The following is a 56,280-nucleotide window of genomic DNA, read 5'->3' as shown; positions in this document are numbered from 1 at the left end:
ACCCCCGGGGCCTCGGCTGGTTCGGGCGGGTCATGGCCCGGACCCCGCACCACGTGGCCCCCGTGTCCGCCTACAACCTGGCGGCGCCCGGCGAGGGCAGCGAGTCGCTCAACGAGCGCTGGTTCGAGGAGGCGGCCCGCCGCTTCTCCCCCGGCCACGACAACCGCCTGGTCATCGCGCCCTCCACCCTGGACATCGACCTGTCCATCACGAGCGCGCGCTCCCGGCTGAACATGGCCAACATCATCGACACCGCCTCCCAGCACAACGTGCGGGTCCTCGTGGTCGGCCCCCCGCCCACGATGGACGCCGAGCGCAACCGCCGGATCGCGGACCTCTCGGCCGCCTACGCGGACGTCACGACCCGGCGCAACCACGTCTACGTGGACACGTTCAACCCGCTGCAGCACCACGAGCAGTGGCGCAAGGACCTCGCGGCCAACCACGGACACCCCGGCCAGGCCGGCTACGGGCTGATGGCGTGGCTCGTGCTGCACCGCGGCTGGTACGACTGGCTGGACCTGCCCGAGCCCCGGTGAGCCCCGCCCGTCCCGCGTGTGAGAGAATGGCGGGCAGTGCCTCGTCCGGCCGCCGCTGACATCACCAGACCACGCGGGAACGGACGCCGACACCCACGATCCACCGCGGGCGACCGCGGACAGACAGGAGGCTCGCATGAGCAAGCGCGGACGCAAGCGCAAGGACCGCCGCAAGGGCGGCGCCAACCACGGCAAGCGCCCCAACGCCTGAGGTCCTTCCCGGACCCCGGCGACGCCGTGACGGAAGGGCCCCGGACCGCTGACGCGGTCCGGGGCCCTTCCGTGTGCCCGGAGGTCCTGCCGTGCGGGAGCCGGGGCGCCGCGCTCAGGCGGCGGGCGGGTCCTGGCGCGCGCCGTGCAGCCGGGCGAGGATCGAGACCCGCAGGTCGGCGGGCGCGGTCTCCGCGCAGGACCGCCGGACCACGGAGCGGATCACGCACTCCAGGTCGTACTCGCGGGCGCACTCCGGGCACTCGAGGAGGTGGCCGTGGATCTCGTCGAGGTCGTCCGCCGGGAGCACCCCGTCGAGGTACTCGTAGATCAGGCGGATCCTCTCGTCCGTGCAGCATCCGAGGCTCTCGCAGTCGGCCATGTCTACTTGTCCTTTTCCTTCTTCTTGTCGCCGGTCACCCTGGACGTGTCGAAGCCGCGCTCGGCGGCGTAGTCGGCGAGCTTCTCGCGCAGCAGCTTCCGCCCGCGGTGCAGGCGGGACATCACCGTCCCGATCGGCGTGTCCATGATCTCGGAGATCTCCTTGTAGGCGAAGCCCTCCACGTCGGAGAAGTACACCGCCAGCCGGAACTCCTCGGGCAGCTCCTGCAGGGCGCGCTTGACGTCGCTGTCCGGCAGGTGGTCCAGCGCCTCCACCTCCGCGGAGCGCAGCCCCGAGGACGTGTGGGACTCGGCGCGGTGCAGCTGCCAGTCCTCGACGGTGTCGGTGTTCGCCTGCAGCGGCTCGCGCTGCCGCTTGCGGTAGAGGTTGATGTACGTGTTCGTGAGGATGCGGTACAGCCACGCCTTGAGGTTCGTGCCGGGCTTGTACTGGTGGAACGCGGAGAACGCCTTCGTGTAGGCCTCCTGCACGAGGTCCTCGGCGTCGGCCGGGTTGCGAGCCATGCGCAGGGCGGCGGCGTAGAGCTGGTCCACGTACACCATGGCGTCCTGCTCGAAGCGCGCCTTCCGGTCCTCGGGGGACTCGGTCTCGACGTCGACGGGCGGCTCGGTGCGCTGGGGGGCGGCCCCCTGCTGGTTCTGCTCGTTCATCACGGACCAGTCTACGGGGACGCGCGCGCGGGCCGGGGCGGGCTCGAGAACGCTCGTGGGGGCGGTGATGACTGCTCCTCTCCCCCGCCGTGCGGGTCCCTCCGAAAACCTGTGCCGGTGACCTGCCCCGGACGGGGCGGCCGCTGTCCTGCACAACGGGTGTCACCGTCGCACCTATTCCCACCGCGCCCGGCCCGTGCTCGCCCCGGGCGCGGTCCCCGTGGCTAGGATGGGACGAGCGGCGCCGTCCGCCGATCCAGACCCGCCCGACACAGCCCCGCGGTACCGTCTGCCGCCGAGGAGGAACCCATGAGCATCGTCCGTCGCATCGCCCGCCCGCTGCTGGCCACCGGTTACGTCGCCAACGGGGTGGAGAGCTTCCGCAACTCGTCCCAGGCCGCCCAGCACCTCGCCCCGGCGATCTCCGCCGCCACGAAGGCCTTCCCCCAGGCCGGACCTGCGCTGCAGAACCACGCCGTGGTGGCCCAGGGCCTGGCCGCGGCGCAGCTCGGCGCCGCCGTGCTCTTCGGGCTGGGCAAGCTGCCCCGCCTCTCGGCCGGCGTGCTCGTCACCACCACCGCGCTCAACGCCTACGCCGACTACCGCGCCGCGGAGGCGAGCACCCCGGAGCAGAAGGCCGCCCGCCGCTCCACCGCCTTCAAGAACTCCTCCCTGGTGGGCGCCGTCATGCTCGCCGCCGTGGACACCGAGGGCAACCCGTCCCTGCTGTGGCGTGCCGAGCACCTCGCCGGGGACGTCCGCAAGAACGCCTCCAAGCTGGGCAAGGACACCCAGAAGCAGGTGGCCAAGGCCGAGAAGGCCCTCCAGCACGCCGTCAAGCAGGGCTAGGCCCCGGTCCCCCTGTCGTGATGCCGCCGGAGTCCTCCGCCCCCGCAGCCCGTCCCGACGCCGCGGAGCCGGCCCCGCAGCACGAGCTGTGGCCGGCTCCGTTCGTCGGGCCCCGTCCCGTCGTCGCCGAGCTGACGGTGCCGGGCTCGAAGTCCCTCACCAACCGGTACCTGCTGCTCGCCGCCCTGGCGGACGGTCCGTGCCGGCTGCGCTCGCCCCTGCACTCCCGCGACTCGCGGCTGATGGTCGAGGCCCTGCGGGCCCTCGGGGCCCGCGTCGAGGAGGTGCCCGGGGACGGCGGCTTCGGCCCCGACCTGCTCGTCGAGCCCGCCCCCTGGGACGCCGCCGACCCGGTCACGGTCGAGTGCGGGCTGGCCGGGACCGTGATGCGCTTCGTGCCGCCGGTCGCCACCCTCGCACGGCGTCCCGTCACCTTCGACGGCGACCCGGGCGCCCGGGTGCGCCCCATGGGGCCGGTGATCGACGCCCTGCGCGCGCTCGGCCTGCGGGTCGAGGACGACGGCCGGGGCCGGCTGCCCTTCACCGTGCACGGCACCGGCGGCGTGCGCGGCGGGGAACTGGAGATCGACGCCACCGGCTCGAGCCAGTTCGTCTCGGCCCTGCTGCTCGCGGGTGCCCGGTTCGACGACGGGCTCGTGCTGCGCCACCGCAGCGCCGACGGCTCGGGGCGCGGTGTGCCGTCCATGCCGCACGTCGAGATGACCGTCGAGGTGCTGCGCGGCCTCGGCGTCTCCGTGGACGACTCCGTGCCCGACGAGTGGCGGGTCTCCCCCGGGCCGGTGCGGGCCTTCGACGTGACCATCGAGCAGGACCTCTCCAACGCCGGCCCCTTCCTGGCCGCGGCCGTGGTGACCGGCGGACGGGTCTCGGTGCCCCGCTGGCCCGACCGCACCACCCAGGGCGGCGACCACTGGAAGCACATCCTCCCGGCCTTCGGCGCGGCGGTGGAGCTCACGGACGGGACCTTCACCGTCACGGGACCGGACGCGGTGACCGGGGTCGACCTCGATCTCGGCGAGGCCGGGGAGCTCGCGCCCACCGTCGCGGCCGTGTGCGCGGTCGCCGGCACGCCCTCGCGGCTGCGCGGCATCGCCCACCTGCGCGGCCACGAGACCGACCGGCTCGCCGCGCTCGTCACGGAGATCAACCGGCTCGGCGGCGACGCCGAGGAGACCGCGGACGGGCTGCTGATCCGGCCGGCCCCCCTGCACGGCGGGACGTTCCACAGCTACGAGGACCACCGGATGGCCACCGCCGGCGCCGTGATCGGCCTCGTGGTCCCGGACGTCCGGGTCGAGAACATCGCGACCACCGCCAAGACCCTCCCCGAGTTCCCCCGGCTGTGGGCGGAGCTCACGGGCACGAGCCGTGACGCGTAGGGACTCCGTCCGGCGCGACTGGGACGAGTCGGACGTGCGCGTCCGTCCCAGCAAGACCGGCTCCCGCCCGCGCACCAAGGAGCGGCCGGCGCACGAGGACGCCGTCACCGGCCGCATCGTCACCGTGGACCGCGGCCGCTACACCGCGATCCTCGAGGAGGACACCCCCGGGGAGCGGCTGGTCGTGGCCGTGCGCGCCCGGGAGCTGCGCCGCCGGCCCGTGGTCGCGGGCGACCTCGTGGGCCTCGTCGGCGACGTCAGCGGCGCCCCGGACAGCCTGGCCCGCCTCGTGCGGATCGAGGAGCGCTCCACCGTCCTGCGCCGCAGCGCGGACGACACCGACCCGGTCGAGCGGGTCGTGGTGGCCAACGCCGACCAGCTCGTGGTCGTCGTGGCCGCCGCCAACCCCGAGCCCCGCACCGGGTTCATCGACCGCTCCCTCGTGGCCGCCTACGACGCCGGCATCGAACCGCTGCTGTGCATCACCAAGACCGACCTGCGGGACCCCGCCGAGCTGATCTCCCACTACACGGCGCTCGAGCTGCCCGTGCTCGTCTCGGGACCCGCGCGCGACGTCCCGGCCGACGACGACGGGACCACGCTGCCCCTCGACCCGGCGCTCGTCGAGGCCCTGCGCGAGCGTCTCGACGGCCACGTCTCGGTGCTGCTGGGCCACTCCGGCGTGGGCAAGTCCACTCTCGTCAACGCCCTCACGGGCGCCGACCGGGCCACGGGCGGGGTGAACGCCGTGACCGGACGGGGCCGGCACACGTCGTCGTCGGCCCTCGCCCTGAAGATCGAGGACGCCTCCCCCGGGTCCTGGATCATCGACACCCCCGGCATCCGCTCGTTCGGCCTGGCGCACGTGGACCACGACCGGATCGTGGAGTCCTTCGACGAGCTCGCCGAGGCGATCGCCGAGTGCCCCAAGGGCTGCCGGCACACGGGGACGTCCCCCGGCTGCGCCCTGGACGCCTGGGTGGCGCAGGGCCGCGCCGGGGAGGCGGGCGAGTCCCGGCTGGTCTCCCTGCGCCGGCTGCTCGGGGCCGGGGAGCGCCCCGGGGAGTCCCGCGAGGACAAGGAGCTCGGCGTCCAGTGAGCCGTCGGGCGGGGGTGCCTCGCACCCCCGCCCGACCAGGCCCGGGACCGCGGTTCGGGGTAGGTTGGACCAATGCGCAGCCCCAGCAACTACACCGACGACCTCCGCCTCGCCCACATCCTGGCCGACGCCGTGGACCGCCTGACCATGCGCCGGTTCAAGGCCCAGGACCTCACGGTGGAGACCAAGCCCGACCTCACCCCCGTCACGGACGCCGACCGCGAGGCCGAGCAGCTCATCCGCACCCAGCTGGGGCGCGCGCGCAACCGGGACGCCGTGATCGGCGAGGAGTACGGCGCCACCGGCAGCGGCGCCCGGCAGTGGGTCGTGGACCCCATCGACGGCACCAAGAACTTCGTGCGCGGCGTGCCGGTGTGGGCCACCCTGATCGCCCTCGTCGACGAGGGCCGGCCGGTGGTCGGCGTGGTCTCCGCGCCGGCGCTCGGGCGCCGCTGGTGGGCGGCGGCCGGCACGGGCGCGTTCACCGGCAAGTCCCTGGCCAACGCCCAGCGGATCCACGTCTCCCAGGTGGGGCGGCTGTCCGACGCCTCGCTGTCCTACTCCTCGCTCACGGGGTGGCGGGACCGCGGGGTGCGCGAGCGCTTCCTGGAGCTCACCGACGAGGTCTGGCGGACCCGGGCCTACGGCGACTTCTGGTCCTACTGCCTCCTCGCCGAGGGCGCCGTGGACATCGCCTGCGAGCCCGAGCTCAGCCTGCACGACATGGCCGCGCTGGTGCCCGTGGTCGAGGAGGCCGGCGGCCGGTTCACGTCCCTCGAGGGCGAGCCCGGGCCCTTCGGCGGCAACGCGCTGGCCACCAACGGCCTGCTGCACGACGAGGTGCTGGGGCTGCTCGCGACCGGCTCCTGACCCGCCCGCGCGACGACGGGGGCCCGCACCGGCCGGTGCGGGCCCCCGTCGTCGTCGGTCTCCGGCCGGGGTCAGAGGTCCTGGCCGGTGAAGCCCATCTCCCGCTCGATGCACTGCTGGAACGCCGCCTGGTCATTGGAGAACTGCGAGCAGGCCTCCATGGCCGGCCCGAACTCCCCGAACAGCGCCCCGAAGAGCACCAGGAAGAGGATGCTCGCCAGGATCGCCAGGACGCTGAGCACGATGCCGATGATCGGCAGGGCCTTGGACGCGCCGGGCGTCCTGCCCAGCTTGCGCAGCGCCACGATGCCCAGTACCAGGCCCACGAGGCCCGGGACGAGGCCGAGCACGAACCAGCACGTCAGCAGCGCCACGATGCCCAGCACCAGGGAGGCGATGCCCAGCCCCGTGCCGGCGGGCCGCGGGCTCGCGCCGTACTGGTTCATGTCGTACTGCCCCTGGTAGCCCTGCTGCCCCTGGTAGCCCGGGCCGCCGTACTGGCCCTGGTCGTACTGGCCCTGGCCCTGGTAGCCCTGGCCGCCGTACTGACCCTGGTCGTACTGGCCCTGGCGGTACTGGTCCTGGTAGCCCTGCTGCCCCTGGCCGTAGGAGTCCTGGCCCTGGTAGCCCTGGCCGCCGTACTGGCCCTGGCCGTACTGGCTCTGGTAGCCCTGCTGCCCCTGGCCGTACTGCGGTGTGGCGTACGGTTCGCCGGCGCCGCCCTGGCCGGAGCGCGGCGGCTCGTAGGAGGGTCCCGAAGGCGCTCCCTCGACGCGCTGACCGTACTCGGGCGGGTCGTGGCGACCGGAGCTCGACGACCCGCCGGCACCGGTGCCGCTCTGGTCTGGCGTGTTGTCGTTGTGGCTCATGGCGTTGCCCTTTCGGTCGTCTGCGGTACGCCACCAGCTTGTCACACGGCCCGCCGGGACGTGCCCCTTCCCGGGCGGCGGCACGGCGCCCGCCCTGCCCCCGGAACGATCCGGGCACAAAAAAACCGGGGAGCGCCTCGCGGCGCTCCCCGGTCAGGGATCTCGTGGAGATGGGGGGAATTGAACCCCCGTCCGATGCAGCATTGTCAGGGCTTCTCCGGGTGCAGTCTGCGTGGCGTTTTCTCAGTCCCGGCCCTCGTGCAGACACGTGGCCGACGGACTCAGTCGCGAAAGTGTTCTCCAGACGCCCGCGACGAACGGCTGGAGCAGTGGCCTCCTGATTGATGCCAGACCCCGGGTCGAAGGCGAACCCGGGCTGACAGTCACCTAAGTAGTCTGGTTGCGCTTACGCCGCGAGGGCGAAGGCGTTCTGAGACTTGGCGACGTTGCTCTGAGAATTGGCAACTATTGTTTTACAGAGAGCGTTTACGAGATAACTCTGCGTCCTCGACCCGCTTCCCCTGTCTCAACTCACATCGTCGAAACCGATCATCCCCGTATTTTGTTGTCAAGCATCCCGCCGCAGCGGGACACACCATTCTACCGCGCGGTACCCGCCGACCGCAAGCATTCACCTCAGGACGCTCAGCCCAGGTTCTTGTAGCGCATGGCCCGCTGGGCCTCGCGGTTGTCCTGCTGCTCCCGCAGGGTCTGGCGCTTGTCGTACTCCCGCTTGCCCTTGGCCACGGCGATCTCGACCTTGGCCTTCTTCCCGTCCACGAAGTAGAGGGACAGCGGCACGATCGTGAAGCCGGACTCCCGCGTCTTCTGCTGGATCTTGTCCATCTCGCTGCGGTGCAGGAGCAGCTTGCGGCGGCGGCGGGCGGAGTGGTTGGTCCACGACCCCTGCAGGTACTCGGGGATGTGGACGCCCTCGAGCCACAGCTCGCCGTCGGTGAACTGGCAGAACCCGTCCACGAGCGAGGCGCGCCCCATGCGCAGGGACTTCACCTCGGTGCCCATGAGCGCGAGACCCGCCTCGTAGGTGTCGAGGATGTGGTAGTCGTGCCGGGCCTTCTTGTTGTTGGCGACGACCTGGCGACCGGTGTCCTTCTTGGCCATGGGCCTCCTCCCTGGGGACGGTGCGGACGGGAACGTGCCGCGCACCGGGGCACGCGGCAGATCCTCCATCCTACGCCACGGCCCTCGCGCGGGACCACGGCCGGCACCCGGACCCGGCGGCGCCCCGCCCAGGAGCGTCGCCCCAGGTCACCCCCGCCGCACCCGGTAGGCTGGGCGGATGCTGGAGCCAGTCCCCATCGAGCGCCCGCCCGCCGCGGACGTCCTGTACCTCGTCGGCACGAGCGGTCACCCGAACTTCGGCGACGAGTTCATCGCCGCCTCGTGGCTGCGCTTCCTCGCCCGCGCCCGGCCCGGCGCCGAGGTGTGGCTCGACTGCCCCCACCCGGGGCTGGCGTCCCACCTGTTCGACGGACTGCACCCGGGTCTGCGGACCACCGACACCCTGTGGCGGCTCGCCTTCGAGACGACCGGCATGGACCCGGCCGCGGCGGACGCCCACGTGGACCGGGTGGTGACGCACCTGGGGTCCCCGCGCTACGACCTCGGCCTGCTCGGCGCCCGGCGCGCGAGTTCCGTGCACATCCTCGGGGGCGGGTACCTGAACTCCATCTGGCCGCACCACGCGCGCCTGCTCCGGGCGGCGCTGCGGCTGCGCCAGGTCTCCGGGGCGCGGCTGGCCGCCACCGGCCTGGGCCTGGCCCCCGCCACCGACGCCGAGGGCCTGCGCGCCGCGCTCGGCGCCTTCGACCACGCCACGGTCCGTGACGCGCCCAGCGCCCAGCTCGCCCGCGCCGACCGCGCCCCCGACGACGCCTTCCTCGGCCTGCCCGGCCTCGCGGGCTTCACCGGCGCGCCCGCCGAGGGGACGGACGACGGCGACGTGTGGGTGTGCCTGCAGAGCGACATGACCGAGCCCGGGATCCTCGACGGCGCCGTCGCCGCCGTGCGGGCCGCGCTGACGGGTCCGGCACTGGCGGGCCGGACCGTGCGCTACCTCGAGGCGATCCCCGGCGCGGACCGCGCGGCCTTCGACCGGCTCGCCGACCTCGTCCCCGAGGAGAACTTCGTGCCGTTCACGCGGCTCTGGCAGGAGGGCTTCCCGGCCCGGCCGGGTCAGACGTGGATCACCTCGCGGTTCCACTTCCACCTGCTCGCCGCCGCGTGCGGCGCGGAGGGCACCGCGCTGGAGGTCAGCCCCGACTACTACCGCGTCAAGCACCAGTCGCTGCTCGAGGCCGGCACGGGGTGGTCCGTCACGCCCACCGGCGGCACGGAGCCGTACGCGCCCGCCCGGTCGCACGCCTTCCCCGCCACGGCCGCGCGGCTGCACCGCACCAAGCTGCGGGAGGCGGAGGAGCTGTACCCGGCGGCAGCGGCCCCCGAGGACGACCCCGCCGGGACGGAGCCCCGCACCCGGCCGGGACGGACGGTGGCGCGCTTCCTGCGCCGCTGAGCGCCCGCCCTCCCAGGGCACCGGGCCCCGGCCGGTCGCGGGACCGGCCGGGGCCCGGTCAGGGGTCCCGCGGGAGCTCAGGCGTCGGCCGGGGCGTGGCGCTGGTCGGCGCGCCAGCGGATCCCGGCGTCGACGAAGCCGTCGATCGCGCCGTCGAAGATCGCGGAGGGGTTGCCCTCCTCGTGGTTGGTCCGCAGGTCCTTGACCATCTGGTACGGGTTCAGGACGTAGGAGCGCATCTGGTCGCCCCAGGACGCCTTGACGTCCCCGGCCAGCTCCTTCTTCTTGGCGCTCTCCTCCTCCTGGCGCTGCAGGAGCAGCCGCGACTGGAGCACGCGCAGCGCGGCGGCGCGGTTCTGGATCTGGGACTTCTCGTTCTGCATGGACACGACGATGCCCGTGGGGATGTGGGTCATCCGCACGGCGGAGTCCGTGGTGTTCACGGACTGCCCGCCGGGGCCCGAGGAGCGGAAGACGTCCACCTTGATCTCGGACTCGGGGATCTCGATCGAGTCGTCCTGCTCGATGAGCGGGATGACCTCCACCGCCGCGAACGAGGTCTGGCGCCGCCCCTGGTTGTCGAAGGGGGAGATGCGGACGAGCCGGTGGGTGCCGGCCTCGACGGACAGGGTGCCGAAGGCGTAGGGGGCCTTGACCTCGAAGGTCGCGGACTTCAGGCCCGCCTCCTCCGCGTAGGAGGTGTCCAGGACGGTGGTCGGGTAGCCGTGGCGCTCCGCCCAGCGCAGGTACATGCGCATGAGCATCTCGGCGAAGTCGGCGGCGTCCACGCCGCCGGCGCCGGAGCGGATGGTCACCACGGCCTCGCGCTCGTCGTACTCGCCCGAGAGCAGGGTCTGGACCTCCAGCCGGGAGAGCGCCTTCTTGACCGCGGCGAGCTCCTCCACGGCGAGCTCCAGGGTCTCCGCGTCGTCCTCCTCGGCGGCCAGCTGCACCATGACCTCGATGTCGTCGATGCGGCCGCCGAGCTTCTCGAGCCGCTCGAGGTCGGACTGCTTGTGGGAGAGCTTGGAGGTGATCTTCTGCGCCGCGGCCTGGTCGTCCCACAGGTCCGGGGCGGTCGCCTGCTGCGAGAGCTCGGCAATGTCCCGCTTGATGGCGTCGACGTCGCTCACGGCCTCGATGGACGCGAACGTGGAACGGAGGGCGGAGATCTCTGCCGGGAAGTCAAGGGAGGCCATGGAAGCCAAGATTATCCCATGGGGGCAAATCGCCCCGGCCCGGCCCGGCGCCCCTCTGGCAGGATGGTGCCGAGAGGAAGGAAGCACGATGCGCATCCCTCGCACGCTGGCCCTGGTCCTCGCCGGCGGGAAGGGCTCCCGGCTCGGCGCCCTGACCGAGAAGAAGGTCAAGCCCGCCCTGCCCGTGGCGGGCACCTACCGGCTCATCGACGTCGCCCTGTCCAACCTCGTGCACTCCCACCTCTCGGACGTGTGGGTCGTCGAGCAGTTCCTTCCGCACAGCCTCAACCAGCACCTGGCCAACGGGCGCCCCTGGGACCTCGACCGCACCCACGGCGGGCTCCAGGTCCTGCCCCCGTACCAGGGCACCGAGGGCGAGGGCTTCGCCGAGGGCAACGCGGACTCGCTCTACCGGCAGAAGGACCTGATCCGCGACTTCGCCCCGGACCTGGTCCTGGTGCTCAGCGCCGACCACCTGTACACGCTGAACTTCCTCGACGTGATCGACACCCACCTCGAGCGGGGCGCCGACCTGACCGTGGTCACCACGCTCGTCGACGAGGACCCCTCCCGCTACGGCGTGGTGCAGGCCGACGACGGCGGCCGCGTCACCGGCTTCGACTACAAGCCGGACGAGCCCCGGGGGCGGCTGGTCGCGGCCGAGATGTTCCTCTACGACGCGGAGAAGCTGCTGGAGGCCCTGGACCTCGTGCACGAGCAGGAGGGCGGGCTCGAGGACTACGGCAACGACCTGGTCCCGTGGTTCGTGGCGCACCGCACGGTGGTGGAGCACCGCCTGGACGGGTACTGGATGGACCTGGGCACCCTGCAGTCCTACTGGACCGCCCACATGCAGATGCTCGACGGCGACGGCGTGGCCCTGGACGACCCCGGCTGGCCGATCCTCTCGGCCCAGCCTCAGCGCGTGCCCGCCCGGATCGCCGGCAGCGCCGAGCTGCGCGGGTCGATGGTCGCCGCGGGCACGACCGTGCGGGGCGCCGTGGAGCACTCGGTGCTCGGCCCCGGTGTCGTCGTCGAGGAGGGCGCCACGGTGCGCAGCTCGGTGCTGCTGGACGGCGTCCGGGTGGGAGCCGGGGTGACCCTCGAGAACGTCATCGCCGACACGGGAGCCGACATCTCCGCGGGTGCGCACGGCGCCGCGGGCGCCGTGACCCTGATCGACGGCACGGGCGCCGTGGCGGCCACCGAGGAGTTCGACCGCGGGGCGCTCCTGCCCCGCGGTCACTGAGCCCTCCGCCGACCGGTCCCGCCGGGGCGGGACCCGCCCGGGACGGGACCGCCCGGACGGATCGTGTCCGGGCGGGACGCTAGTGGGCGTGGCGGTAGGGCTGCGGCTCGGGCAGGCCGGCGCGGGCACGCACCCGCCGGCCGAGGCGCTCGATGGAGGTCAGCGCCGCGGCGACGTCGTCCGCCCGCACGGTGAAGGGCATGCTGTGGATGGTCTCGCTCTCCACGGTGGCGGCCCGCGCCACGGCCCGGATCTCCTCGGTGTCCTCCGCGCGCAGCCCGATCTCCGTGAGGGTGGTCGGCAGCCCGACCCGGGTGGTGAACTCGATGAAGTCCACGATCTCCGAGCTCGGGGCGCCCTCCAGCACGAGCTGGGTGATGGAGCCGATGTTGACCTTCTGCCCGTGGGCCAGGCCGTGGGTCTGCGGCGCCGCGGTCAGTCCGTTGTGGACGGCGTGGGCCGCCGCCAGTCCGCCGGACTCGAAGCCGAGCCCGGAGAGCAGGGTGTTGGCCTCGATGACCTTCTCCAGTGCCGGGGTCACGACGTGGTCCCGGGCGGCGTCCATCGCCACGAGGGCGTTGTCCCACAGGACGTCCCAGCTCAGCCGGGCCAGGGCGGTGCCCGTGAGGGTGGCCGTGCCCCCGGCCATGGTCAGCGACCCCGAGGCGGCGGTGGCCCTGGCCTCCAGCCAGGTGGCCAGGGCGTCGCCGACGCCCGCCGCCAGGAACGTCGCCGGCGCGTTGGCCACCAGCTGGGAGTCGACGAGGACGAGGTCGGGGTTGCGGGGGAAGAACCGGTACTCCTCGAAGACGCCCTCGTCGGTGTAGACGACCGCCAGCGCCGAGGTCGGCGCGTCGGTGGAGGCGACGGTGGGGACGCTGACCCACCGGATCCCGGCGAGGAACCCCGAGGCCTTGACCGCGTCGATGGTGCTGCCGCCGCCCACGGCCACGGCCACGTCGGCCCCCGCCGCGCGGATGACCGCCGTGAGCCGGTCGATCTCCCCGGCCGAGGGGATGCCGTTGAAGGCCTCGCGCGTGGTCGCCATGCCGGCCCGCGCCAGGGACGCCTCCACGTCGTGGCCCACGAACCCCCAGACGACGTCGTCGGCCACCACCAGGGGTGTCTGCCCGACGGCGGCGAGATACTCTCCCAGGCAGGCGATGGCGCCCGGTCCCTGGACGTAGCGTCCTGGGCTGATGACGGAGCGGACGGGAGCGTCCATGGCCTTCTCCTTCGACGACGGGGCCGGCAGGTCGTTCCCCCCGCCGTCCGGGATGATCTCCCGGGTGCCCGCCAGCATAGGAACGTCCCCGCGGCCGGCACCAGGGACGTTCTCGCCGGCTGAGAAACCGGGGACGCGTCGCCGTCGCCTCCCGCCGTCCGGGCCGGGCCGCGCCCCGGTCCTCACCGCGTGGTCATCACCCGGTAGTGCTCCTCCACCTGCTTCCTGGGCAGCTCCTTGGTGTAGACCGCCACCTTGCCGACGGCCCCGTCGAAGAACGACCTCAGGTCCCGGGTGCCGACGCGGAACGGCGCGCTGCCGCGCCGGGGCACGACGACCGTGCCGTCGTGCTCCAGGTCGTCCTGGTCCATGCGCTGCCCGTTGCGGTAGATCTTCGTGTAGCCGTGCGGATAGTCCCCGCCCTTGTCCTTGGCGTTGATGACGAGCACGTAGTGGATCCACTCCCCCCTGCGCACCGGCACCTGGAAGTAGGACCCCGGCCCCTCCCCTCCGGAGGGGTTGAACGCGTAGCCGGAGATGCGGTTCGGCCGGTTCTCGGAGTTGCTCTTCGAGTACATCCGCGCGACGTACTCGTGGTTCCTCGGCGCGCCCTTGCCCATCCAGTGCACGTACCCCGAACCCTCCTGGGACCGGAAGTCCAGCGCGTCGGGGCGCATCCACGCCTCGACGGTGAGCACGCCGCGCGTGCCCGCGCTGACGGCGGCGGCATCGGGCACCTGGAGGTACTGACCGGTGCCGTCGAAGTCCGCGGCCGTGTCGCCGTTGGGCAGGGTCGCCCGCTTCGGCTTGCCGTGGTAGCTGCCGTGGAGCCTGCCCACCAGGTCCTTCTCCGTGCCCGCACCGGGGCTGCGCATGGCCCAGTACGCGGCGGGTCCGTCCTTCCGGACGGTGTCGTCGTAGGAGAGCGGGCGGGCCGCGCTCCGCAGGACGTCCCCGGGATCGTCCCGGGCGGCCGACGGCGGAAGCCCTGCGATGCCCAGCGCCAGCGCGAGCAGCAGCGTCAGCACGCCCTGCACCGGCGTGCTCCACCGTCCCCGCGCGCGAACAGTGCTCATGTCGAGACCTCGATGTGGTGTCGGACGGGACCGCCCGCACCGGTTGCTCCCGTGGTGCGCGTCCCGCTCACTGCGGTGCCGGCCGTGCGGCCGCACCGGACGTCGTCGCGACACCTCCTCCCCACCAGGACCGATGCACTCCCGAGGACCGGTCCGGAGGAACATCCCCTCGGCACCAGCGTGCGCCGCCGCGCCCGGGCGGTCAATGAGATCGCGCCGAACAGCACCCGAACGGTGACCATCTCCGTCGCCCGGTCCGGGGCCGGCCCTGACGTCTGCGAGCGCCGTGCCTCCCGCACCGGCCGAGCCGCCCCCGGAGCGGCCGCGCGGGTCAGCGGAACCGGGTGGGCCGCGTCATCGGCCCAGTCGCGCGCGGGCCTCGCTCGTGGCGGTGATCGGGATGCCGTCGGGCACCAGGAGGTTGACCACCGGCGGGTGCACGACGGCGGCCAGGGTCACCTCGGCGGTCCGCCCGTCCGGGCTCCCGGTGGGTGCGGCCAGGGCCAGGCCCGGCGTTCCCGCCCAGGCGCTGACGGTGTCGAGGTAGGCGGTCGCCGCCCCTGCCACGGCGTCGTCGTCCAGGACCGTGACGGGCGGGGCGCCGCCCGTCCCCGGCTCCAGCGCCACGAACGTGTCGGCCGCGGCGAGCGCGGCGTTGTCGGCCAGCACCTGCAGCTTGCGCTCCCCCACGTAGACCGCGGTGACCCCCATGACCACGACCGTGAGCAGGAGCAGCACGACCGCGAAGCCGATGACCAGGATCGTCACCTGCCCGTCGTCCCGGTCCTCGCCCCGGGCGTGGTCCCGGTTCTGGTCCCGGCTCCCGTCCCGGCGCGGGCCGGGTCCGGCGGTCCGCCCGCTCATCCGTAGCGGCCGATCACGACCGTGGCCGAGGACGTCAGCACGGCCACGTCCAGGTCGGTGAACCCGGGCACCAGCGGCAGCGGGACCTCCAGGGTGGCGTGCACCGTGGCCACCGCACCGGGCTCCGCGCACGCCCCGTCGGAGCACTCGAGGCGGAGCGCCAGCCGGTCGGGGGCGAAGCCCTGGTCCGCGGCCGCCAGCCGCGCCGCCGCGGTCAGCCCGGTGTCCGAGAGCGCACCGGGCTCGGCCCGGGCCAGCACCTGGGACGCCTGCTGCGCGGCGGCCACCACTCCGAAGGCCCCGGCCTGGACCTGGGCCACCGCGAGCACGAAGTAGACCACGGGGACGAGCAGCAGCGTGCCCAGCGCCACGAACTCCACGACCGCGCTGCCCTCGTCACCGCCCGCAGTCCTCCCGAGCACATCGGGCGGCCCGGCCGCACAGGCCGTCCCGGTCGCTCCGATCGCGCCGGTCGCTCCGGTCGAGGCGGGCGAGGCGGTCGAAGCAGCCGTAGCCGTCGATGCCGCTGCTCCGCTGGAGGCAGGAGCTTCAATCCCCGAGGACGGCATGGCCGCGCACCTCCAGGGAGTCGGGCGGACCGAACAGCGCCACCACGGGCAGGGGCGAGACCACCGTGATCTCCAGGGTCCGCAGCTCACCCACCGCCGCGGTGGTCGCGACGACGTCCTGGGCGTACCGGGGGCCGAGGGCGCCGGAGACGATCCGGCGGGTCCGCTCGACCCCGTCCTCGGGCGACCGGTCGGCCAGGGTGCCGTACCGGGCGCCCGCCGCGGCGGCGTCGATCAGCGTGTTGCGCACGTGCAGGGCCAGGGCCAGCTGCAGCGTGGCGGCGAAGATCATCGCCACGAGGCCGGCCACCATGACGTACTCGACCACCGCACTGCCCCGGTCCGTCCCCGGGGGCCCGGCGCCCGGCCGGGCGCGCTCCTCGTCCATCCTCAGTTCTGGCTCACGCGCGCCATCGCGTCCTGGAAGAGCCCCTCCAGGGCCGGCTGCGCCACCAGCAGCAGACCGGCCACGAGCACCGCGGACATCAGGGTCAGCATCACCCAGCCGGGGACGTCCCCGCGGTCCGGATCATCGGCGGCGAGCCGCTCGCGCAGCGCGGCGAGGGTCAGGGTGAGGACGCCGAGCAGGGCGGCGAACCGGTGGAGGTGTGTCATGGGGTGTGTCCTTTCCTGGAGGGCTGCCGGTTCCCGGCCGCCCGGATGAGAGGTCAGAAGCCGAGCTCCAGCACGGCGATCCCGGGGAACACGGCGAACACGACCGTCAGCGGCAGCACGCAGAACACGAGGGGCACCATCATGGCGATCTCCTTGCGCCCGGCGGCCTCCATCAGCTCGCGCTTGTCGTTGTCCCGCACGTCCTGGGCCTGGGCCCGCAGCACGTCCGCCAGGGGCGTGCCGCGCTCGATGGCCACGACGATGCCGTCCACGAACCGCCCGATGGGCGCCACCGGGGTGCGCGCGGAGAAGTCCTGGAGGGCGTGCACGAGTCCGGCGCCGGACCGCGTCTGTGCGAGCACCGCGCGGAACTCCGCGGTGAGCTCTCCCTCCGCGACCCGGCACACCCGCTCGAGCGAACCCACCGCGCTCTCCCCCGCGCCCACCGACAGCGCCATCAGCTCGGCGACGGCGGGGAACTCGGCCAGCATCCGGGCCTCGCGGAGCCGGATCCGCCGGCTCAGCAGGTGCCCGCGCAGCAGGTGCCCGGCGGCCGTGGCCGCGCCCACGGCCAGCAGCACCCCGCCGGGACCCGTGCCCCAGCGCGCCTCGGCGGCCACGCCGAGCAGGACGCCGAGCAGCAGGCCCCCCGTCGCGCACAGGAGCTGCTCGGCGCGGAAGTCCGCCGCCGTGGTGCTGACGCCCGCCCGGACCAGGCGTCCCTCCAGGGCCGCCGACGGGGCGGCGTGCCGGAACACGCGGTGGGCCAGCCCGCGCACGACCGGGTCCAGCCCCGCTGCGGCCCGGCCGGGTGTCCGGGCGGAGCGGCGCCCGGGGCGGGCGAGCAGCGCCGACTCGACCTCCACTGAGCGCAGCTGCGGGGCGATCCGGGTCGCGAAGGACGGCCGGCCGGTGACCCGGGCGCCGGTGAGCACCAGCCACAGCCCGGCGGCGTGCACCAGGCCGAGGAGCACCAGCAGGGCGGGGGTAGCACTCACCGCAGCACCCGCTCGGGCTCGGGCAGGGCGCCGATCCGCAGCATGAGGCGGTAGGCGATCGTGGAGACGAGCAGCCCGCCGATCAGCACCAGGGCGCCGGCCGGGGTGTCGTAGGCCCGGATCGCGGCGGGCTGGGTGGCCATCAGCGCCAGCACGATCCACGGTGCGGCCACCGCCAGCCGGGCGGCGTTGACCGTCCAGGACTGCCGGGCCTCCAGCTCTCCGCGGGTGCGGGTGTTCTCCCGCAGGAACTCGGACAGCGTGCCGAGCAGCCGGCCGAGGTCGGTCCCGCCCACCTCCCGGGTCACCCGCAGGGCCTCGACGATGTTGTCGGCCACGGGGTCGGCCAGCCGGTCCTTGAGCAGGGTGAGCGCGCCCTGCAGCTGCCCCGAGGCGCGGTAGTCGGCGGCGAACCGGGCGAAGGCCGGGCGCACCGGCTCGGGTCCGCGGTACTGCAGCTGGATCAGCGCCTCGGGCAGGGACATCCCGGCCCGGATCGCCGAGCGCAGGTGGTCGACCACGTCGGGCCACACCTCGCGCAGGGCGGCCGCCCGGTGCCGGGCCCGGTGCTGGACCACCGCCAGGGGAACCCAACCGCCCAGGACGGCGGCGCACAGGCCGAGCACCGCCGCGCCGGTGACCGCGGCGACGAGCAGTCCGCTCAGCGTCCCGGCCGCGGCGCAGGCGGCCAGCAGTCCCGCCGGACCGACCCGGGCCAGGTCCGCGCGCAGCAGCAGCTCTCGCAGCCGGCCGGGCCGGCGCGGGCCGGCCGCGCGCGGCGCCTCCTCGGCCCAGCAGGACCACCAGAGCAGGAACACGCCCGCCCCCAGCAGCACGCCCAGCGCCGCGCTCACCGCGCTGCTCCGACCGGGCCGTCGTCCGCCAGCAGCTCGCTCACCCGGTGTCCGGCCCGCTCGAACTTCCACGCCGCCGGCGCCTCGGCGGCCACTGCCAGCAGGGCGCCGTCCGTCTCGGCGAAGACCGGGTACGTCTCGATCACGCCGTTCTCGACCCGGTTGCCGATCGCGAGGATCTCGCTCACCCGGCGGCGGCCGTGCCGGTCCCGGTGGCAGTGCACCACGAGGTCGAAGCACGAGGCCACCGTGGGCACCACGAACCCGGAGCTGATGTTCTCCCCCGCCAGCAGCGGCAGGGTGCAGATCTTGGTCACGGCGTCCCGGGCGGAGTTGGCGTGCAGGCTGCACATCCCCGGGAGTCCGCTGTTGAGCGCGATGAGCATGTCCAGGCTCTCCGCCTCCCGGACCTCCCCGACCACGAGCCGGTCCGGGCGCATCCGCAGCGCCTCCTTGACGAGCCGGCGCAGGGGGATCTCGCCCGTGCCCTCGAGATTGGGCTGACGGCACTGCATCCCCACGACGTCGCGCAGCGGGACCTGCAGCTCGAAGATCTCCTCGACCGTCACCACCCGCTCCCGGGGGCCGATCGAGGCGCACAGACAGTTCAGCAGCGTGGTCTTGCCCGCCTGCGTGGCGCCGGAGACGAGGATGTTGAGCCCGCTGGCCACGGCCGCGTCGAGGAAGCGCGCGGCGCGCGGCGGCAGCGCACCCAGCTCCACGAGGTCGTCCAGGCGCCGGGCCCGGGCCACGAACTTGCGGATGTTCACGGCCCAGTGCCGGCGCGTCACGTCCGGGATCACCACGTGCAGCCGGGACCCGTCCGGCAGCGCCGCGTCCACGAACGGGGAGGACAGGTCCAGGCGACGGCCCGAGGACTTGAGCATCCGCTCCACCAGGTTGCGGATCTGGGCCTCGGTCAGCACGAGGCTCGTCAGCTCGGACTCCCCGCCGCGGGCGGCGTAGACCTCCGCGGGGCCGTTGATCCAGATCTCCTCGATCCGCGGGTCGTCGAGCAGCGGCTGCAACGGGCCGAACCCGGCGACCAGGTCCAGCAGCACCCGCCGGGCGGCGTCCAGGTCCGCGAGGGCCGGCAGCACCCCGCGCGCCGAGCGCTGGTCGTAGTCGCGCACCGCGGCGTCCACCAGCTCCCGGGTCCGCTCCAGCTCGAGCACCGGGTCCAGGCCGCGGCGCCGGATGAGCTCGCGCACCTCGGCCTCGACCAGCCCGAGCGCGTCCTCGGAGAGCAGTGCCGTCATCCGTCCCCCTGCGCGTTCCCCGGCGCGGGATCCGCGCCGGCGGCGCTCCCCCCGGAGCGCATGCACAGGAACATAGGCCGATCCGATGTCGTCCCCACAACCCCCGTCCGGGCTCCTGTGGACAGCCGTCGCTGACCTGCGACGTTGTTCCCGTCCGGAAACACATGAAGTGTCACAGGATGCGGGCGCATGGAAACAGGTCGGCGGGGGCCACGTCCCGAAAGGGCGTGCAGGCCGGGCCGCCGGGCCGTAGGGTGGCGGGCGAACACGCTCCCCCCGGGCGTCCGCGTCACGGCACCACCCGTGCCGCACGCACTGCCCCCGATCGCAAGGACCGCCGTGACCCACGTGACCACCGAGCAGGGCGGAACACGCCCCGACGTCGCCGCTCGTCTCCGGGCGCTGCTCCGCGCGGGCGTCCCCTTCGCCGGGAACCTGCTCACGAGCGCGGCCGGAGCGGCCCTCGGCCGGCACCTGGTGGACCCGTCGCCGGTCCCGAGGGCAGCCGTGCCCCGGGACTGGCCGCCCGTCTTCGCGCACCGGGGCGGCGCCGAGGTCGCCCCGGAGAACACCCTCGAGGCGTTCCGGGCCGCCGCCGCCCTCGGGGACGTGGTGCTGGAGCTCGACGTGCAGGCCTCCGCCGACGGCACGGCCGTGCTGATGCACGACCTCACGGTGGACCGCACGACGGACGGGACCGGCGCCGTCGCGCTGATGTCCGCCGCGGAGCTCCAGCGCCTGGACGCCGGGCACGCGTTCACCCTCGACGGCGGGACCTTCCCGTGGCGGGGGCGCGGGGTGCACGTCCCGACGCTCGCGGAGGTCTACGAGGCGTTCCCCGAGCACCGCGTGGCGATCGAGCTCAAGGGCAACCGTCCCGGCGCCGAGGAGATCGTCTGGCGGGCCGTCCGGGCGGCGGGTGCCCAGGAGCGCACGCTCGTCGCGACGAACCGCACCGCCTCGATCCGGCGGTTCCGCCAGGTCTCGGGCGGGGCGGTCCCCACGGCGGCCTCCCCCACGGAGTTCGCGGCCTTCCGGCTGCTGTGCCTGCTGGGCCGGCACCAGCACCACACGCTCCCGTTCCAGGGCCTGCAGCCGCCGGACTCGCTCCTGGGACTGCGCGTGCTCACGCCCGCACTCGTGCGCAGCGCCCAGCAGGCGGGTCTGCGGGTGGACGTCTGGACCATCGACCGGGAGGACGACATGCGCCGCCTGCTGGGGTGGCGGGTGGACGGCGTCATGACGGACCGGCCGGACCTGCTGTCCCGGGTGCTCCGGGAGGCCTGATCCGCGCCGGGACCGGTCAGGCCGCGGGGCGCGGCGCCGGGGAGGTCTCGGCGAAGTCCCGCACCGAGGCGCGCTGGGCGTGCTCCGGGGCCGGGGCCCAGGGCCGCTCCGCCTCGGCGACCGCGATGTGCCGGGCCAGCCGGGTCACGTTGACCTCCTGCTGGCGGTTGCGCAGCGCGGAGGTGGCCTGGGTGATCATGAAGATCACCACGAAGCCGTACAGGACGAGGTCGGTGCCGCGTCCGATCCCGAAGAAGTGGGCCACGCCCGTGAGCAGGTCGGGGAAGAAGATGGACAGCGCCGCGAAGACGAAGAAGGCCAGGCCCACCACGCGGCGGATCGCCTGGTGCTTCGCGTTGGCCCCGCCGCGGATCAGGGCGAGCGCGCCGTAGCCCACGGCCAGGACCAGCAGGATCTGGACGGCGTAGATCATCGGACGGCTCTTCCCTTCGACGGTGCGGACGGGGTGCGGACTGGGTGCGGACTACTTGACGAACAGCTCGGCGAGGATGTTCACGCCGTTGAGCAGCGACTGCCCCTTGGACTTCGAGTAGTCCGTGTAGATGATCTCGACCGGGTGCTCGACCCAGCGGGGCCGGATGTCGGCCAGCTGGTTGACGATCTCCGAGGCGTGCGCCATCCGGTTCTGGGTCAGCCGGATCCGGGACAGGGTGCCCCGGTCGATGGCGCGCAGCCCGTTGTGGGCGTCGGAGAGGTCCATGCCGGTGGACAGCTTCGAGAAGAACGCGGCGGTGCGCAGCACGACCCGCTTGAGCGGGGAGATCCGGGTGCGCCCGTCGAGGAAACGGGAGCCGAGCACGACCTCGGCCTCGCCCGAGCGGATCCGCTCGACCATGTCCCACGCGTCGGTCACGCGGTGCTGGCCGTCGGAGTCGAAGGTGACCACGCAGTCCATCCCGGGGTCCTGCAGGGCGTACTCGAAACCGGTCTGCAGCGCCGCGCCCTGCCCGAGGTTGATGGGGTGCTGGACGACGACGGCGCCGGCCTCGGCGCAGATCCGGGCCGAGTCGTCGGAGGATCCGTCGTCGACGCAGACGACGTGCGGGAAGGTCTTCCGGAGCTCCTTCAGCACCTCTCCCACGACGGCCGCCTCGTTGTACACGGGCATGACGATCCACGAACGACTCACCCGGACATTCTCGCACAGCGCGCCGGACCCGCCCGTCAGGTCGGCGGCCGGACCCGGGCCGGCCGCTATGATCGACCCGACCCTTCCCCCCACCGTGAGGACAAGACCGTGCCCGCTGCCAGGCAGAGCCCCGCAGGACCGACGTGCTGACGGACTGGGGACCCCATCTGCCGGCGTTCCTGGTCCTGCTGGCGTTCCTGTGGCTGCCGGGGCTGGCGCTGCTGTGGGCCTTCGGGCAGCGCGGGGGCCGGATCCTGCTGACGGCACCCGTCTTCAGCGTCGCCGTCGTCGGGCTCACGGGCGTGGTCCTGGACCTGGCGGGCATCCCCTACGGCGCGCTCACCCAGGTGGCCGCCGCGGTGGTGCTGGCGGCGCTGGCGTGGCTGGTCGGCCGGCTCCTCCCCCGGGGCGGCCACGCGCCCGGCCAGCACGACGCCGGGGCGGACCCGGCGGAGCGCTCGGGCGGCGCGGGCCGCCGGCTCTTCCCGGCGGGCGCGGCCGCCGGGCTCGCGATCGGGGCGGTGCTGCTGGTGCGCCGGATGGCGTCCGTGATCGGGCACCCGGAGGCGATGGCCCAGCGCTGGGACAACATCTTCCACCTCAACGCCATCCGCTACGTCGTCGAGACCGGCAACGGCTCGACCCTGACCCTGAACCGGATGGTCAGCCCGGAGAGCACCATCGCGCTGTACCCCGCGGCGTGGCACCAGCTGGCGTCCCTCGCGGTGCCCCTGTCCGGGGACAGCGTGCTCGTGGCCCACAACCTGACGCTGCTCGCGGTGGGCGGGCTCGTCTGGCCCGCCTCGTGCATCTTCCTGGTCCGATGCCTCGTCGGCCCGTCCCCCGTCGCGGCCGTGGTCGCCGGCACGGCCGCCGCCGGGTTCAGCGTCTTCCCGCTGGGCCTGATGGCCTGGGGGCCGCTCTTCCCCAACATCCTCGCCCTGGCGCTCGCCCCCGTGTCCCTCGGCCTGCTCGTGCGGCTGCTCGGCCCCGGGGTGAGCGCGGACCGGACGGCGCGCACCCCGGACGCGGCCGGCCGGGTCCGGCTGGCCGCCAGCCTGGTGGTCACCCTCGGCGCGCTGTTCGTCTCCCAGCCCAACGCGTTCCTCGCCCTGCTCGTGGTCGCGGTCCCCCTGGCGGCCACGGCGTGGTGGCTCGGGCTGCGGGCGGCCGCGGGCGCCCGGCGCCGAGGTCCCGCCCTCGGGCTCGCCGCGGTCGCGGTCGTCGTGGTCACCACGTGGCTGCTCCTGTGGAACGTCCTGACCACGTCGTTCGTGTGGGAGCCGTCCACCACCCTGGCGCGGGCGGCCGGCGAGGCTCTGCTCTTCGGCTCCAACGGCCGGGAGGACGTGCCCTGGGTCCTCGTGCTGCTCACCGGGGCGGGAATCTACGCTGCCATCGCCCGGCGGAGACTGCGCTGGCTGGTCATCGCCCATCTGGTGCTCTCGTACCTCTATGCTGTGGCCGCCGCGGGCGAGGAGAGCCCGGTCCGGCAGTGGCTCGTGGGCGGGTGGTACACCGACTCGTACCGCCTCGCGGCCACACTCCCGCTGACGGCCGTACCGCTGATCGCCCTCGGTGCTGCCCATGTGGTGGGCAGCCTGGCCATCGGCATGACGGCACTGGCCTCGTTCACCGGCCGCCCCCGGGCAGGCCGAGCCGCCTATCCCGTCGCAGCGGTCGTGGTGCTGGGTCTCGCGGTGCCCTACTCCCAGGTCGAGTCCCTGACCCAGGCGACCCGATGGGGCAAGCAGTACTACGCATGGGAGGGGCCGGAAAGCATCCTCAACCAGGATGAGTACGCGTTGCTCCAGGACCTCGACGAGCTCACGGAGCCGGGGGACGTCATCGCGGTCAACCCGTGGAACGGTGGCTCCCTGGCGTTCGCGGTCGCCGAGCGGCCCGTCACCCAGTACCACGTCGAGTCACCCGGGGTCGAACTGCGCACGCTGGACCCGGAATTGAACGCCCTGGCCACGGGGATCGCCGACGCCACCCCGGACAGCCGGGCCTGCGCCGCCGCCGAAGAGCTGGACGTGCAGTGGGTCCTGGACTTCGGCACGCAGTTCATCATTCCCGGTGCCCGCCAGGCCGGTGAGTACGCGGACATCAACGCCGTCGACCCGCAGCTCGCGCCCGGTCTTGCGCTGGTCGAGCGCAACGGGCAGGCCGCGCTCTACGAGATCGTCGGCTGCGACGGCGCCTGAGCCTGCCGCGGGATCCCCGTCCTGCGACGGACGACGGGCCGCCCGGTTCCTCGCGGAGCCGGGCGGCCCGTCGTCGTCCGCGGACCGCGGGCAGGGAGGGCAGTCAGCCGGCGTTCTCCGCGGCGCGGAACTGCTCGATCACCTCGTCGATGGGCCCGTCGCTGCGGACCCGGCCGTGCTCGATCCACACCCCGCGGTCGCAGACCTTGCGGACCACGTCGAAGTCGTGGCTGACGACCAGCAGCGTCTTGCCCTCCTCGGAGAGCTCCTTGACCCGGCCCAGGCTCTTGCGCTGGAAGGGCTCGTCGCCCACCGAGAGGATCTCGTCGATGATGAAGATGTCCGGGTCGGTGAACACCGCCACGGCGAAGGCCAGGCGCAGGTACATGCCGGACGAGTAGAACTTCACCTCGGTGTCGATGAACTGCTCGATCTCGGAGAACGCCACGATCTGGTCGAACTTCCGGTCGATGTCCTCCTTGGACATGCCGAGGATCGCGCCGTTGAGGTACACGTTGTCGCGGCCGGTGAGGTCGGGGTGGAAGCCGGCGCCGACCTCGATCAGCCCGGCCACGCGCCCGTTGACCGTGAGCGAGCCCCCGTCGGGGCTCATCACGCCGGAGACCAGCTTGAGGAACGTGGACTTCCCGGAGCCGTTGAGCCCCACGAGCGCCACGCTCTCCCCCGGCCGGATGCTGAGGCTGAGGTCCTCGAGGGCGCGGAAGCGGTTGGAGATGTCCTGGCGCCGCCCCCGGGCGAGCCACATCACCGTCTCCTTGAGGGATCGGGCGTGGCGGAGCGAGAACTCCTTGGCCAGGTGCTCGGCCACCACGGCGGGCTCGGCCGGCGGGGTGGTGCGGTCGGTGCTCATCGTCACAGCTCCTGCGCGAATCGGCCCTCGAGGCGACGGAACAGCAGGTCGCCCAGGAACATGACGACCGTGACCACCAGCAGCGCCACCGGCGTCCAGAGGGAGAACAGGTGGGGCGGCACCTCGTGGGCGCCGGGGGTGGTGGTCGGCAGCCAGAACGCCGCGTGCGAGAGCTCCACGGCCACGGTCAGGGGGTTCAGCATGAACCCGGCGAACCACACCGGGCCCAGGACGTCCCGGACCATCGTCCACGAGTAGAGCACCGGGGCGGACCACGTGCTGACCATGACGATCAGGTCCACGAAGTTCTCGGCGTCGCGGAAGAACACGTTCGCCGCGCCGAAGAGCATGCCCAGACCGGCCCCCAGCAGACCCACGATCAGCAGCGCCGCGGGCACGGCCAGCAGGGAGATCCACGTGGGCGACCAGCCCACGATGAGGGCGGCCAGGAGCATGACCACCAGCTGCGGCATGAGGTGCACGCCGGCGACCCACACGGACGCCACGGGGAACATCTGCCGGGGCAGGTAGATCTTCTTGATCAGGCTCGCGTTGGCCACGATCGAGCGCGCCGCGTTGCCGAAGGACTCCGAGAAGAAGTTGATCAGGATGATCCCGGAGAACAGGTACACGGCGTAGTTCTCCATCCCCCGCTCCAGGCCCAGGAAGATGCCCAGGGCCACGTAGAAGACGACGAACTGGATCCCCGGCTTGACGTAGGACCACAGCAGCCCGAGGACCGTGCCCCGGTAGCGGATCTGCAGCTCCTTGTCGACCAGCAGCTTCAGCAGGTAGCGCTGGCGGAACACCGCCGGCAGCCCCGTCCCGGGGGACGGCCTCCGGACGACCGTGGCAGCCGGCATCAGGCGCCGATCTCCGAGTGCTCGCGGAAGGTCGCCTCCCAGGCCGCCATGGAGGTGACCTCCGGCAGCGCGGCCCGGTAGCGGCGGGACAGCTCCGGCCAGCGCAGGGCCAGCTGGGCGTGCAGGCGCAGGGACTCCGCCATCAGGGCGCGGGCCTCCCGGGGCGAGCGCTTGTACCAGGTGTAACCGGTGCCGTCCGAGGCGGAGACCAGGGCGCTGTCGTAGCGGGCCAGCCGCCACCACCGGGCGTCCTGGTAGGGCAGGTGCACCTGCGGGTGCTGCTCGGCCTGCTCCTGCGGGCGCACGGCGAGGTGGCGCACCACGGCGGTGGTCGCCGAGGTGAGCACCTTCAGCCCGTGCGGGGCGGAGAGCCGCCGGGTCCGCAGGGGCTTGGCCGACGCGACCGTGGGGTAGGCGTCCAGGTCCGCCTCGTAGACGGCGTCGGAGTGCTGGGTCATCATCCGGCGCACGTCGCGGATCCGCTGGGGCAGCAGCTCGTGCAGGGCCTCGGGCCCGGCCAGGACGTCCCGCAGGGCCAGGACCCGGGCCTCCTCCGCGAAGTACTGCATGGACAGCAGGTGCCGCAGGTCCTTGATCCCGTTGCGCCCGAGCACCTCGCCGCCGCGGTCGAACGGGGAGTGCAGCAGGGCGGCCACGAGCTGGTTGCGCTTGTGGAAGTACGCCTGCCAGCTGATGGTGTCGTCCTTGTCCGCCCAGGCCAGGTGCCACACGGCCACGCCGGGCAGGGACACGGTGCGGTAGCCGGCCGCCTTGGCCCGGATGCCGTACTCGACGTCGTCCCACTTGATGAACACGGGCAGCGCCAGGCCGATCTCGCGGACGACCTGCGTGGGGATCAGGCACATCCACCACGCGTTGTAGTCCACCTCGATGCGGCGGTGCATCCACGCGGTGCTGCGCAGGTTGCTGCGGCGGAAGTCGTGGCCGATCTCCACGCCCTCGCCCGCGGGGCCGTACTGGAAGCTGTACGGGTCCATGGCCTCGCCGAAGTTGTGGATCTTCGTCGGGTTGAGCAGGTCGATCATGTGCCCGCCGACCAGCGTGGGCCGCTTGCAGAAGTCGGCGAACACGCTGATCCGGCGCACGGCCTCGGGCTCGATCTCGACGTCGTCGTCCATGAGCAGCACGTAGGTGCTGTCGGCGCGCACGGCCTCGTACATGCCGCGGGCGAAGCCGCCGGCCCCGCCCAGGTTGCCCTGGTCGATGACGCGCAGCCGGTCGCCGAAGCGCTCCTGGACCTCGCTGAAGCCCGGCTCGTCGACGACCTTCTGGTTGCCCTGGTCCACGATCACGACCTGCGCGACCTGCGGCAGGTGCTCCCGCTGCTCGTCCAGGCGGCGGGCGTTGGTGAGGCAGTAGGAGGGCTTGTTCATGGTCGTGATCTGGAGGGTCACGGACCCCTCCGTGGTGCCGGTGCCGTCGCCCAGCCACTGGGCGCCCAGGACCTCGAGCTCCTGGTCCGCCGCGGTGGCGTCGAACCAGTACCACCCGCCGTCGGCGAAGGCCTTCAGCGGCAGCACGACCTCGGTCAGCCGCTCGGCGCCGGAGACCTCGTGCACCGACACGGGCACGGACTCGCCGCGCGCGTTGGAGCTGTGCACGTTCACCGAGCCGCGGCCCGTGGTGCGCACGCGCAGCACGACCTCGCGCAGGTGGGTGTTGTGCCGCCAGTAGCTGGCCGGGAACGCGTTGAAGTACGTGGCGAAGGACACGGTGCTGCGGGCCGGCACGCGCACGGAGGTGCGGCCGAGGATCGCCACGCCGCTGGCGGCCCCGGCGTCGGAGGCCACGTTGACCACGATCTGGGGCCGCTGCTCCTTCGTGTCCTCCTGCTGGGCGGCGGTGCCCGTGTCCGCCCGGGAGTCCAGGTAGAGGGGCTGGGTCGGGAAACGGTCCTTGGCCGGGAAGACGAGCTCCTGCAGCACCCGGTAGGAGGTGCCCTCGGTGCCGGTCCGTTCGGTGTCCTGGGTCGTCGCGGTCACGCGTCCACTCCCCCGCTCTCGATGGTGGCCCCGCCGGTGAAGTGGGGCTTGAGCTTGTTGTCGACCATGGACAGCGCGGCCCCGATGGCCATGTGCATGTCCAGGTACTTGTAGGTGCCGAGGCGGCCGCCGAACAGGACCTTGTCCTCGCCGCGGGCGAGGTCGCGGTACTTGAGCAGCTTCTCGCGGTCCACCGAGGTGTTGACCGGGTAGTACGGCTCGTCGCCCTTCTCCGCGAAGCGGGAGAACTCGCGCATGATCACCGTGGCGTCCGTGGTGTAGTCCCGCTGCGGGTAGAAGTGGCGGAACTCCAGGATCCGGGTGAAGGGGACGTCGGGGTCCGGGTAGTTGATCACCGGGGCGCCCTGGAAGTCCTCGATCGGCAGGACCTCCTGCTCCAGGTCGATGGTCCGCCACGAGAGGTCGCCCTCGGCGTAGTCGAAGTACCGGTCCACGGGGCCCGTGTAGACGACCGGGACCTGCCCGGAGACGGCGGAGCGGGAGTAGTCGTGGCCCTCGTCGAAGAAGTCGGTGTCCAGCCGGACGTCGATCTTGGGGTGGTCCGCCATGCGCTCGAGCCACGCGGTGTAGCCGTCCACCGGCAGGCCCTCGTACTTGTCGTTGAAGTACCGGTTGTCGTAGGTGTAGCGCACGGGGAGCCGGTTGATGATCGAGGCGGGCAGGTCCTTGGGGTCCGTCTGCCACTGCTTGCCCGTGTAGTGCTTGATGAACGCCTCGTAGAGCGGCCGGCCGATGAGCTGGATGCCCTTGTCGTTGAGGTTCTGCGGGTCCGTCCCCGCGAGCTCCCCGGCCTGCTCCTGGATCAGCGCCCGGGCCTCGGCCGGCGAGTACGCCGCGCGGAAGAACTGGTTGATCGTGCCGAGGTTGATCGGCATGGGGAAGACCTCGTCGTGGTGCCGGGTGTAGACCCGGTGCACGTAGTCCGTGAAGTCGGTGAACCGGTTCACGTAGTCCCAGACCCGCTCGTTGGAGGTGTGGAACAGGTGGGCGCCGTAGCGGTGCACCTCGATCCCGGTCTGGGGCTCGTTCTCCGTGTAGGCGTTGCCACCGATGTGGTGCCGCCGGTCGATGATGGCCACGTCGAGGCCCAGCTCGTTGGCGGCCCTCTCGGCCACGGTCAGGCCGAACAGGCCGGACCCTACGACGACGAGATCTGCGTTCACGGGCTAACTCCTGGGGTTGGTGTCCTGGTGGGCCCGGCCGGCGTCCGGCCGGTGAGGGGGCGGCACGGGCGCGCCGGGCGTGCGCTGCGTACCAAAGTACCTGATCAGTCGGGGAAGCCCTGGAGCAGCCACTCGGCGGCGAGGCGACCGGAGGCCGCCAGGGAGGCGTTCTCGGCCGCCCATGCGGCCCGGCGGCGGCGCTCCCGGTCGTTGTCCTCGGCCAGCGCCGGGTCGAGCCGGCGGTCGAGGGCGGCGATCATGGCCTCGGCCACCGCGTCGGCGTCGTGGTCGACGGCCGCGCCCAGGCCGTTGTCCTGCACGAGCTCGGCCGCGACCCCCGCCCCCGCGTAGACGACCGGCGTCCCGCACGCGGCGGCGGCGTAGATCTTGGTGGGCTTGGTGAAGTCGTAGCCGATGCCCGGGAGCACCGCGCCCAGGGCGGCGACGGCCCCCCGGGTCCACTCCGCGGTCTCGGCGGCGGGACGCAGCCCCTCGAAGAGCACGCTCCCCGGGGCGAGCCGCTCGGCGATCTCCTGGACGCGGTCGATGTCGGAGCCCCTGCCGAAGAAGCGCAGGCGGGCGTCGGGGTGGGCCTCGAGGACGCGGGGCATGGCGCGGACGAAGACGTCGGCGCCCTGCCACTCGGACATCGACCCGGCGTAGACGAAGTAGGGGGCGCCGGGCTCGGCCACCGGTCCGTCGGGGCGGAAGACGTCGGTGTCGATGCCGTTCTCCGCCACGAGCACCTTCTCCCAGGCCACGCCGGTGACGGACTGCAGCTCGCGGCCCATGGCCTCGGACACGGTGAGCACGCCCGCGGCCCGCCGGGCCGCGAGGGTCTCCATGACGCGCATGGCCCGCTTCACCGGCGCGGAGACCTCCATCTTCTCGGCGGCGGTGGTCCAGATGTCGGGGGCGTACCAGACGTAGGGACGGCCCCGCAGGAGCGAGGAGACGAGCACGGCCATCCCCGTGGTGGGGGGCGGTTCGCTGACCACGAGGTCGGCCGGGGTGGCCAGCAGCCGGAAGAGGACGGGGACGTCGAAGCTGAGGTACTGGACGATCCCGCGCACGTAGTCGAACCGGTCGCGCAGGACGGGCCACCGGCGCACGTCGTAGGGCTCCGGCTCGATGACGGACCCGGCGGGCGGGCGCGTGGTGAGGACCGTGACCTCCGCCCCCGCCTCGGTCAGGCCACGGGCCAGGGCCCGCAGCCGGAAGGACGCGGCGGCCGGCTCGGGGGCGAAGATGCGGCTGACGATGACGATGCGGCGGGGAGTCACGGGACCACCTGTTCGGAGCTGCTCGACGGGAGGGGACGGAACGGACGGGGGCCGGGCACGACGACGGCGGGCACGGGCGCTCCAACTGTACTGGTCCTGCCCGGCCGTCCCGGGCGGGCGCGCCCCGGGGCCGCGGGGACCGGCCGGGCGGACCCGCTCACCGGACGGTGCGGCTGGTCCACGCCAGCACGCCCGGCCGGAAGAGCAGGACGAGGACGAGGACGGCCGGCACCGCCGTCGCGAGCCCGGGCCCCCACTGCCCCGACCGGAGCAGGGGGTAGGCGAGCACCAGGAGGAAGAGCTGGACCACGAGCGCGGCCGCGCGGGGCCACCGGAAGCCGCGCCAGAGGCCCCGGCCCACGCGCAGCAGCCACAGGGCGCCCCCGGCGAAGACCGCCGCGAGGAAGACCGTTCCGCCCACGGTCAGGGGCTCCTCGAACAGGAGGGACCAGACCAGCCGCAGGGCGGCCCCGGCGAGGACCAGGGCCTCGAGCAGCACCACGCCGGTCAGGACCGCGACCGCGCGGGGCCGGGCGTCCCGGGAGGGGGTGGGCATGGGGTTCTCCTTCCGGCCGGGCGGCGGGCCCCGGCGCTCCCCGCCACCCTAGTCCGCCCGCCGCCGGCGCGGCCCGCCGTGCGGATCGTGCGGCGGCCCGCCCCGGGCGTCCTGTGAGCAACGCCTCACCGACCCGGCTGTGACGCGCCACCCAAAGCCCTTGTCCGCACCCCTCCGGCGTGGGAAGGTAGACGTCAGTTCTTCACAAGGCCCGTGCGAATGGGCCTTTTCTCTTGTCCCGGACGCGGCCGCCGCAGGATCCTTCTGCCCTGCCCCGACGGGACCCACCCTTGAAAGGAGCGATCGCTGACCATGGATTGGCGTAGTCGCGCAGCATGCCTGGAGAAGGATCCCGAGCTGTTCTTCCCCGTGGGCAACACCGGACCTGCTCTCCTGCAGATCGAGGAGGCGAAGGCCGTGTGCCGCAGCTGCCCGGTGATGGACACCTGTCTGCAGTGGGCCCTCGAGTCCGGCCAGGACGCGGGCGTCTGGGGCGGGATGAGCGAGGACGAGCGCCGCGCCCTCAAGCGCCGCGCCGCCCGCGCCCGCCGCGCCTCCTGAGCGCTCCGCTCGCACCGAGGACCGGGAACCCTGCGGGGTCCCGGTCCTCGCCGCTTCCCGGGCCCTCGCCGGATCAGTCGTCGAGGCGGGCGCACACCGTCACCTCGGTGCCCCCGCCCTGCCGCGGTTCCCAGCGGATCCAGCCCCCGAGCTCGCCCGCCACGAGGGTGCGCACGATCTGCATCCCGAGCCCCTCGCCGCCGCCCGCCCTGCGGAAGGCGCCGACCCCGGACTCCTCGATGACCACGTCGCCCATCCCGGCGCCGTCGTCGCTCACCACCACCTCGAGCAGCTGACCGGCGCCGTCCTCGTCCTGCACCCTGGACGCCTCCAGGGTGACCGTGCCGGTCCGCCCGGCGAGGCCGTGCTCGACCGCGTTCGTGACGAGCTCGTTGATCACGAGCGCCAGTGGGGTGGCCAGGCGGGTCGGCAGCTCCCCGAACTCCCCGATGATCCGCGTGTGCACCGTCTGCTCGGGCGCGGCCACCTCCGCCGCGAGCCGGAACTGCCGGGCGATGAGCTCGTCGAAGTCCACGTTCTGCGTGAACCCCTGGGAGAGCGTCTCGTGCACCATCGCGATGGTCGCGACCCGGCGCATGGCCTGCTCCAGCCCGTGCCGCGCCTCGTCCGTGGTCATCCGCCGGGCCTGCAGGCGCAGCAGCGCGGAGACCGTCTGCAGGTTGTTCTTGACGCGGTGGTGGATCTCCCGCACGGTCGCGTCCTTCGAGACGAGCTCCAGGTCCCGGCGGCGCAGCTCGGTGACGTCCCGGCAGAGCAGCACCGCGCCGAGCCGTCCGGACCGGTCCCGCAGCGGGACGGAGCGGAAGTTCACGCTCACGCGCGCGCCCTCCACCTCGCTGCGCCACGCCGTCCGGCCGCTGAGCACGGGGGCGAGGGTCTCGTCCGAGTCCGCCCCCGGCACCAGCACGGGAGGCACGAGGTCCATGAGCCGCTCCCCGAGCAGCTCCCCGTCGATCCCCAGCCGGCGCAGCGCCGACTCCGCGTTGGGCGAGACGTAGGTCACGCGGTCCTCGGCGTCGAGCCGGATAGCGCCGTCCCCGACGCGCGGGGCGCCGCGGCGCGAGCCCGTCGGGGCGGAGAAGTCCGGCCACAGGCCCTCGTTGGCCATCCGCAGCAGCGCGTCGGCGGTCTCGCGGTAGACGATCTCCTGCCGGGAGACCACCTGACCCGGTGCCCGTCCGGCGTGCAGGGTCAGCAGGGCGAGCGTCCGCCCCTTGCGCACGAGCGGGACCACCTTGACCGGGCCGGAGGCACCGGCCCCCTCCCCCGACGGGCGCACCCGCTCGATCCGCCGGCCGACCCAGGCGGCCCGCAGGGGCCCGCTCAGCTCGTCGGGCAGCAGCTCGCCCACCATGTCCTTGTGGAAGACCGTGGGACCCGTCGCCGGCCGCACGTGGGCGAGCACCCGGAACGAGCTGCCGGGGGCCGGCATGCCTCGCCCGTTGCCGCTGCCCGCGGCCGGGATGTAGTCGGCCGGGAAGCTGAGGATCAGGTCGCCGAAGGCGAGGTCGGAGATGAGCTGCCAGTCCCCCACGAGCAGGTGGAGCCACTCGTAGTCCCCGGGCCCGAAGTCCTTGGTGTCCCTGAGCGGTTCCGTGAACGCCACGTCGCCTCCGGTGGTCGCAGGTGGGGAGGGGCCGGACGGCGCCCCCGCGATCAGCGCCGCAGCCAGGCCCCGATCCTGCCGCCCAGCCTAGTACCGCGCACAAGCGGGTCCTCGTCCGCCCCCGCCTCCCCGGGCTCGGCGAGCACCCGGCCGGCCAGCTCCCGGATCGCGGCCCGCACGGAGGATCCCGCCGCGGTCTCCGCGAGGACGGCCCCGGCCAGCAGCGCCTCGTCGCAGGTCTCCGGGTCCCACGGCACGAACAGCTCGACCGACGGGCCGGAGCCGAACCGCGCCCACGCCTCCCGGACCCCCAGCTCGGGTGAGCGTCCCGCCGCCGAGCGGCGCAGCTTGTTGACGGCGACGACGAGCCGGGCCCCGGGCGCGGCCGCGGCGACGTCCGGCAGCGCCTTCAGCAGCCTCGGCACGCCGATGGTGTCCGCGGCGCCCACGGCCACCACCACGTCGGCGCGCTCCAGGACCGTGAGGGCCGCCGCGTGCCGGCGGGGAGCCATGGTGTCGACGGTGAGCTCCTCGTCGGCCTCCAGCGCGAAGCCGCAGTCCACCACCGTGGTGCCGAACTCCTGCACCGAGCGCTCCAGCACCGCCGCCACGGCGCTCGAGCGCAGCTCCGGCCAGCGGTCCTGACGGGTCAGCCCCGTGAGCACCCGGACGGTGCGCCCGGCGACGGCCACGTCGGCGGCCGTCCGCCGCAGGTTCACCCCGTCCAGCCGCCCCTGGTCGGCGAGCCGGCACGCCTGGGCGAGACCCGCCGCCTCGTCCAGCATCCCGAGGGCCGCGGCCACCGAGGGTCCGTAGGTGTCCGCGTCGACGAGTGCGGTGTCCTGCCCCAGGAGCGCGAGCTCCGCGGCGAGGTTGACGGCCACCGTGGTCCGGCCCGGCGCTCCGGTGGGCCCCCACACCGCCACGATCCGCCCGGCGCCGCGGGGTGCCGGGGACTCGGCCCCGTCGCCGTCCTCCCCCTCCTGCGGGTGCCCGCCGGCCGCGGGGGCGGGCGCGCCGGGCACGGCGGCGGTTCCGTCGGCGCGGCCCGCCGCGACGACGTCGGCGTAGCCCACCCCGCTCGGTGCGCCCGACGCGGCGGCGACGGCCTCCTCGACGAGGCGGGCGGCGTCCTCGGGGGCCGCCCGCTCCGGGACGACCACGGCGCCGAGACCGGCGAGGCGGCGGTGGTCGTGGCCCTCCAGCACCAGCAGCGCCGCGCCGCCGAGCCGGATCTGCTCGAGCAGGCTCGCCGTGAGGTCCTCGGCGCCCTCCGCCACGAGGGCGGCCCGGCCGAGTCCGGCGCGCGCCGCGGCCAGCAGCTCCGTGAGGTCGAGGCATCGGCGGACCACCGTGACCGGTCCGTGCAGCCGTTCGATGCCGTCGACGAGGGGCCAGGTGGAGACCCCCAGGGCCATGACCGGGAGGACCATCACCGGCCGCCCGCGGGATTCCACACGAGCGTGACGCGGGCGTCGTTGCCGAGCGCGTCCACGAGCTCCTCCATCGGGTCCTCCTCGACCAGGACGTGCACCACGGTGCCGCGGCCCGCGCCGAGGGCGGTCTGCTCCGTCTGCACGCCGGCGATCTCGGCCGCCGGGAGCAGCAGGCGGGCCGGCTCGTGGCCGCGGCCGGAGGGCTTCTGGGCGGCGACCCAGACGTCCACGCGCGTTCCCGCCCCGGCGTCCTGGGGCAGCGGATGGTCCACCGGGACGGCGACCGGCTTGCGGTCCAGCCGGTCCGCGGTGCCCAGCGCGGACCCTGGCAGCAGCTGGCCCGCCGGGATCCGCTGCGTCGCGACCGTGCCCGGCCCCGGTGCCGCGTCCGCAGGGACGTAGAGGTCCGCCGCGTCCTGCAGCCGGACGTCGACGGCCACCAGGTCCTCCCCGGTCACGTCCTGGCCGACCTCGATGTCCCGGGCGGCCGCCAGGTAGGGGTCCGTGCGGTTCGTGGCGGTGACCACGGCGGTCACCCCGGCGACGGAGAGCAGCACGAGCAGCAGCCCGGTGAGCAGCCTCGGGTCCCGCCAGGTCGGTCTCCGGAACCGGGCCGACGGGGCGTCCGTGCCCCTGACCGTGCCGCTCATCGGCGACCGCCTCTCTCGTTGCCCGCACGGCCGTGGGGACCGTGCTCGTGGCCCACATTCTGCCCGCGGCCGTGGTGCCCCGGGAACCGGTCGGTGCACAACTGGGGACAGGAGGCGCGCCCCGGCCACCCGTGCCCGCCCGGGGCGGGCGGTGGCGACGCCGCATGTGGACGGGGAGCCGTTGCGCCTCTTCGGTGGCAGACTGGAACGGGAGAGCAACCACGAGCAAGGAGGCGGAGGATGGCGCAGCAGCGCTTCCTGACCTTGGCGGACGTCGCCGAGATCCTCAACATCTCGGCGACGCAGGCGAGGGCTCTCGTGCGCAGCGGGGAGCTGCCCGCCATCCAGGTGGGCGGCCGCGGCCAGTGGCGCGTCGAGACCGCCAAGCTGGAGGAGTACATCGCCCGCGGCTACGAGCGGACGGCGGAGGCGGTGCGCTCGGGCGCGCTCGACTGATCCACCGGGACGCCGCCGCCGACCGTCTCACCCCGCCGTGAGCGAGGAGACGCAGACCAGCGCGGGGAACGGCACGGCGCGCAGCGCGGTCACGCTGCCCCGTCTGCGGTAGTCGTCGTCGGGGTGCAGGGCCAGGTCGAAGAAGTCCGCGCCCACCTGGTCGACCGTCCCCTCGAGCTCGCCCAGCGGTCCACCGCCGGCGAGCCGGATCCGCACCCCGGCCCTGGCCCGGGCCAGGGCGCGCAGCGCGTGCCCCAGGCCGAGCCGCAGGGCCAGCGGGTCGTCACCGGGCGCCCACCCCCGGCCGAGGGACTCCCACCACAGGACGGCTCCCAGCGGCACCAGGTGCTCGGTGCCCCGGTCCTCGAGGACGACCCAGCCGGCGCCCACCGTGCGCACCCGGCCCTCGAGCGGGACGGCACCGGTGAGCAGGGCCCGAACGGGTTCGCCCTGCCGGAGGCGCAGCCGGTCGGTCAGGCGCACCCGGGAGTACTCCGCGCGGGCCTGCTCCGCCGCCTCCTCCTCCACGCCCTGCTGGTGCGCGGAGGCCAGCTGCGCCTCCAGGTCCGCGAACAGCTGCTCCCAGCGCACTGCAGGGCCTCCCCTTCCGGCTCCCGGGCCGTCCGGTCGCGCAGGGCCTCAACGTAGGCGTCCGCCCTGCCCTCGTCAAGGAACGTCATGTCCACCGCGGGCCGCTGAGACCTTTACACCGGCACCCAGGGGGTGCTAGCAATGCTTCACGACGTCAAACAGCAACAAATGCTGTCAAACGACATGAAAGCTCACTTTCAGGGAGATCAGATGATCGGCACCCCAGGATCTGCGAGCACCGCGTCCGCTCCGCTGTGGTCTGTGCTCCTGGTGCCCGCCCTGGGTGCGGCCACCGCGGCCTGCGGCGCAGCCCTGGCCGGTGCGGGCGGCGTCCGCACCGGCGGGGGCCCGGACACCGGGGCGCTGATCGGGCTCGCGGCGGCCGTGCTCGGCTGCGCCGTGGTGGCGGCCTGGATCCTGGCCACCGCCCTGGCGGTGCTCGCGGTGCTGGCAGGTCACCACCGCTGGGAGCGCCTGGCCGGGATCTGCGGGCGGTGCTCCCCCGCCCTGCTGCGCCGCGCGGCGGCCACGGCACTGGGCCTGCAGCTGCTCGCGGCCCCGGCGGCGGTCGCCGTCGATGCACCCTCCCCGTTCTGGGGCGCCGGGGCGTCCGCGCAGGAGCCGGCCCCCGCCGCGGAGGGGACGACGTCCGCCCCGGAGGAGACGACCCCCGCCCCGGAGGCACCGGGCCCGGCGCCCGCCCCCGGTGCCGGACCCCGACCCGGCCCCGACCGCGAGCCCGTCCCGGGCGGGGAGTCCGCCCCCGCGCCGTCGACGGATCCGGATCCCTGCTTCCCGCAGACCGGCCCCTCGGTGGCGGAGCGCACAGTGGACGGCGCCGTCACGGTCGTGCGCGGGGACACTCTGTGGTCCCTGGCCGCCGCCCACCTGGGCCCGGAGGCCTCCGACCAGCAGGTCGCCCGTGCATGGCCCCGCTGGTACGAGCTGAACCGGCCGGTGCTCCCGGACGGACCGCACCGGCTCCTGCCGGGTCAGCGGCTCGTCGTGCCCGGCGCCGGGGGGCCCTGACCCGCCCCGGCTCCGCGGCACCCCACCATCGACCCACCGCAGCACCGTTCCCAGGAGGCCCGTCATGAACGCACCCACCGCCGGTTCCGACCCCGTTGCCCGTCCGCTCGCGCCCGAGCGCGGACGCCCGGCGGCCGGGCCCTCCGCCCGCCGGGGGCGCCCGGCGCCGCCCACGGCCCCCGGCGGCTACACGTGGGGCGCCACGCGTGTGCTGGGCCACGACGCCGAGGACGAGCTGGGCCGGGTGACGGCCCTGGCCCGTTCCATCGGCCAGGCGGCCGTGGAGGTGCTGGGCGGGAGCCGGCCGGCGGCACAGCTGGGCCGCTGGACCACCCCGGAGATCGTGGAGCGCTTCCAGCAGCGCGCCGACATGCTCCGGCTGCTCCAGGAGCAGTTCGAGGGCAAGGCCGCGCTGCAGGAGCTGCACCGGAACCCCCACGTGCGCAGGTGCCGGGTCTGCCGGGTGGGCCGCGGGGTCTACGAGGTGGCCCTGGTGGTGGTCGAGCCGAGGCGCAGCCGGGCCGTGGCCATGCGGGTGGAGCGGCTGGGGCGGGGCTGGAGCGTGACGCAGCTCGAGGTCGGCTGACCCCGCCTCCCCGCCCCGGCGCGTTCGACCCCGGCGGACCGAGTCCCCGGCAGGCTCAGCCCCCGGCGGACTCAGCCTGGGGAGGAACCTGTCCTCGGCGGGCTCAGCCCTCCGCGGACTCGGCGCTGGCGGCCCGGGCGCGGGCCCGGCGCCCGGCCCGGTTGGCGGACTCCGCGGCGGCGTCCGCGTCGTCCTCGCCGCGGCCCGCCGCGGTGGGCTCCGTGCGGGTCTGCGTGCCGCCGGTCTCAGCGGGCGCGGTGTACTGCAGGAAGCTGGGCTGGCGCGGGATCTGCAGGTCGACGGGCCCGCCGTCGGCGCCCACGCGCTGGCGGCGGATCTCCATCCGGTACAGGGTCGAGACCGTCTCCTCGCGGATCGCGCCCATCATCTCCTGGAACATCGCGTAGCCCTCGCGCTGGTACTCCACGAGCGGGTCGCGCTGGGCCATCGCCCGCAGGCCGATGCCCTCCTTGAGGTAGTCCATCTCGTAGAGGTGCTCGGGCCACTTGCGCCCGATGACCGACAGCAGCACGCGCCGCTCCAGGTTGCGCATGGCCTCCGCGCCCACCTCCTCCTCCCGCTGGTCGTAGACGAGGCGGGCGTCCGAGAGGATCTGCTCGCGCAGGAACTCCGCCGTGAGCCGCGTGCGGCCCCCGGCCTCCTCCACGACCTCGTCGACCGACAGGGTCACGGGGTAGATGGTGCGCAGGGACTCCCACAGGCCGTCGAGGTCCCAGTCCTCGGGGTGGCCGACCGCCGTGCGGTCCTGGACCGTGGAGGTGACCACCTCGTCGACGAACTGGACGATCTGCTCCTGGAGGTCGTCGCCCTCGAGGACCCGGCGGCGGTCGCGGTAGACCGCCTCGCGCTGGCGGTTGAGGACGTCGTCGTACTTGAGGACGTTCTTGCGCTGCTCGGCGTTGCGCCCCTCGACCTGGCTCTGCGCGGAGGCGATGGCGCGGGAGACGATCTTGTGCTCGAGCGCGGTGTCGTCCGGCGCCCCCGCCATGAGCCGCTGGGCGGCACCGGCGTTGAACAGCCGCATGAGGTCGTCCGCGAGGGAGAGGTAGAAGCGGGACTCGCCCGGGTCCCCCTGCCGCCCGGAGCGCCCGCGCAGCTGGTTGTCGATGCGCCGCGACTCGTGGCGCTCCGTGCCCAGGACGTAGAGACCGCCGACGTCGACCACCTCCTGGTGCTCGGCGCGGGTCTCCTCCTCGCAGCCGGCCACCACGTCCGGCCACACGCGCTCGTACTCCTCCGCGTCCCGCTGCGGGTCCAGGCCCTTCTCCCGCATCCGGTCCACGGCGTTGAACTCGGCGTTGCCGCCGAGCATGATGTCGGTGCCGCGGCCGGCCATGTTGGTGGCCACGGTCACCGCGCCCTTGCGGCCGGCCTGCGCGACGATCGCGGCCTCCCGGGCGTGGTTCTTCGCGTTGAGGACCTCGTGGCGGACGCCGCGCTGGGCGAGCAGCTTGGAGAGGTACTCGCTCTTCTCGACCGACACGGTGCCCACGAGGACCGGCTGGCCCTTCGCGTGCCGCTCCTCGATGTCCTTGACCACCGCGGCGAACTTCGCGACCTCGTTCTTGTAGACGAGGTCGGGGCGGTCGATGCGGACGAGGGGGCGGTGCGTCTCGATGGACACGACGCCCAGCCCGTAGGTGTTCATGAACTCCGCGGCCTCCGTCTCGGCGGTGCCGGTCATGCCCGCGAGCTTCTCGTAGAGGCGGAAGTAGTTCTGCAGGGTGACCGTGGCGAGGGTCTGGTTCTCCGCCTTGATCTCGACCCCCTCCTTCGCCTCGATGGCCTGGTGCATGCCCTCGTTGTAGCGTCGGCCGGCGAGGATGCGCCCGGTGTGCTCGTCGACGATCATGACCTCGCCCTTGAGCACCACGTAGTCCTTGTTGGCGCGGAAGAGCTCCTTGGCCTTGATGGCGTTGTTGAGGAAGCCGATGAGCGGGGTGTTCTGGGCCTCGTAGAGGTTGTCGATGCCGAGCCAGTCCTCGACCTTCTCGATCCCGGACTCGAGCACGCCGACCGTGCGCTTCTTCTCGTCCACCTCGTAGTCGGTGCCCGCGTCGAGCCGCTGCACGAGGCGGCCGAACTCGGTGTACCACCGGTTGGCCTCGCCGGAGGCGGGCCCGGAGATGATCAGCGGGGTGCGGGCCTCGTCGATGAGGATGGAGTCCACCTCGTCGACGATCGCGAAGCTGTGGCCGCGCTGCACGAGCTCCTCGGGGCTCCACGCCATGTTGTCGCGGAGGTAGTCGAAGCCGAACTCGTTGTTCGTCCCGTACGTGATGTCGGCGACGTACTGCTGGCGGCGGGTCGCCGGGTCCTGGTTGGCCAGCACCACGCCGGTCTCCATGCCCAGGAACCGGTAGACGCGCCCCATGAGGTTGGCCTGGTACTCGGCCAGGTAGTCGTTCACGGTGACGACGTGGACACCCTTGCCGGAGAGGGCGTTGAGGTAGGCGGGGGCCGTCGCCACGAGGGTCTTGCCCTCGCCGGTCTTCATCTCGGCGATGTTCCCGAGGTGCAGGGCGGCGCCGCCCATGAGCTGGACGTCGTAGTGGCGCTGGCCCAGGGTGCGGGACGCGGCCTCCCGGACCACGGCGAAGGCCTCGGGCAGCAGCCGGTCCAGGGACTCGCCGTCGGCGACCCGGGCGCGGAACGCGTCCGTCTCGGCGCGCAGCTCCGCGTCGCTGAGCTCCCGGAAGCCGTCCTCGAGGCTGTTGATGGCGGTCGTGTAGGACCGCAGCCTCGTCAGGACCTTCTTGTCTCCGGTCCTGAGGACTTTCTCCAGGAATGACGCCACGTGCACACGCTCCTCGTGTTCGACTGCCGTGCTGGGACTGATGGGGGGGGTGTCCGGCACCCACTCCAGTCTACGGGAGCCGGTGCCGGTCTCCGGGCGCGGACGAGCCCGGTGGCCGCGACCACCGGGCTCTTCCGGGGCGGGACCCGGCCGGCACCCAGCCGGGCGGGCCCGCCGTCACGGGGTGGGGTCAGCCGGCGGGCTCGGGCTGGTAGGCCCGGACGCTCTCCTCGGACTCCTCGCCGTTCTCGCTCAGGCTGATGACGCCGTAGCTCCAGCCCTTGCGGCGGTAGACCGCGGAGGGCTCGCCGGTCTCCTTGTCGACGAAGAGGTAGAAGTCGTGGCCGACGAGCTCCATGTGGTCGACGGCCTCGTCGACGCTCAGCTCGGAGGCCGGGAAACGCTTGCGCCGGATCTCGACGGGGGTGACCGCGTCGGTGAGGCTCACGCTCTGGTCGAACGCCTCCTGCTCGGCGGTCGCGAGCTCCGCGGCGGTGGTGTAGATGGGCCCGGAACTGGGGACCACGGGCAGGGCGCCGGTGGCCTCGTGAACGGCCGTGGGACGGTGGGCGCCGCGGTGCACCTTGCGGCGGTCGCGGGCCCGGCGAAGGCGCTCGAGGAGCTTGCTGTAGGCCTCGTCGAAGGCGGCGAACTTGTCGTCGCCGCGCGCCTCGGCCCGCAGGACGGGGCCGCGTCCGGAGACCGTGATCTCCACGCCCATCCCCTGGTGGCCGGGCAGCGCGTGGTCCTTGGTGACCTTGACATCAATGCGCTGGACCTTCTCGCCCAGCTCCTCGAACTTGACGACCTTCTCGGCGGCGTACTCCTTGAACCGCTCCGGTACGGCGACGTTGCGCCCCATGACGTTCAGTTCCATGATGCCCTCCAAATCTCGGGGGTGACGTGGGCGGATGGGGCCGCCCACCCGGGAGGATTGTTGCGTCCCGTGACTCAACGTTAGTTGAATCACACGGGATATTCACCCGGCCGGGCCGGACCCGAATCAGCGGTGAGCGGAACTGCCGGCGGCCGCACGGCGGCGAGCACCACCGCCCCGAGCACCTCGGCCCCGCCGGCCCGCAGTGCGCGGGCCGCCTCGCCGAGGGTCGCCCCCGTGGTGAGCACGTCGTCGACGACGACGCACCGGGCGCCGTTTTCGAATCGGTTTTCTGCAGGAGGACNCGAGATGTGCGGACGTGACTGGAGTTCAGACGTGTGCTCTTCCGATCCCCAGCCGCTTCTGCGCCGGCCCGGTCAGCGAGGCCCCGGCCGCCCGGTGCCGCAGCCCGCGGCTGACGAGCGTGCCGGCAGGGAGCGCGCCGCGGCGCGCGCAGTCCTCGAGCAGCAGCCGCACGGGGTCGAACCAGCGCCGCCGCAGGGCCGCGGGGCTGGTGGGCACCGGGACGAGCAGCACGGGCCCCGCCGGCCAGCCTGGGGCGGCCGCGTGCAGGGCCGTGGCCAGGCAGGCGGCGAGCACGGGGACCAGGTCGGTGCGCCCGGTGCTCTTGAGCGCGAGCAGACAGGTGGCGAGTCCGTGGGCGTAGCGGCCGGCGGCGACGACGGACAGCGGCGGGTCGAGCAGCGGTGCGGCCGAGGACGCCTCGAAGGGGCGGGCGCAGGACCGGCGCAGCACCAGGCGGCAGGCACGGCACAGCGCGGTGCCCGGGGCGCGGCACACGGCGCACTCCACGGGCAGGAGCACCTCGGCGGCCTCGGCCAGCCGGTCGAGGGCGCGGGCGGCCGCCCGGTCGAGGGCGCGGGCGGTGGGCGGGGTCGCGGGCATGCGGCCATCCTGGCCCGTGCCGGACGGCCCGGCCGGGGTGCGGCCGAGGATCCGGACGGCCGGGGCTGTGGACCGCGGTCGGGCCCGGCGGGTGGTCAGCCGGCGAACGCCGTGTCCAGGACGTCCTCGCTCTGCGGCGCCCAGGCGTTGCCGGTGAGCATGTGCAGCGTGCCGCCGGCCACGGCGTAGACGGAGGACGTGCCGTTGCCCCCGCTGAGCCCGGTGAGGCCCTCGATGCCGGGCAGCTCGCGGAAGCGCCCGGACACGTCGTAGACGCGGGGCCGGACGGAGCCGGTGCCGCCGAGCGGGGCCGCGACGAACTCGCGGTCGCTGAGCCACAGGGCCGCGTCCGCGTCGACGTCCGCGGCCACCCGGAACGGCTCGTTGAGCCGGCGGGGCGTGCCGTCTGGCTCGCGCACCACACCGGTCAGCCAGATCTGGGAGACCCCTTCGTCCTCGGTGACGACGAGCGCCCGGGTGCCCCCGCGCGAGACCCGCAGGGACGTCACGGTCCGCGCGGCGAGCCACGATGCCTCGACGCGGACCGGGCTCCCGGCGCCCGGGACGGCGCGCACGGCCCGGACGGTCCCGGCGGAGTCCCCGGTCCACACCCACCCGTGCTCGTCGAAGCTCGGTCGGGTCAGGCCGGTCCCGCTGAACTGCTCCACGGGCTCCTCCTCCCGCGCCACGGTCACGAGCGAGCCGGTGCCCGTGTCCACGAACGCGAAGTGCTCGGCGGCGGCGTCCATCGCGGGGCTGGACGGGTGGTGGCCGTCCAGCGGCGGGATCCCGTCCACGTTCTCGGTCTGGCCGCCCTGGTAGAACACGAGGTCGCCCTCGCGCAGCCCGACCTGGCGGGACGGGACGGTGACGTCCTGGACGGGCGCGGCGTCCGTCCACCCCGCGCCCAGCTCCACGGGCGCCCCCTCGACGAGCAGCTCCACGTCGTTCACCGCGGTCAGCGACCGGAGGCTCAGCGCGAGCTGGTCGTGCATCCGGCGGTTGATCTCGATGTTCGCCGGGTCGAACTCGGGCACGCTGAGCTCCACCGTGGCGGTGCCGTCCCGCACGGGCACCGCCGAGCGGGCGAGCGTGGTGCCCGGCGGGAACGCCGAGGTCACGGCCCCCCGGAGGTAGGGCGCGGGGCCGCCGAGCAGGGCCCGCACGATCGACGTCGAGACGGGCACCCGGTCCGGGAACCAGCGGGGGTCGACCACCACGTTGGACAGGTCCTCGTCCGCGAAGTAGAGGTGGTGGGGCTCGAAGATGTCCTCGAAGTCGGCCGGGGTGAGCGCCGTGGCGTCGGGGGCGTCGGAGATCCGCCACTGGCCGTCCACCTGGACCACGTCGAAGTCGAGCACCTCGGTGGCGCCCGCCGGCTTGCGCTCGATCACGCCGCTGCCGTCCACCACGCTGTCCACCTCGAGGTTCACCCGGTACTCGTTGTCCTCGAGCCGGGGCACGGGCACGGCGTCGCCCCGGTGCACGAGGGTGCGCGCGTCGGGGTGCCAGGTGCCCGCGAGCTCGGGGGTGAGGTACTCGCGGGCCACGGAGTAGTCGTCGGCCACGCCCGTCCCGGCCGCGAGGAAGCCCCGCACGATCTGCTCCGGCGTCGCGCCCTCGCGGGGGCCGGCCGGCTCGACGTCGTAGCTCGGCTGGACCGCGGACCGGGTGGGCTCCGCGTGCCGGTGCACGGGTCCCGTCCGGGGAATGGCTCCGCAGCCGCCGAGCGCCACGGCCGCGGCCAGGGCCAGTGCTGCCGTGCGGGTCTGCCGCCGGGTCCTGCTCATGACCGGTCCTCCTCGACGTCGGTCGGCTGGGCCGCGGCGGGGGGCGCCGGCTCCGCCGCGGCCGCGGAGGCCAGGGCCAGGGTCCCCGTCCTGGTCACCACCGCGGTCTCCGGGTACGCGTCAGCGTCGGGCGGCAGACCGAGCGGGCTCTCGTCGTCGGGCACGAGCCGCCGTCCGCGGGTCCGGGGCAGGGTGAGCCGGAAGCACGCGCCCTCCCCCGGGGCGCCCCAGACGTCGAGCCGCCCGCCGTGCAGCCGCGTGTCCTCGGTGGCGATCGCGAGGCCCAGCCCCGTCCCGCCGGTCGTGCGGGCCCGGGCCGGGTCAGCGCGCCAGAAGCGGTTGAACGCCTTGGCGGCCTCCTCCTCGGTCATCCCGATGCCGTGGTCGCGCACCGCCACCGCCGCGGCCACCTCGGAGGCCCCCACCACGATGTCGATGGGCCGGCCCTCCCCGTGCTCGAGGGCGTTGACCACGAGGTTGCGCAGGATCCGCTCGATCCGCCGCTGGTCCCCCTGGACGGTGCAGCGGGACAGCTCCGAGCGCACCCGCACCGTGGAGCCGGACGAGACGGCGAGCGGGGCGGCGGCCTCCACGACGTCGTGCACGACCGAGAACAGCTCGACGCTGGCCACCTCGAGCCGCGCCGCCCCCGCGTCGAAGCGGGAGATCTCCAGCAGGTCGGCCAGCAGGGCGTCGAAGCGGTCCACCTGGTGGTAGAGCAGCTCGGCGGAGCGCCGGTTGACGGGGTCGAAGTCCTCGCGGGCGTTGAAGAGCACCTCGGCCGCCATCCGCACCGTGGTCAGCGGGGTGCGCAGCTCGTGGGAGACGTCCGAGACGAAGGTCTGCTGCATCGAGGAGAGCTGCTCGAGCTGGGTGATCTGGTCCTGCAGGCTGTCCGCCATGCGGTTGAAGGACCGGGCGAGACGGGCGACCTCGTGCGAGCCGCTGACGGGCATCCGCACGCCCAGGTCGCCGTCCGCGAGCTGCTCGGCCACGCGGGCGGTGCTGGACACGGGGCGGACCACTTCGCGGGTGACGTACCAGACGATCGCGCCCACGAGCAGCAGCAGGACGACCACCGACAGCAGCAGCACCGCGTGCATCGCGTCGAGGGTGCGCTGCGGCTCGGAGAAGTCGTAGACGAGGTAGAGCCCGTAGCGGCTGTTCTGGTAGAGGTCCACCACCGTGCCGACGACGATGACGGGGGCCTCCTCCCCGTTCTCCGTGACCCGGACCGAGGCGGGCTGCCAGAACACGCCGTCCTGCTCCGCGAGCCGCTCCTGCAGCTCCGGCGGCACGGTGCTCGAGGTCATCCAGGGGCTCTGGCTCTGCGCCGGGATGAGGGTCTGCCCGCTCGTGAAGTCCATCGGGAGCAGGATCCAGCGCTCCGTCTCCGCGCCGTCGACCGAGAGCGAGCCGAGGGTCGAGGCCACGAGCGCCTGCAGCTCGTCGCGGTCGGAGGCGTCCGAGGCGTCGAAGCTGGCCTGCACCTGCTCGAAGTCCGCGGTGGCCGAGGCGAGGACCTGGTCCAGCCGTTCCGAGAACAGCCGGTCCGCGATCTGGTGGGAGAGGAAGCTGCCCGTGACGAAGAAGGCCAGCGCGGTCAGGGAGAGGGACACGGCGATGGCCCGGAACTGCAGGGACTGCCGCCACCGGCGGGCCAGCAGGAGCCGCCCCAGCCGCAGCCGCCGGGTCGCGGCGCCGGCCGGCCCGCGGCGCCGGGAGGAGGCGGCGGCGTCCGGCGGGGTCATCGGGCGGACGTGCCCGCCTTGTAGCCGACTCCGCGCACGGTGACCACGATCTCGGGGCTCTCCGGATCCCGCTCGATCTTGGAGCGCAGCCGCTGCACGTGGACGTTGACGAGCCGCGTGTCGGCGGCGTGCTGGTAGCCCCAGACGTCGCGGAGCAGCATCTCGCGCGAGAACACCTGGTGCGGTGCGCGCGCCAGGGCGGTGAGCAGGTCGAACTCGAGCGGGGTGAGACCGATCTCGTGGTCCCCGCGGTGCACGCTGTGCCCGCTCACGTCGATGGTGAGGTCGCCGATCCGCAGCTCCTGCGAGTTGGCGCGCTCCACGGGGCGCAGCCGGGCCTTGACCCGGGCCACGAGCTCAGCGGGCTTGAAGGGCTTGGGCACGTAGTCGTCGGCCCCGGCCTCCAGACCGCGGACCACGTCGACGGTGTCCGACTTGGCGGTGAGCATGACGACCGGGACGTCGGAGATCGTGCGGATCTCGCGGCAGACCTGGATGCCGTCCTTGCCCGGGAGCATGAGGTCGAGCAGCAGCAGGTCCGGGCGCACGGCCCGGAAGGTGTCCACGGCGGTGGCACCGTCGTAGCAGAAGACGGGCTCGAAGCCCTCCGCGGTCAGGACGATCCCGATCATCTCCGACAGGGCGGCGTCGTCGTCGACGACCAGTATTCGCGCGTTCATCGCCTCTCCGGTGGTGTGGGGCGGGCCCGCCGGGGCGGGGGCCGCCGTGGCCCGGGGCGTCCGGGGCGTCGTGGCCAGGGTGTCCTGGGCGTCGTGGTGGACCGGGGTCCACCTGCATTGTGGCCGATTGCGGCCCGCCCCGCACCTCGGCGCGGAGTGTGTCGGTCCACCGGGTGGGACGGGCTCACGCGTCGGCGGCGGTCCGGGCCAGCGCGGAGGCGGTTCCGGTGACCCGCGCGAGGACCTCGCGCAGCTCGGCGGGGCCCAGGGCGTCGAGCTCCTCGCGCGGTGTGATCCGGACCCGGTCGAGGGCGGCGGCGGGCAGCCCGAGGTCCCGCCACACGGACCACACGTCCGCGGCGAGGGCGCGGGCCGTGCCGCCGGCCGCGGGGACGAGGCCCAGCCACAGCTGCATGCCGTCCTCGACGAGCGCGGCGAGCGGCTCCCAGTCGTGGACGGTGCCGGCGGGGGCCGGGACCTGCACGGCGTCCGCGCCGGTCTCCCGGGCGAGCCGGGGGTCGACCCCGGGCGGCAGCCGCAGGGTGACGCCGGCGGCGCCGGCCGACCGGCAGGCCTCGACGACGGCGGTGAGCGAGCGCCGTGCCTCCGCGGCGGGGACCGCGCGCAGCGTCCGGTAGCCGCTCATCGTGGGCAGGCCGCCCGCGAGCACCCGGGCGAGCTCGGGCTCGTCCAGCTGGACGAGGACGTCCCGACCGGGGGCCGCGGCGCGCACCGCGCGGACGTGCTCGAGGACGCCGGAGGCCAGGGAGTCCGCGATGTCGCGGCGGGCGCCGTGGTCCTTGAGCGCCCGCTCCCCCGCGTGCAGGTGGAGCCGGGCGGCCAGGCTGAGCGGGCCGACGAGCTGGGTCTTGACCGGGGCGTCGTCGGGGCCGCTCTCGGCGCCGATCACGTCGGCGAGCACGTTGACGTCGCCGGCCAGCAGCGCCCGGGCGGACCGGGAGTCCTTGCCGGGCACCCCGGAGACGCGCAGCCCGTGGGGCTGCCGGTCCGCGTACAGGTCGTCGAGCACCGCGGCGGTGCGGGCCACGGGGTCGGCGGCCGCACCGCGGGCGGGCAGGACGGGCAGGAACGAGATGTGCGGGGCCCCGAGCTCGCCGCGCAGCAGCGTGACGGACTCGACGACGTCCGTGCCCGGCATCGCGCCGAGGGCCGTGCCCACGACGCCGGGGACGTCGGGGTCGGTGCGCCGGGGGCCGGGCGGGGCGCTGCGGGTCACGGGCGGTCGTCGTCCTGCCGCCGGTGGTCCTCGGAGAGGGCCACGTGGTGGCGGATGACCTCGCTGATGATGAAGTTCAGGAACTTCTCCGCGAACTCGGGGTCGAGCTGTGCGGAGGCCGCGAGCGCCCGGAGGCGGCCGATCTGGGCGGCCTCGCGGTCCGGGTCGCCGGCGGGCAGGCCGTGGGTCGCCTTGAGGACGCCGACGCGCTGGGTCGCCTTGAACCGCTCGGCGAGCAGGTGCACCAGGGCCGCGTCGATGTTGTCGATGGTGCCGCGGATGGACTGCAGCTCGGCGAGCACGCGGGGGTCGGCCTGCTCCTGGAGCGAGGACGCGGTGGCGTCGAAGTCCTGGTGGGCCCGGACGTCGGCGGAGGCGTGGGGGTGCGGTGCGGTCATGGCCGCCAGTCTATCGGGCGGGATCGGGCCGGCCCGCACCACCCGGGACGTCGGGGCGGGCCAGCGAGTGGGCGCGGTCGACCGTGGCCTGGCCGAGGACCCGGGTGCCCTGGTAGAGCACGACCGACTGTCCGGGGGCCACGCCGCGCATCGGCTCCTCGAGCCGGACCACGAGCTCGGGCAGCGGGCCGCCGTCCCCCTCGACGAGCTCGAGATGGGCCCGGGCGGGGACGGGGTCCCCGTGCGCCCGGACCTGGGCGAGGACGGGGAACGGGGCCGACGCCGCCCCGGCCGCGGCCCCGGGCCGCAGGAGCGGCGCCGCCTCGGGCACGGGCGCCCCGGCCCAGGAGGGGCGGATCCCGCGCAGCTCGTCGACCGCCAGCATCGCCTGCGGGCCCACCACGACCTCGTTGGTCCGCGGCCGGATCTCCAGGACGAAGCGCGGCTTGCCGTCGGGGGCCGGGGTGCCGATGCGCAGGCCCTTGCGCTGGCCCACCGTGAACGCGTTGGCGCCGGAGTGGGTGCCGACCACGTTGCCCTCGACGTCCTTGATCTCGCCCTCGGTCATCTCGATGCGCTCCGCGAGCCAGCCGCGGGTGTCGCCGTCGGGGATGAAGCAGATGTCGTGGGAGTCGGGCTTGCTCGCCACGGACAGCCCGCGGCGGGCGGCCTCGGCCCGCACCTCGGCCTTGGACGGGGTGTCGGCCAGCGGGAGCAGCACGTGCTCGAGCTGCTCGGCCGTGAGGACGCCGAGGACGTAGGACTGGTCCTTCGCCCAGTCCGCCGCGCGGTGCAGCTCCCGGCCGCCGGCGGGGTCCTCGACCACCTTGGCGTAGTGCCCGGTGCACACGGCGTCGAAGCCCAGGGCGAGGGCCTTCTCGAGCAGGGCGGCGAACTTGATCTTCTCGTTGCACCGCAGGCACGGGTTGGGCGTGCGTCCGGCCGCGTACTCCGCGACGAAGTCGTCGACGACGTCGGCCTGGAAGCGCTCGGAGAAGTCCCACACGTAGTACGGGATGCCCAGGACGTCGGCGGCGCGCCAGGCGTCCCGGGAGTCCTCGATCGTGCAGCAGCCCCGGGAACCGGTGCGCAGGGTGCCGGGCGTGCGCGAGAGGGCCAGGTGCACGCCCGTCACGTCGTGGCCGGCGTCGACGGCGCGGGCCGCCGCCACGGCCGAGTCGACGCCGCCGCTCATGGCTGCCAGTACTCGCACGGTGAGATCGTCTCCAGGGGTCGGGGTCGGGGTCCGTGGCGTCAACGGGGCGCGGCCGGCCGGTATTCCCCGGCCCCGCACCGGCGGGTCCCGCGGTCCCCGTTTTCGAAGAGCTTTTGGATCGCCCTGNGATGCTTCCCCAAAACGAGTTCGAAAAGTGCGGGATCGGAGCGGCGCGGGATCGGACCGGCGCGGGGTCGACCGGTGCGGGCTCAGACGGGCGCCGCGCCGGAGAGCCCGGCGCGCAGTGCCCGCCGGTGGACCTCGGGCAGCGCGGCGAGCAGGGCGTCGACGTCGGCGCCCGTGCTCGTGCGGCCCAGGCTGAAGCGCTGCGCACCGCGCGCGGTGGCCTCGTCCAGGCCCATGGCCAGCAGCACGGAGGACGCGCGGGGCACCCCGGCGTGGCAGGCCGAGCCGGTGGAGGAGGCGATCCCGGCGCCGTCCAGCAGGAACAGGAGGGAGTCGCCCTCGCACCCGGGGAAGGTGAAGTGGGCGTTGCCGGGCAGCCGGGCGCCCGTGTGCTCCCGGTCCTCCGGTCCGCGCAGCACGGCGTCCGGCACGATCCGGCGCACGCCCTCCACCAGCCGGTCGCGCAGGCCCGCGAGCCGCTCCTGCTCGGTCTCCCGCTCCGCGGCGGCCTCACGGGCCGCCACCCCGAAGCCAGCGAGCGCGGCGGCGTCGAGGGTGCCGGAGCGCACCGTGCGCTCCTGCCCGCCCCCGTGCTGGACGGGCGCCAGCCCCACCGTGCGCCCGGCCACGAGGGCCCCGGCACCCACCGGTCCGCCCACCTTGTGGGCCGAGACGGCCAGCGTGGTGAGCCCGGGCAGGTGCGCGTCGACGGGCAGCGCGCCGAAGGCCTGCACGGCGTCGCAGTGGAAGGGGACCCCGAACTCCTCCGCGAGGGCGGCGATCTCCGCGACGGGCTGGACGGTGCCCACCTCGTTGTTGGCCCACATGACGGCCAGCAGCGCGGTGGCGCCCGGGTCGCGGGCCAGTTCCTCCCGCACGGCGGCCGGGTCCACGCGGCCGGCCGCGTCGACGGGCAGCCAGACGGCCTCGGCGCCCTCGTGGGCGGCCAGCCACTCGACGGTGTCGGACACCGCGGCGTGCTCCACCGCGGAGACGAGGACGCGGCGGCGGCGGGGGTCCTGCTCGCGCCGGTGCCGGTACAGGCCCTGGACGGCCAGGTTGTCGGCCTCGGTGCCCCCGGAGGTGAAGACCACCTCGACGGGCTCCGCGCCCAGGGCCGCGGCGACGTCCTCGCGGGCCTGCTCGACGACGGCGCGCGCCGCGCGGCCGGGGCGGTGCAGCGAGGACGGGTTGCCGCCGCGGGCCAGCTGCTCGGCGACCGCGGCGAGCGCGGAGGGCCGGAGGGGCGCGGTGGCGGCGTGGTCGAGGTAGGCGGGCTCGTGCGGCACGGACTCCAGTCTAGGGCCCCGGCCCGGGCGTGCGTCCGGCGTCCGTAGACTGGCGGTCATGCTCCGCATCCTCTTCCACACCCCCGAGATCCCGGGCAACACCGGCAACGCGATCCGCCTCGCCGCGGTCACCGGGGCCGAGCTGCACCTCGTGGAGCCGCTGGGCTTCGACTTCGGCTCCGCGCACCTGCGCCGGGCCGGCCTCGACTACCACGACCTCGCGGTGCTGACCGTCCACCCGGACCTGGACGCGGCCTGGGCCGCCCTGGCCCCGGAACGGGTCTGGGCGTTCACCACCGACGGCGAGGTCTCGCACACGGACGTGGCCTACCGCCCCGGGGACGTGCTGCTGTTCGGACCCGAGTCGGTGGGCCTGCCCGCCGCGGTGAAGGCTGACCCGCACGTCACCGCGCGGGTCCGCATCCCCATGCTGCCGGCCCGGAGGTCGCTGAACCTCGCGAACTCGGCGTCCATCGCCGTCTACGAGGCCTGGCGCCAGCTGGGCTTCGCGGGCGCCGGGAGCTAGCCCCGGCGACCGGCTACCCGCCGGGGCCCGCCGCTCACTGCTGCTCCTCGGCGTCCCCGACCGTCACGTCCGCGGTGCGCTCCTCGCCGTCCCGCACGAACGTCATCGTCCCGGTCCCACCGGCGGGCAGCTCGCGCACGGCCGCCGTCAGGGAGCTCGCGTCCTGGATGCGGTGGCCGTCGAACTCCGTGATCACGTCGCCCACCTCCAGTCCGGCCTCGTCGGCCGGCGAGCCGGGCACGACCTGCTCCACCGCGGCGCCGTCGGAGAAGGCCCGGCTCCGGCCGTCCGCGCCTGGGGCGGCGCTCACGCTCGTGCCGAGGTAGCCGTGCGTGGCCCGGCCGTTGTTGATGATCTCCACGGCCACCCGCTGGGCGGTGTCGACGGGGATCGAGAAGCCCACGCCGATGTTGCCGGCCTCCGTGCCGGAACCGGCCGAGGCGATGGCCACGTTGATCCCGATCACCTCGCCGTCCGTGTCGATCAGCGGCCCGCCGGAGTTGCCGGGGTTGATGGCCGCGTCGGTCTGGATCACGTTGAGGAACACCGACGGCGAGGATCCCTGCGAGCGGCCGCCGGAGCCGCCGTCCTCGTCGGGGAAGTTGAAGAAGAAGTCGTTGCCGCCGCCCTGCTCCTCGCCCTCGCCGTCGCCCTCCGACGGCGTGGACGGCGCGGCGGAGGAGGCCACCGTGATGGTCCGGTTGAGGGTGGAGACGATCCCGTCGGTCACCGTGCCCGCGAGGCCCAGCGGCGCGCCGATCGCGATGGCCGTGTCGCCCACGTTCACGTCGTCCAGGGAGCCCAGGGTCGCCGGGGTCAGCCCCTGGGCGTCGACCTTGAGCACCGCGAGGTCGGACAGCGGGTCGGTGCCGACCACCTCGGCCGGCAGCACCCTGCCGTCGTCGAGCTGCACCTCGAGGGAGGGGCTGCTCGTGGTCCCGTCGAGGGTCACCACGTGCGTGTTGGTGAGGATGTGGCCCTCGTCGTCGATGATCACCCCCGAGCCGGAGCCGTTCTGACCGCCGCCGGACGCGGAGATCGTCACCACGGACGGGGACGCCTTCACGGCCGCCGCGGTGACCGCGTTCACCTCGTACTGGTCGTTGACGATGACCGAGCTGGACGTCGACCCGCCCGCCGCCGGTGCCGCGCCGCCGCCGTCCAGCAGGGCGTCCGTCCCGACGGCCGCCCCCGCCCCCACCAGTGCGGCCAGGACCATGCCCGTCACGAGCGATCCCCCCGAGAAGCGCCGCCGCTCCCGGCGGCCCCCGGTGCCGCTCCCGGTGCCGTTCCCCCACGGGTGCCGGGCGGCGGGGTCCCCGGCGCCCTGCCACGCCCCGGCGTAGGGGCCCGCGTCCTGGCCGCCGGCCTGCGGTGCCCCGTGGCCGGCGCGCGCGTCCTGCTCGGCGCCGGACGCCCACGGGTCGTGGGCCGGACGGCCGTAGACGGGCGGGAGGGGCTGTGTGAGCTGTGGATCGGCACCGTACCGCGGGTCGCGGGGCTCGGACATGGGGGTCTCCTCCTGGAAACGGACGGGCCCGGCGGTCCCCGGTGCGGACGGGGTGGCACGGGCGGCTCTGTCCCCAAGTATCCACGTCCGCACTGAGACGACGCTGAGAGCCCTGGCCGTTCCCCGGGCGCCGCCCGGACGGCGGCCGGGGACCGCCGGGGCCCGCCCGCAGGTCATCAGCCGCCTTGTGGTTTCGCCCTGCGCGTAGGTCCGGCGCCGATCGCCACGCCGTGACGCCCTCGCCCTAGAATCGGGAGCACCGACCACGTGAGGGAGATCATGCACTGGCGCCCCATTGCCCGCCGGACCGCCGCCGGCTGCGGCCTGACGCTCGCCCTGTTCGTACCCGCGGGAGCGGCTCTCGCCCAGCCGCCCGTCGACGTGCCCCCGGGCGAGCGGATCGTCGACGAGTCCGGGGTGCTGGAGGATCCCTCCGCGCTGGCCGCGGACGTGCGCGAGCTCGCCACCCAGGAGGGGATCACCCTCACCGCCGTGTTCGTCGACACCTTCACCGACCCCTCGGATCCCGATGAGTGGCTGCAGGAGTTCGCCGAGCTCAACGGGCTCGGCAGCTCGGACGCGGTGCTGGTCGTCGCCACGGAGGACCGGCAGCAGCGCTTCTCCGCGTACTCCACGGGGCCCCTCAGCACCGAGCAGCAGGAGCGCATCAACCGGCAGTTCATCACCCCGGCGCTCGCGGCCGACGACTGGGACGGCGCGGTCGAGGGGGCCGTCGAGGGCATCGAGACCGAGCTCTCCGGCGCCCCCGCCGGGACCGGGGAGAGCTCGGACGGGGGCGGCGCGGGCTTCGGCCTGCTCGGTCTCGGGGCGCTCGGCCTCGGCGGGCTCGCCGTCTACGGCATGGCCTCCCGCAACAAGAAGCGCCGGCAGCAGGGGTCCGCCCCGCAGGGCGGGCCCGGCGGCCGAGGCGCTCCGCAGGGTCCCGCCGGCCCCTACCAGGAGGTCCCTGTGCCGGAGCTGCGCAAGCGGGCCGGGGAGCTGCTGGTGTCCACCGACAACGCCATCCAGCACTCCGAGCAGGAGCTGGCCTTCGCCCAGCTGCAGTACGGGGACGAGCAGGTCGAGCCGTTCCGCCGCGCCGTCCAGGACGCCAAGAAGCACATGCAGGCCTCCTTCGCCCTCCAGCAGCAGCTCGAGGACCACATCCCCGACACCGAGGAGCAGCAGCGGGCCTGGCTCGGCGAGATCATCGCCCGCTCCCAGGACGCCCAGCGCCCGCTCCAGGAGCACCAGGAGGCGTTCAGCTCGCTGCGCCGGCTGGAGTCCCGCGCCCCGCAGGCGCTCGAGGAGGTGCGGCGCCAGGCCGAGGCCGTGCGCCCCCGCTTCGGCACGGCCGACGCCCGGCTGCGGGAGCTCACCGCCCGCTACAACGACACGGCGCTCGCCCCCGTCAAGGACAACATCGACCAGGCCCGGGACCGGCTCGACTTCGTGGACACCGCCGTGGAGGAGGCCCGCACCGACCTCGCCGCCGGGCGCACGAGCGACGCCGTGCTGGACATCCGCGCCGCCGAGGAGGGCGTGGGGCAGGCCGGGGGCCTGCTCGACGCCGTGGAGCACGCGGCCACCGAGCTCGCCCACGCCGAGGAGTCCCTCAAGGACGCCGTGACCATCGCCCAGCGGGACGTCGCCGAGGCGGACGCCCTCGTCCGGCGCGGCTCCAACCCGGAGCTCGCCGGGGCGGTCGCCGGCGTCGGCGCCGTCCTGCGCACCGTCGAGGAGCAGATGGGCGCGGGGCGGATCGACCCGCTCGGCCTGAGCCGGCGTCTGGCCGTGGCCAAGGACGAGCTCGACAAGGGGCTCGCGTCGGTGCGCTCCCAGAACGACCGGGATCGCTCCGCGCGGGAGACCCTCGCCCACACCCTCGTCTCCGCGCAGGCGCAGCTGAGCTCGGCGAGCGAGTACATCTGGGCCCGCCGCGGCGGTGTCGGCCCGGAGGCCCGCACCCGCCTCGCGGAGGCCGAGCGCTACCTGGAGGCCGCCCAGCAGGCCCGGAAGTCGGACCCCTCCGAGGCGCTGACCTGCGCCAACGAGGCCGTCCGGCTCGCCGGCGAGGCCCAGTACATCGCCCAGCAGGACGTCGACTCCTTCTCCTACGGCGGCTTCGGCACGCCCGTGGGGATGGGCGGCCACCGGGGCCGCTCCAACAGCGGTCTGGGCGGCGCGATGCTCGGCGGCATCCTCCTCGGCTCGATCCTCAACGGCGGCGCAGGCGGAGGCTTCGGCGGTGGCGGCGGTGGCGGCGGAGGCTTCGGCGGCAGCTTCGGCGGCGGGTTCGGCGGTGGCGGCGGAGGCTTCGGCGGCGGCATCGGCGGAAGCTTCTGATCCGCGCCGACGGGCGCCCGCCGCCGCCGGACGGGCACCGCGCACCGCCGCCCCTCTGACCCTCGTCCGCCCCGTGACCCCTGACCGACCCACCGTCCCCGACCGACCCATGATCCCGGGAGCCCCTCCCGGGAAGCACCAGAGGAGAGAAGGAACCATGATCAAGCAGTCCATCTTCGGCCGCATCGCCCAGCTCGCGAAGGCCAACATCAACGGCATGATCGACGCCGCCGAGGACCCCCAGCTCATGCTGGACCAGATGGTCCGCGACTACACCGAGAACATCCGCGAGGCCGAGGCCGCCGTCGCGCAGACCATCGGCAGCCTGCGCCTGCTCGAGCAGGACCACGCGGAGGACGTGCGCGAGTCCCAGGAGTGGGGCAACAAGGCCCTCGCGGCCTCGAACAAGGCCGAGGAGTACCGGGGCGCCGGCAAGTCCTCCGAGGCCGAGAAGTTCGACAACCTCGCCAAGGTCGCCCTCCAGCGCCAGATCCAGTACGAGACGGAGGCGCGCGGCGCCGAACCGCAGATCCAGTCCCAGACCCAGGTCGTGGAGAAGCTCAAGGACGGGCTCAACAAGATGCGGGGCAAGCTCCAGGAGCTGTCCAACAAGCGGGACGAGCTCAACGCCCGGCAGAAGACCGCGCAGGCGCAGTCGCAGGTCCAGGACGCGCTCAAGGCCTTCGACGTGCTCGACCCGACGAGCGAGGTCTCCCGCTTCGAGGACAAGATCCGCCGCGAGGAGGCCCGTGTCCTGGGCCAGCAGGAGCTCGCCGCGTCCTCCCTGGACGCGCAGTTCGAGTCCCTCGAGTCCCTGGGCCAGCAGTCGGAGATCGAGGCCCGGCTCGCCGCCCTGAAGTCCCGCAACGCCGAGCGGATCGTCTCCTCCGAAGAGGTCTGACCCCGCCCCGTCCCCGGGCACGGAGGAGCCCCCACGGCCGCGGCCGTGGGGGCTCCTTCCCGCCCGGGGTCCTCCGGGCAAGGCGAAGGCCCCCGGACCGTGACGGTCCGGGGGCCTTCTGTGGTTGCGGGGGCAATGTGCTGGTTCAGGACATAGGCAAGGCATGTCTCGGGACATCGGCAACATGAGGTCGCACATCCGCGGCAGGGTGCATCCGGGGTGGATGCTTCCCCGTG

Annotated in this window: 53 protein-coding genes and 1 other RNA gene (1 of these 54 only partly in view); 17 read left to right on the top strand and 37 right to left on the bottom strand. The window is 74.0% G+C overall.

Going from position 1 to position 56,280, the window contains the following annotated elements; translation table 11 throughout:
• Positions 1–539 carry the 3' portion of a GDSL-type esterase/lipase family protein gene (locus H488_RS28890; RefSeq protein WP_031283102.1) on the top strand. Its footprint begins 61 nt before the window's first position, so only the last 539 of its 600 coding nucleotides appear in the window; the start codon falls outside the window, past its left edge; it ends in the stop codon at positions 537–539.
• 136 nt (positions 540–675) lie between these two features.
• Positions 676–750: a 50S ribosomal protein bL37 gene (locus H488_RS38520; protein WP_095343185.1), complete on the top strand. Its 75-nt coding sequence runs from the start codon at positions 676–678 to the stop codon at positions 748–750.
• A 114-nt stretch (positions 751–864) separates the two neighbouring features.
• Here the strand turns inward: H488_RS38520 and rsrA are convergent, their stop codons facing one another.
• Both rsrA and H488_RS28880 read right to left on the bottom strand, forming a co-directional pair.
• Entirely contained in the window at positions 865–1,131 is a 267-nt protein-coding gene (gene rsrA, locus H488_RS28885; RefSeq protein ID WP_017833667.1) for a mycothiol system anti-sigma-R factor, read from the bottom strand.
• Between the two features lie 2 nt (positions 1,132–1,133).
• The gene (locus tag H488_RS28880) at positions 1,134–1,802 is read right to left on the bottom strand and encodes a sigma-70 family RNA polymerase sigma factor (protein ID WP_017833666.1); all 669 of its coding nucleotides are present in this window, start codon (positions 1,800–1,802) and stop codon (positions 1,134–1,136) included.
• Positions 1,803–2,111: 309 nt separating this feature from the next.
• Between H488_RS28880 and H488_RS28875 the strand changes: the two genes are divergently transcribed.
• The 4 genes from H488_RS28875 (at position 2,112) to hisN (ending at position 6,020) form a co-directional block, all read left to right on the top strand.
• Complete coding sequence (locus H488_RS28875; RefSeq protein ID WP_017833665.1) at positions 2,112–2,651, top strand: DoxX family membrane protein; 540 nt, start codon at positions 2,112–2,114, stop codon at positions 2,649–2,651.
• Positions 2,652–2,671: 20 nt separating this feature from the next.
• Positions 2,672–4,051, top strand: a complete 1,380-nt coding sequence (aroA, locus tag H488_RS28870; protein WP_031283099.1) for a 3-phosphoshikimate 1-carboxyvinyltransferase — start codon at positions 2,672–2,674, stop codon at positions 4,049–4,051.
• A complete protein-coding gene (rsgA, locus tag H488_RS28865; RefSeq protein ID WP_017833663.1) occupies positions 4,041–5,150 on the top strand; it encodes a ribosome small subunit-dependent GTPase A in 1,110 nt (369 codons plus the stop codon). Before aroA ends, rsgA begins: the two co-directional genes overlap by 11 nt.
• A gap of 72 nt (positions 5,151–5,222) precedes the next feature.
• Positions 5,223–6,020 carry a histidinol-phosphatase gene (hisN, locus tag H488_RS28860; RefSeq protein WP_017833662.1) on the top strand — a complete coding sequence of 266 codons (798 nt, stop codon included), beginning with the start codon at positions 5,223–5,225 and terminating at the stop codon, positions 6,018–6,020.
• 71 nt (positions 6,021–6,091) lie between these two features.
• Here hisN and H488_RS36110 read toward each other — a convergent pair whose 3' ends face one another.
• The 3 genes from H488_RS36110 to smpB all read right to left on the bottom strand — a co-directional run bounded on the left by H488_RS36110 (position 6,092) and on the right by smpB (position 8,011).
• The gene (locus tag H488_RS36110) at positions 6,092–6,889 is read right to left on the bottom strand and encodes a DUF4190 domain-containing protein (RefSeq protein ID WP_017833661.1); all 798 of its coding nucleotides are present in this window, start codon (positions 6,887–6,889) and stop codon (positions 6,092–6,094) included.
• Between the two features lie 162 nt (positions 6,890–7,051).
• Positions 7,052–7,446, bottom strand: a transfer-messenger RNA (tmRNA) gene (gene ssrA / locus H488_RS36605).
• An 88-nt stretch (positions 7,447–7,534) separates the two neighbouring features.
• Positions 7,535–8,011: an SsrA-binding protein SmpB gene (smpB, locus tag H488_RS28855; RefSeq protein ID WP_017833660.1), complete on the bottom strand. Its 477-nt coding sequence runs from the start codon at positions 8,009–8,011 to the stop codon at positions 7,535–7,537.
• 178 nt (positions 8,012–8,189) lie between these two features.
• Between smpB and H488_RS28850 the strand changes: the two genes are divergently transcribed.
• On the top strand, positions 8,190–9,425 hold the full coding sequence (locus H488_RS28850; RefSeq protein ID WP_017833659.1) for a polysaccharide pyruvyl transferase family protein: 1,236 nt from the start codon (positions 8,190–8,192) through the stop codon (positions 9,423–9,425).
• Positions 9,426–9,502: 77 nt separating this feature from the next.
• Here H488_RS28850 and prfB read toward each other — a convergent pair whose 3' ends face one another.
• On the bottom strand, positions 9,503–10,624 hold the full coding sequence (gene prfB / locus H488_RS28845) for a peptide chain release factor 2 (protein ID WP_017833658.1): 1,122 nt from the start codon (positions 10,622–10,624) through the stop codon (positions 9,503–9,505).
• A gap of 88 nt (positions 10,625–10,712) precedes the next feature.
• Between prfB and H488_RS28840 the strand changes: the two genes are divergently transcribed.
• Positions 10,713–11,873, top strand: coding sequence for a glucose-1-phosphate adenylyltransferase family protein (locus tag H488_RS28840; protein WP_017833657.1), 1,161 nt, complete (start codon positions 10,713–10,715; stop codon positions 11,871–11,873).
• Positions 11,874–11,952: 79 nt separating this feature from the next.
• On the opposite strand, the gene H488_RS28835 is transcribed toward H488_RS28840, so the two are convergent.
• The 9 genes from H488_RS28835 to H488_RS28795 form a co-directional block, all read right to left on the bottom strand.
• Positions 11,953–13,176, bottom strand: a complete 1,224-nt coding sequence (locus H488_RS28835) for a glycerol dehydrogenase (protein ID WP_017833656.1) — start codon at positions 13,174–13,176, stop codon at positions 11,953–11,955.
• A gap of 104 nt (positions 13,177–13,280) precedes the next feature.
• Entirely contained in the window at positions 13,281–14,174 is an 894-nt protein-coding gene (locus H488_RS28830; protein ID WP_031283094.1) for a LamG-like jellyroll fold domain-containing protein, read from the bottom strand.
• Between the two features lie 354 nt (positions 14,175–14,528).
• The gene (locus tag H488_RS28825) at positions 14,529–15,038 is read right to left on the bottom strand and encodes a pilus assembly protein TadG-related protein (protein WP_017833654.1); all 510 of its coding nucleotides are present in this window, start codon (positions 15,036–15,038) and stop codon (positions 14,529–14,531) included.
• Positions 15,035–15,460 (bottom strand): hypothetical protein, encoded by a 426-nt coding sequence (locus tag H488_RS28820; RefSeq protein WP_237740443.1) that lies wholly within the window; start codon positions 15,458–15,460, stop codon positions 15,035–15,037. The genes H488_RS28825 and H488_RS28820 overlap by 4 nt, the downstream gene beginning before the upstream one ends.
• A gap of 127 nt (positions 15,461–15,587) precedes the next feature.
• Positions 15,588–15,995, bottom strand: a complete 408-nt coding sequence (locus tag H488_RS28815) for a TadE/TadG family type IV pilus assembly protein (protein WP_017833652.1) — start codon at positions 15,993–15,995, stop codon at positions 15,588–15,590.
• 2 nt (positions 15,996–15,997) lie between these two features.
• Complete coding sequence (locus H488_RS28810) at positions 15,998–16,222, bottom strand: hypothetical protein (RefSeq protein ID WP_017833651.1); 225 nt, start codon at positions 16,220–16,222, stop codon at positions 15,998–16,000.
• A gap of 53 nt (positions 16,223–16,275) precedes the next feature.
• Entirely contained in the window at positions 16,276–17,220 is a 945-nt protein-coding gene (locus H488_RS28805) for a type II secretion system F family protein (RefSeq protein WP_017833650.1), read from the bottom strand.
• Positions 17,217–18,074, bottom strand: a complete 858-nt coding sequence (locus H488_RS28800) for a type II secretion system F family protein (RefSeq protein ID WP_017833649.1) — start codon at positions 18,072–18,074, stop codon at positions 17,217–17,219. Before H488_RS28800 ends, H488_RS28805 begins: the two co-directional genes overlap by 4 nt.
• Positions 18,071–19,333, bottom strand: a complete 1,263-nt coding sequence (locus H488_RS28795) for a CpaF family protein (RefSeq protein WP_017833648.1) — start codon at positions 19,331–19,333, stop codon at positions 18,071–18,073. Before H488_RS28795 ends, H488_RS28800 begins: the two co-directional genes overlap by 4 nt.
• Positions 19,334–19,672: 339 nt before the next feature.
• On the opposite strand from H488_RS28795, the gene H488_RS28790 reads away from it, so the two are divergent.
• Positions 19,673–20,620, top strand: coding sequence for a glycerophosphodiester phosphodiesterase (locus H488_RS28790; RefSeq protein WP_017833647.1), 948 nt, complete (start codon positions 19,673–19,675; stop codon positions 20,618–20,620).
• 16 nt (positions 20,621–20,636) lie between these two features.
• Here H488_RS28790 and H488_RS28785 read toward each other — a convergent pair whose 3' ends face one another.
• The gene (locus H488_RS28785) at positions 20,637–21,053 is read right to left on the bottom strand and encodes a DUF2304 domain-containing protein (RefSeq protein WP_017833646.1); all 417 of its coding nucleotides are present in this window, start codon (positions 21,051–21,053) and stop codon (positions 20,637–20,639) included.
• A gap of 51 nt (positions 21,054–21,104) precedes the next feature.
• On the bottom strand, positions 21,105–21,770 hold the full coding sequence (locus H488_RS28780) for a glycosyltransferase family 2 protein (RefSeq protein ID WP_229588149.1): 666 nt from the start codon (positions 21,768–21,770) through the stop codon (positions 21,105–21,107).
• A 143-nt stretch (positions 21,771–21,913) separates the two neighbouring features.
• Here H488_RS28780 and H488_RS28775 point away from each other — a divergent pair, with 143 nt between their 5' ends.
• The gene (locus H488_RS28775) at positions 21,914–23,977 is read left to right on the top strand and encodes a DUF6541 family protein (protein ID WP_017833644.1); all 2,064 of its coding nucleotides are present in this window, start codon (positions 21,914–21,916) and stop codon (positions 23,975–23,977) included.
• Positions 23,978–24,080: 103 nt separating this feature from the next.
• Here H488_RS28775 and H488_RS28770 read toward each other — a convergent pair whose 3' ends face one another.
• From H488_RS28770 to H488_RS0118455, 6 genes are all read right to left on the bottom strand, one after another.
• The gene (locus tag H488_RS28770) at positions 24,081–24,848 is read right to left on the bottom strand and encodes an ABC transporter ATP-binding protein (protein ID WP_051063783.1); all 768 of its coding nucleotides are present in this window, start codon (positions 24,846–24,848) and stop codon (positions 24,081–24,083) included.
• A gap of 2 nt (positions 24,849–24,850) precedes the next feature.
• Complete coding sequence (locus H488_RS28765; protein ID WP_017833641.1) at positions 24,851–25,711, bottom strand: ABC transporter permease; 861 nt, start codon at positions 25,709–25,711, stop codon at positions 24,851–24,853.
• A complete protein-coding gene (locus H488_RS28760) occupies positions 25,711–27,714 on the bottom strand; it encodes a glycosyltransferase (protein WP_017833640.1) in 2,004 nt (667 codons plus the stop codon). Before H488_RS28760 ends, H488_RS28765 begins: the two co-directional genes overlap by 1 nt.
• Positions 27,711–28,898 (bottom strand): UDP-galactopyranose mutase, encoded by a 1,188-nt coding sequence (gene glf / locus H488_RS28755; RefSeq protein ID WP_017833639.1) that lies wholly within the window; start codon positions 28,896–28,898, stop codon positions 27,711–27,713. Before glf ends, H488_RS28760 begins: the two co-directional genes overlap by 4 nt.
• A gap of 104 nt (positions 28,899–29,002) precedes the next feature.
• Complete coding sequence (locus H488_RS28750) at positions 29,003–30,181, bottom strand: glycosyltransferase family 4 protein (RefSeq protein WP_017833638.1); 1,179 nt, start codon at positions 30,179–30,181, stop codon at positions 29,003–29,005.
• Positions 30,182–30,338: 157 nt separating this feature from the next.
• Positions 30,339–30,737, bottom strand: a complete 399-nt coding sequence (locus tag H488_RS0118455) for a hypothetical protein (protein WP_017833637.1) — start codon at positions 30,735–30,737, stop codon at positions 30,339–30,341.
• A 312-nt stretch (positions 30,738–31,049) separates the two neighbouring features.
• Between H488_RS0118455 and H488_RS28745 the strand changes: the two genes are divergently transcribed.
• Positions 31,050–31,298, top strand: coding sequence for a WhiB family transcriptional regulator (locus H488_RS28745; protein WP_017833636.1), 249 nt, complete (start codon positions 31,050–31,052; stop codon positions 31,296–31,298).
• A 73-nt stretch (positions 31,299–31,371) separates the two neighbouring features.
• Here the strand turns inward: H488_RS28745 and H488_RS28740 are convergent, their stop codons facing one another.
• The 3 genes from H488_RS28740 to H488_RS28730 form a co-directional block, all read right to left on the bottom strand.
• A complete protein-coding gene (locus H488_RS28740; RefSeq protein WP_017833635.1) occupies positions 31,372–32,925 on the bottom strand; it encodes a sensor histidine kinase in 1,554 nt (517 codons plus the stop codon).
• A gap of 50 nt (positions 32,926–32,975) precedes the next feature.
• On the bottom strand, positions 32,976–33,845 hold the full coding sequence (locus H488_RS38515) for an AAA family ATPase (protein WP_373419174.1): 870 nt from the start codon (positions 33,843–33,845) through the stop codon (positions 32,976–32,978).
• Positions 33,846–34,357: 512 nt separating this feature from the next.
• Complete coding sequence (locus H488_RS28730; protein WP_017833633.1) at positions 34,358–35,011, bottom strand: SAF domain-containing protein; 654 nt, start codon at positions 35,009–35,011, stop codon at positions 34,358–34,360.
• 240 nt (positions 35,012–35,251) lie between these two features.
• Between H488_RS28730 and H488_RS28725 the strand changes: the two genes are divergently transcribed.
• The gene (locus H488_RS28725; RefSeq protein WP_017833632.1) at positions 35,252–35,467 is read left to right on the top strand and encodes a helix-turn-helix domain-containing protein; all 216 of its coding nucleotides are present in this window, start codon (positions 35,252–35,254) and stop codon (positions 35,465–35,467) included.
• Positions 35,468–35,494: 27 nt separating this feature from the next.
• On the opposite strand, the gene H488_RS28720 is transcribed toward H488_RS28725, so the two are convergent.
• The gene (locus tag H488_RS28720; RefSeq protein WP_017833631.1) at positions 35,495–36,058 is read right to left on the bottom strand and encodes a hypothetical protein; all 564 of its coding nucleotides are present in this window, start codon (positions 36,056–36,058) and stop codon (positions 35,495–35,497) included.
• Between the two features lie 210 nt (positions 36,059–36,268).
• Between H488_RS28720 and H488_RS28715 the strand changes: the two genes are divergently transcribed.
• Positions 36,269–37,087, top strand: coding sequence for a LysM peptidoglycan-binding domain-containing protein (locus H488_RS28715; RefSeq protein WP_158279205.1), 819 nt, complete (start codon positions 36,269–36,271; stop codon positions 37,085–37,087).
• 64 nt (positions 37,088–37,151) lie between these two features.
• The gene (locus H488_RS36105) at positions 37,152–37,673 is read left to right on the top strand and encodes an Rv3235 family protein (protein ID WP_017833629.1); all 522 of its coding nucleotides are present in this window, start codon (positions 37,152–37,154) and stop codon (positions 37,671–37,673) included.
• Between the two features lie 103 nt (positions 37,674–37,776).
• On the opposite strand, the gene secA is transcribed toward H488_RS36105, so the two are convergent.
• The 9 genes from secA to H488_RS28660 form a co-directional block, all read right to left on the bottom strand.
• Positions 37,777–40,491 carry a preprotein translocase subunit SecA gene (secA, locus tag H488_RS28705; RefSeq protein ID WP_031283087.1) on the bottom strand — a complete coding sequence of 905 codons (2,715 nt, stop codon included), beginning with the start codon at positions 40,489–40,491 and terminating at the stop codon, positions 37,777–37,779.
• Between the two features lie 190 nt (positions 40,492–40,681).
• Entirely contained in the window at positions 40,682–41,368 is a 687-nt protein-coding gene (hpf, locus tag H488_RS28700; protein ID WP_017833627.1) for a ribosome hibernation-promoting factor, HPF/YfiA family, read from the bottom strand.
• A 1,001-nt stretch (positions 41,369–42,369) separates the two neighbouring features.
• Positions 42,370–44,064, bottom strand: coding sequence for an LpqB family beta-propeller domain-containing protein (locus H488_RS28690; RefSeq protein ID WP_017833625.1), 1,695 nt, complete (start codon positions 44,062–44,064; stop codon positions 42,370–42,372).
• The gene (mtrB, locus tag H488_RS28685) at positions 44,061–45,815 is read right to left on the bottom strand and encodes an MtrAB system histidine kinase MtrB (protein ID WP_017833624.1); all 1,755 of its coding nucleotides are present in this window, start codon (positions 45,813–45,815) and stop codon (positions 44,061–44,063) included. The genes H488_RS28690 and mtrB overlap by 4 nt, the downstream gene beginning before the upstream one ends.
• Positions 45,812–46,495 carry an MtrAB system response regulator MtrA gene (gene mtrA, locus H488_RS28680; RefSeq protein WP_017833623.1) on the bottom strand — a complete coding sequence of 228 codons (684 nt, stop codon included), beginning with the start codon at positions 46,493–46,495 and terminating at the stop codon, positions 45,812–45,814. The genes mtrB and mtrA overlap by 4 nt, the downstream gene beginning before the upstream one ends.
• 184 nt (positions 46,496–46,679) lie before the next feature.
• Positions 46,680–47,732, bottom strand: coding sequence for a hypothetical protein (locus H488_RS28675; protein WP_017833622.1), 1,053 nt, complete (start codon positions 47,730–47,732; stop codon positions 46,680–46,682).
• Positions 47,729–48,130, bottom strand: a complete 402-nt coding sequence (locus H488_RS28670; protein ID WP_017833621.1) for a chorismate mutase — start codon at positions 48,128–48,130, stop codon at positions 47,729–47,731. Before H488_RS28670 ends, H488_RS28675 begins: the two co-directional genes overlap by 4 nt.
• Before the next feature lie 10 nt (positions 48,131–48,140).
• Entirely contained in the window at positions 48,141–49,343 is a 1,203-nt protein-coding gene (gene mnmA / locus H488_RS28665) for a tRNA 2-thiouridine(34) synthase MnmA (RefSeq protein ID WP_081615777.1), read from the bottom strand.
• 212 nt (positions 49,344–49,555) lie between these two features.
• Positions 49,556–50,761, bottom strand: a complete 1,206-nt coding sequence (locus H488_RS28660) for a cysteine desulfurase family protein (RefSeq protein WP_017833619.1) — start codon at positions 50,759–50,761, stop codon at positions 49,556–49,558.
• A 58-nt stretch (positions 50,762–50,819) separates the two neighbouring features.
• On the opposite strand from H488_RS28660, the gene H488_RS28655 reads away from it, so the two are divergent.
• Positions 50,820–51,287: a tRNA (cytidine(34)-2'-O)-methyltransferase gene (locus H488_RS28655; protein WP_017833618.1), complete on the top strand. Its 468-nt coding sequence runs from the start codon at positions 50,820–50,822 to the stop codon at positions 51,285–51,287.
• Positions 51,288–51,321: 34 nt separating this feature from the next.
• On the opposite strand, the gene H488_RS28650 is transcribed toward H488_RS28655, so the two are convergent.
• A complete protein-coding gene (locus H488_RS28650; protein WP_031283080.1) occupies positions 51,322–52,797 on the bottom strand; it encodes a S1C family serine protease in 1,476 nt (491 codons plus the stop codon).
• 279 nt (positions 52,798–53,076) lie between these two features.
• Here H488_RS28650 and H488_RS28645 point away from each other — a divergent pair, with 279 nt between their 5' ends.
• Both H488_RS28645 and H488_RS28640 read left to right on the top strand, forming a co-directional pair.
• Complete coding sequence (locus tag H488_RS28645) at positions 53,077–55,143, top strand: TPM domain-containing protein (RefSeq protein ID WP_017833617.1); 2,067 nt, start codon at positions 53,077–53,079, stop codon at positions 55,141–55,143.
• A 157-nt stretch (positions 55,144–55,300) separates the two neighbouring features.
• The gene (locus tag H488_RS28640; RefSeq protein WP_017833616.1) at positions 55,301–56,044 is read left to right on the top strand and encodes a PspA/IM30 family protein; all 744 of its coding nucleotides are present in this window, start codon (positions 55,301–55,303) and stop codon (positions 56,042–56,044) included.
• Positions 56,045–56,280 lie beyond the last annotated feature (236 nt).

This window comes from Kocuria sp. UCD-OTCP (assembly GCF_000349605.1).
Lineage (GTDB): Bacteria > Actinomycetota > Actinomycetes > Actinomycetales > Micrococcaceae > Kocuria > Kocuria rosea.
Note: the sequence above shows the minus strand (reverse complement) of the source record. Positions and strands in the feature narration are given on the sequence as shown.

What these genes read in the sequence shown, in the direction of transcription:
- rsrA (WP_017833667.1), bottom strand. Translation starts at nt 1,131, where the DNA reads ATGGCCGACTGCGAGAGCCTCGGATGCTGCACGGACGAGAGGATCCGC.
- H488_RS28880 (WP_017833666.1), bottom strand. Translation starts at nt 1,802, where the DNA reads ATGAACGAGCAGAACCAGCAGGGGGCCGCCCCCCAGCGCACCGAGCCG.
- H488_RS28875 (WP_017833665.1), top strand. Translation starts at nt 2,112, where the DNA reads ATGAGCATCGTCCGTCGCATCGCCCGCCCGCTGCTGGCCACCGGTTAC.
- aroA (WP_031283099.1), top strand. Translation starts at nt 2,672, where the DNA reads ATGCCGCCGGAGTCCTCCGCCCCCGCAGCCCGTCCCGACGCCGCGGAG.
- hisN (WP_017833662.1), top strand. Translation starts at nt 5,223, where the DNA reads ATGCGCAGCCCCAGCAACTACACCGACGACCTCCGCCTCGCCCACATC.
- H488_RS36110 (WP_017833661.1), bottom strand. Translation starts at nt 6,889, where the DNA reads ATGAGCCACAACGACAACACGCCAGACCAGAGCGGCACCGGTGCCGGC.
- smpB (WP_017833660.1), bottom strand. Translation starts at nt 8,011, where the DNA reads ATGGCCAAGAAGGACACCGGTCGCCAGGTCGTCGCCAACAACAAGAAG.
- H488_RS28850 (WP_017833659.1), top strand. Translation starts at nt 8,190, where the DNA reads ATGCTGGAGCCAGTCCCCATCGAGCGCCCGCCCGCCGCGGACGTCCTG.
- prfB (WP_017833658.1), bottom strand. Translation starts at nt 10,624, where the DNA reads ATGGCCTCCCTTGACTTCCCGGCAGAGATCTCCGCCCTCCGTTCCACG.
- H488_RS28840 (WP_017833657.1), top strand. Translation starts at nt 10,713, where the DNA reads ATGCGCATCCCTCGCACGCTGGCCCTGGTCCTCGCCGGCGGGAAGGGC.
- H488_RS28835 (WP_017833656.1), bottom strand. Translation starts at nt 13,176, where the DNA reads ATGCTGGCGGGCACCCGGGAGATCATCCCGGACGGCGGGGGGAACGAC.
- H488_RS28830 (WP_031283094.1), bottom strand. Translation starts at nt 14,174, where the DNA reads ATGAGCACTGTTCGCGCGCGGGGACGGTGGAGCACGCCGGTGCAGGGC.
- H488_RS28825 (WP_017833654.1), bottom strand. Translation starts at nt 15,038, where the DNA reads ATGAGCGGGCGGACCGCCGGACCCGGCCCGCGCCGGGACGGGAGCCGG.
- H488_RS28815 (WP_017833652.1), bottom strand. Translation starts at nt 15,995, where the DNA reads ATGGACGAGGAGCGCGCCCGGCCGGGCGCCGGGCCCCCGGGGACGGAC.
- H488_RS28810 (WP_017833651.1), bottom strand. Translation starts at nt 16,222, where the DNA reads ATGACACACCTCCACCGGTTCGCCGCCCTGCTCGGCGTCCTCACCCTG.
- H488_RS28795 (WP_017833648.1), bottom strand. Translation starts at nt 19,333, where the DNA reads ATGACGGCACTGCTCTCCGAGGACGCGCTCGGGCTGGTCGAGGCCGAG.
- H488_RS28785 (WP_017833646.1), bottom strand. Translation starts at nt 21,053, where the DNA reads ATGATCTACGCCGTCCAGATCCTGCTGGTCCTGGCCGTGGGCTACGGC.
- H488_RS28770 (WP_051063783.1), bottom strand. Translation starts at nt 24,848, where the DNA reads ATGAGCACCGACCGCACCACCCCGCCGGCCGAGCCCGCCGTGGTGGCC.
- H488_RS28765 (WP_017833641.1), bottom strand. Translation starts at nt 25,711, where the DNA reads ATGCCGGCTGCCACGGTCGTCCGGAGGCCGTCCCCCGGGACGGGGCTG.
- H488_RS0118455 (WP_017833637.1), bottom strand. Translation starts at nt 30,737, where the DNA reads ATGCCCACCCCCTCCCGGGACGCCCGGCCCCGCGCGGTCGCGGTCCTG.
- H488_RS28745 (WP_017833636.1), top strand. Translation starts at nt 31,050, where the DNA reads ATGGATTGGCGTAGTCGCGCAGCATGCCTGGAGAAGGATCCCGAGCTG.
- H488_RS28730 (WP_017833633.1), bottom strand. Translation starts at nt 35,011, where the DNA reads ATGAGCGGCACGGTCAGGGGCACGGACGCCCCGTCGGCCCGGTTCCGG.
- H488_RS28725 (WP_017833632.1), top strand. Translation starts at nt 35,252, where the DNA reads ATGGCGCAGCAGCGCTTCCTGACCTTGGCGGACGTCGCCGAGATCCTC.
- H488_RS28715 (WP_158279205.1), top strand. Translation starts at nt 36,269, where the DNA reads ATGATCGGCACCCCAGGATCTGCGAGCACCGCGTCCGCTCCGCTGTGG.
- H488_RS36105 (WP_017833629.1), top strand. Translation starts at nt 37,152, where the DNA reads ATGAACGCACCCACCGCCGGTTCCGACCCCGTTGCCCGTCCGCTCGCG.
- hpf (WP_017833627.1), bottom strand. Translation starts at nt 41,368, where the DNA reads ATGGAACTGAACGTCATGGGGCGCAACGTCGCCGTACCGGAGCGGTTC.
- H488_RS28690 (WP_017833625.1), bottom strand. Translation starts at nt 44,064, where the DNA reads ATGAGCAGGACCCGGCGGCAGACCCGCACGGCAGCACTGGCCCTGGCC.
- mtrB (WP_017833624.1), bottom strand. Translation starts at nt 45,815, where the DNA reads ATGACCCCGCCGGACGCCGCCGCCTCCTCCCGGCGCCGCGGGCCGGCC.
- mtrA (WP_017833623.1), bottom strand. Translation starts at nt 46,495, where the DNA reads ATGAACGCGCGAATACTGGTCGTCGACGACGACGCCGCCCTGTCGGAG.
- H488_RS28670 (WP_017833621.1), bottom strand. Translation starts at nt 48,130, where the DNA reads ATGACCGCACCGCACCCCCACGCCTCCGCCGACGTCCGGGCCCACCAG.
- H488_RS28655 (WP_017833618.1), top strand. Translation starts at nt 50,820, where the DNA reads ATGCTCCGCATCCTCTTCCACACCCCCGAGATCCCGGGCAACACCGGC.
- H488_RS28650 (WP_031283080.1), bottom strand. Translation starts at nt 52,797, where the DNA reads ATGTCCGAGCCCCGCGACCCGCGGTACGGTGCCGATCCACAGCTCACA.
- H488_RS28645 (WP_017833617.1), top strand. Translation starts at nt 53,077, where the DNA reads ATGCACTGGCGCCCCATTGCCCGCCGGACCGCCGCCGGCTGCGGCCTG.
- H488_RS28640 (WP_017833616.1), top strand. Translation starts at nt 55,301, where the DNA reads ATGATCAAGCAGTCCATCTTCGGCCGCATCGCCCAGCTCGCGAAGGCC.